This window comes from Dorea formicigenerans (assembly GCF_025150245.1).
GTDB lineage: Bacteria > Bacillota > Clostridia > Lachnospirales > Lachnospiraceae > Dorea > Dorea formicigenerans.
Genome location: NZ_CP102279.1, coordinates 2,388,158 through 2,445,828 on the forward strand (window position 1 = coordinate 2,388,158; position 57,671 = coordinate 2,445,828).

Annotated in this window: 51 protein-coding genes, 2 tRNA genes, 1 other RNA gene and 1 riboswitch (2 of these 55 running past the window's edge); of the genes, 6 read left to right on the forward strand and 48 right to left on the reverse strand. The window is 40.2% G+C overall.

Annotated elements, in window-relative coordinates; genetic code table 11:
* The 18 genes from hisH to NQ560_RS11635 form a co-directional block, all read right to left on the reverse strand.
* Window positions 1–193: the beginning of an imidazole glycerol phosphate synthase subunit HisH gene (gene hisH / locus NQ560_RS11550; RefSeq protein ID WP_040015690.1), read on the reverse strand. Its footprint begins 413 nt before the window's first position; only the first 193 of its 606 coding nucleotides appear in the window; its start codon is at window positions 191–193; its stop codon lies beyond the left edge, outside the window.
* Between the two features lie 72 nt (window positions 194–265).
* Window positions 266–1,759 carry a sensor histidine kinase gene (locus tag NQ560_RS11555; protein ID WP_005334526.1) on the reverse strand — a complete coding sequence of 498 codons (1,494 nt, stop codon included), beginning with the start codon at window positions 1,757–1,759 and terminating at the stop codon, window positions 266–268.
* A gap of 1 nt (window position 1,760) precedes the next feature.
* Window positions 1,761–2,438: a response regulator transcription factor gene (locus NQ560_RS11560; RefSeq protein ID WP_040015595.1), complete on the reverse strand. Its 678-nt coding sequence runs from the start codon at window positions 2,436–2,438 to the stop codon at window positions 1,761–1,763.
* Between the two features lie 181 nt (window positions 2,439–2,619).
* Window positions 2,620–3,507, reverse strand: coding sequence for a radical SAM protein (locus tag NQ560_RS11565; protein WP_040015596.1), 888 nt, complete (start codon window positions 3,505–3,507; stop codon window positions 2,620–2,622).
* Window positions 3,508–3,683: 176 nt separating this feature from the next.
* Window positions 3,684–4,033: a transfer-messenger RNA gene (ssrA, locus tag NQ560_RS11570) on the reverse strand.
* Window positions 4,034–4,253: 220 nt separating this feature from the next.
* Window positions 4,254–4,502, reverse strand: a complete 249-nt coding sequence (locus tag NQ560_RS11575) for a hypothetical protein (RefSeq protein WP_005334533.1) — start codon at window positions 4,500–4,502, stop codon at window positions 4,254–4,256.
* 66 nt (window positions 4,503–4,568) lie between these two features.
* Window positions 4,569–5,036, reverse strand: a complete 468-nt coding sequence (gene smpB, locus NQ560_RS11580) for an SsrA-binding protein SmpB (RefSeq protein WP_005334535.1) — start codon at window positions 5,034–5,036, stop codon at window positions 4,569–4,571.
* Entirely contained in the window at window positions 5,017–7,185 is a 2,169-nt protein-coding gene (gene rnr, locus NQ560_RS11585) for a ribonuclease R (protein WP_040015598.1), read from the reverse strand. Before rnr ends, smpB begins: the two co-directional genes overlap by 20 nt.
* Before the next feature lie 55 nt (window positions 7,186–7,240).
* Window positions 7,241–7,483, reverse strand: coding sequence for a preprotein translocase subunit SecG (gene secG / locus NQ560_RS11590; protein WP_005336987.1), 243 nt, complete (start codon window positions 7,481–7,483; stop codon window positions 7,241–7,243).
* A 65-nt stretch (window positions 7,484–7,548) separates the two neighbouring features.
* Window positions 7,549–8,847 (reverse strand): phosphopyruvate hydratase, encoded by a 1,299-nt coding sequence (gene eno, locus NQ560_RS11595; protein ID WP_005334541.1) that lies wholly within the window; start codon window positions 8,845–8,847, stop codon window positions 7,549–7,551.
* A 91-nt stretch (window positions 8,848–8,938) separates the two neighbouring features.
* Window positions 8,939–10,612 carry an AAA family ATPase gene (locus NQ560_RS11600; protein WP_005334543.1) on the reverse strand — a complete coding sequence of 558 codons (1,674 nt, stop codon included), beginning with the start codon at window positions 10,610–10,612 and terminating at the stop codon, window positions 8,939–8,941.
* Between the two features lie 144 nt (window positions 10,613–10,756).
* Window positions 10,757–12,103, reverse strand: a complete 1,347-nt coding sequence (glmM, locus tag NQ560_RS11605; protein WP_029730756.1) for a phosphoglucosamine mutase — start codon at window positions 12,101–12,103, stop codon at window positions 10,757–10,759.
* Window positions 12,104–12,289: 186 nt separating this feature from the next.
* Entirely contained in the window at window positions 12,290–13,729 is a 1,440-nt protein-coding gene (locus tag NQ560_RS11610) for an NAD(P)/FAD-dependent oxidoreductase (RefSeq protein WP_117495123.1), read from the reverse strand.
* 65 nt (window positions 13,730–13,794) lie between these two features.
* Window positions 13,795–14,379, reverse strand: coding sequence for a TetR/AcrR family transcriptional regulator C-terminal domain-containing protein (locus tag NQ560_RS11615; protein WP_005334553.1), 585 nt, complete (start codon window positions 14,377–14,379; stop codon window positions 13,795–13,797).
* 131 nt (window positions 14,380–14,510) lie between these two features.
* Complete coding sequence (locus tag NQ560_RS11620) at window positions 14,511–15,908, reverse strand: radical SAM/SPASM domain-containing protein (RefSeq protein WP_040015600.1); 1,398 nt, start codon at window positions 15,906–15,908, stop codon at window positions 14,511–14,513.
* A gap of 63 nt (window positions 15,909–15,971) precedes the next feature.
* Window positions 15,972–16,565, reverse strand: a complete 594-nt coding sequence (locus NQ560_RS11625; protein WP_005336938.1) for a manganese efflux pump MntP — start codon at window positions 16,563–16,565, stop codon at window positions 15,972–15,974.
* Between the two features lie 333 nt (window positions 16,566–16,898).
* Entirely contained in the window at window positions 16,899–18,077 is a 1,179-nt protein-coding gene (locus NQ560_RS11630; protein ID WP_005334560.1) for a phosphoribosylaminoimidazolecarboxamide formyltransferase, read from the reverse strand.
* A 10-nt stretch (window positions 18,078–18,087) separates the two neighbouring features.
* On the reverse strand, window positions 18,088–18,801 hold the full coding sequence (locus tag NQ560_RS11635; protein ID WP_005334561.1) for an IMP cyclohydrolase: 714 nt from the start codon (window positions 18,799–18,801) through the stop codon (window positions 18,088–18,090).
* Window positions 18,802–19,020: 219 nt separating this feature from the next.
* On the opposite strand from NQ560_RS11635, the gene NQ560_RS11640 reads away from it, so the two are divergent.
* Entirely contained in the window at window positions 19,021–20,109 is a 1,089-nt protein-coding gene (locus NQ560_RS11640; protein WP_005334562.1) for a hypothetical protein, read from the forward strand.
* Window positions 20,110–20,201: 92 nt separating this feature from the next.
* On the opposite strand, the gene htpG is transcribed toward NQ560_RS11640, so the two are convergent.
* From htpG to NQ560_RS11720, 16 genes are all read right to left on the reverse strand, one after another.
* Window positions 20,202–22,256 carry a molecular chaperone HtpG gene (htpG, locus tag NQ560_RS11645; protein ID WP_029730761.1) on the reverse strand — a complete coding sequence of 685 codons (2,055 nt, stop codon included), beginning with the start codon at window positions 22,254–22,256 and terminating at the stop codon, window positions 20,202–20,204.
* Between the two features lie 427 nt (window positions 22,257–22,683).
* Window positions 22,684–24,534, reverse strand: a complete 1,851-nt coding sequence (locus tag NQ560_RS11650; RefSeq protein WP_005334564.1) for a hypothetical protein — start codon at window positions 24,532–24,534, stop codon at window positions 22,684–22,686.
* Complete coding sequence (locus tag NQ560_RS11655; protein WP_040015601.1) at window positions 24,519–26,030, reverse strand: protein kinase domain-containing protein; 1,512 nt, start codon at window positions 26,028–26,030, stop codon at window positions 24,519–24,521. The genes NQ560_RS11650 and NQ560_RS11655 overlap by 16 nt, the downstream gene beginning before the upstream one ends.
* A gap of 225 nt (window positions 26,031–26,255) precedes the next feature.
* The gene (gene arsS, locus NQ560_RS11660; RefSeq protein WP_005334566.1) at window positions 26,256–27,218 is read right to left on the reverse strand and encodes an arsenosugar biosynthesis radical SAM (seleno)protein ArsS; all 963 of its coding nucleotides are present in this window, start codon (window positions 27,216–27,218) and stop codon (window positions 26,256–26,258) included.
* A 35-nt stretch (window positions 27,219–27,253) separates the two neighbouring features.
* On the reverse strand, window positions 27,254–27,682 hold the full coding sequence (locus NQ560_RS11665) for a C-GCAxxG-C-C family protein (protein WP_005334568.1): 429 nt from the start codon (window positions 27,680–27,682) through the stop codon (window positions 27,254–27,256).
* Window positions 27,683–27,716: 34 nt separating this feature from the next.
* Entirely contained in the window at window positions 27,717–28,730 is a 1,014-nt protein-coding gene (locus tag NQ560_RS11670; protein WP_005334570.1) for a phosphotransferase family protein, read from the reverse strand.
* A gap of 53 nt (window positions 28,731–28,783) precedes the next feature.
* On the reverse strand, window positions 28,784–30,115 hold the full coding sequence (locus NQ560_RS11675; RefSeq protein WP_005334572.1) for a TIGR04283 family arsenosugar biosynthesis glycosyltransferase: 1,332 nt from the start codon (window positions 30,113–30,115) through the stop codon (window positions 28,784–28,786).
* 143 nt (window positions 30,116–30,258) lie between these two features.
* Complete coding sequence (locus NQ560_RS11680; RefSeq protein WP_052302924.1) at window positions 30,259–31,242, reverse strand: (Fe-S)-binding protein; 984 nt, start codon at window positions 31,240–31,242, stop codon at window positions 30,259–30,261.
* Window positions 31,214–31,894: a TVP38/TMEM64 family protein gene (locus tag NQ560_RS11685; RefSeq protein ID WP_005334578.1), complete on the reverse strand. Its 681-nt coding sequence runs from the start codon at window positions 31,892–31,894 to the stop codon at window positions 31,214–31,216. The genes NQ560_RS11680 and NQ560_RS11685 overlap by 29 nt, the downstream gene beginning before the upstream one ends.
* 215 nt (window positions 31,895–32,109) lie before the next feature.
* A complete protein-coding gene (locus NQ560_RS11690) occupies window positions 32,110–32,976 on the reverse strand; it encodes a rhodanese-like domain-containing protein (protein WP_005334579.1) in 867 nt (288 codons plus the stop codon).
* A gap of 34 nt (window positions 32,977–33,010) precedes the next feature.
* Window positions 33,011–33,343 carry an arsenosugar biosynthesis-associated peroxidase-like protein gene (locus NQ560_RS11695; protein ID WP_005334581.1) on the reverse strand — a complete coding sequence of 111 codons (333 nt, stop codon included), beginning with the start codon at window positions 33,341–33,343 and terminating at the stop codon, window positions 33,011–33,013.
* Window position 33,344: 1 nt separating this feature from the next.
* A complete protein-coding gene (locus tag NQ560_RS11700) occupies window positions 33,345–34,055 on the reverse strand; it encodes a TVP38/TMEM64 family protein (RefSeq protein ID WP_005334597.1) in 711 nt (236 codons plus the stop codon).
* Window positions 34,056–34,394: 339 nt separating this feature from the next.
* Window positions 34,395–34,940: a hypothetical protein gene (locus NQ560_RS11705; protein WP_040015602.1), complete on the reverse strand. Its 546-nt coding sequence runs from the start codon at window positions 34,938–34,940 to the stop codon at window positions 34,395–34,397.
* A 63-nt stretch (window positions 34,941–35,003) separates the two neighbouring features.
* The gene (locus tag NQ560_RS11710) at window positions 35,004–36,209 is read right to left on the reverse strand and encodes a sirohydrochlorin cobaltochelatase (protein WP_040015603.1); all 1,206 of its coding nucleotides are present in this window, start codon (window positions 36,207–36,209) and stop codon (window positions 35,004–35,006) included.
* A 200-nt stretch (window positions 36,210–36,409) separates the two neighbouring features.
* Window positions 36,410–36,622: riboswitch (cobalamin riboswitch) on the reverse strand.
* Between the two features lie 101 nt (window positions 36,623–36,723).
* Window positions 36,724–37,422 carry a 3'-5' exonuclease gene (locus tag NQ560_RS11715; protein WP_005334602.1) on the reverse strand — a complete coding sequence of 233 codons (699 nt, stop codon included), beginning with the start codon at window positions 37,420–37,422 and terminating at the stop codon, window positions 36,724–36,726.
* 1 nt (window position 37,423) lies between these two features.
* Window positions 37,424–37,591 (reverse strand): molybdopterin-binding domain-containing protein, encoded by a 168-nt coding sequence (locus NQ560_RS11720; protein WP_005336888.1) that lies wholly within the window; start codon window positions 37,589–37,591, stop codon window positions 37,424–37,426.
* Window positions 37,592–37,864: 273 nt separating this feature from the next.
* Between NQ560_RS11720 and NQ560_RS11725 the strand changes: the two genes are divergently transcribed.
* Complete coding sequence (locus NQ560_RS11725) at window positions 37,865–38,383, forward strand: nitroreductase family protein (protein WP_005334605.1); 519 nt, start codon at window positions 37,865–37,867, stop codon at window positions 38,381–38,383.
* A 114-nt stretch (window positions 38,384–38,497) separates the two neighbouring features.
* On the opposite strand, the gene NQ560_RS11730 is transcribed toward NQ560_RS11725, so the two are convergent.
* From NQ560_RS11730 to NQ560_RS11740, 3 genes are all read right to left on the reverse strand, one after another.
* The gene (locus tag NQ560_RS11730) at window positions 38,498–39,688 is read right to left on the reverse strand and encodes a dicarboxylate/amino acid:cation symporter (RefSeq protein WP_005334607.1); all 1,191 of its coding nucleotides are present in this window, start codon (window positions 39,686–39,688) and stop codon (window positions 38,498–38,500) included.
* Window positions 39,689–39,893: 205 nt separating this feature from the next.
* Window positions 39,894–39,967: transfer RNA gene (locus NQ560_RS11735), tRNA-Arg, on the reverse strand.
* A 90-nt stretch (window positions 39,968–40,057) separates the two neighbouring features.
* Window positions 40,058–41,647, reverse strand: coding sequence for a hypothetical protein (locus tag NQ560_RS11740; RefSeq protein WP_005334610.1), 1,590 nt, complete (start codon window positions 41,645–41,647; stop codon window positions 40,058–40,060).
* A 191-nt stretch (window positions 41,648–41,838) separates the two neighbouring features.
* On the opposite strand from NQ560_RS11740, the gene NQ560_RS11745 reads away from it, so the two are divergent.
* Entirely contained in the window at window positions 41,839–42,702 is an 864-nt protein-coding gene (locus NQ560_RS11745; RefSeq protein ID WP_005334612.1) for a pyridoxamine kinase, read from the forward strand.
* A gap of 8 nt (window positions 42,703–42,710) precedes the next feature.
* Here NQ560_RS11745 and NQ560_RS11750 read toward each other — a convergent pair whose 3' ends face one another.
* The gene (locus tag NQ560_RS11750; RefSeq protein ID WP_005334613.1) at window positions 42,711–43,586 is read right to left on the reverse strand and encodes a DMT family transporter; all 876 of its coding nucleotides are present in this window, start codon (window positions 43,584–43,586) and stop codon (window positions 42,711–42,713) included.
* A gap of 70 nt (window positions 43,587–43,656) precedes the next feature.
* Here NQ560_RS11750 and NQ560_RS11755 point away from each other — a divergent pair.
* Window positions 43,657–43,742 (forward strand) — tRNA-Ser (locus NQ560_RS11755).
* Window positions 43,743–44,115: 373 nt separating this feature from the next.
* Here the strand turns inward: NQ560_RS11755 and NQ560_RS11760 are convergent.
* The 3 genes from NQ560_RS11760 to NQ560_RS11770 form a co-directional block, all read right to left on the reverse strand.
* Window positions 44,116–44,697, reverse strand: coding sequence for a xanthine phosphoribosyltransferase (locus tag NQ560_RS11760; RefSeq protein WP_005334619.1), 582 nt, complete (start codon window positions 44,695–44,697; stop codon window positions 44,116–44,118).
* Window positions 44,698–44,821: 124 nt separating this feature from the next.
* The gene (locus tag NQ560_RS11765) at window positions 44,822–44,989 is read right to left on the reverse strand and encodes a hypothetical protein (RefSeq protein ID WP_154104238.1); all 168 of its coding nucleotides are present in this window, start codon (window positions 44,987–44,989) and stop codon (window positions 44,822–44,824) included.
* A gap of 157 nt (window positions 44,990–45,146) precedes the next feature.
* Entirely contained in the window at window positions 45,147–46,259 is a 1,113-nt protein-coding gene (locus NQ560_RS11770) for a phosphotransferase enzyme family protein (RefSeq protein ID WP_005334623.1), read from the reverse strand.
* 215 nt (window positions 46,260–46,474) lie between these two features.
* Here NQ560_RS11770 and NQ560_RS11775 point away from each other — a divergent pair, with 215 nt between their 5' ends.
* The gene (locus NQ560_RS11775) at window positions 46,475–47,404 is read left to right on the forward strand and encodes a helix-turn-helix domain-containing protein (RefSeq protein WP_005334625.1); all 930 of its coding nucleotides are present in this window, start codon (window positions 46,475–46,477) and stop codon (window positions 47,402–47,404) included.
* A 121-nt stretch (window positions 47,405–47,525) separates the two neighbouring features.
* Here the strand turns inward: NQ560_RS11775 and NQ560_RS11780 are convergent, their stop codons facing one another.
* From NQ560_RS11780 to NQ560_RS11810, 7 genes are all read right to left on the reverse strand, one after another.
* A complete protein-coding gene (locus NQ560_RS11780; RefSeq protein WP_005334627.1) occupies window positions 47,526–48,410 on the reverse strand; it encodes a carbohydrate ABC transporter permease in 885 nt (294 codons plus the stop codon).
* Window positions 48,411–48,427: 17 nt separating this feature from the next.
* Window positions 48,428–49,333 (reverse strand): carbohydrate ABC transporter permease, encoded by a 906-nt coding sequence (locus tag NQ560_RS11785; protein WP_040015691.1) that lies wholly within the window; start codon window positions 49,331–49,333, stop codon window positions 48,428–48,430.
* Between the two features lie 153 nt (window positions 49,334–49,486).
* The gene (locus NQ560_RS11790; RefSeq protein WP_005334631.1) at window positions 49,487–50,779 is read right to left on the reverse strand and encodes an ABC transporter substrate-binding protein; all 1,293 of its coding nucleotides are present in this window, start codon (window positions 50,777–50,779) and stop codon (window positions 49,487–49,489) included.
* A 283-nt stretch (window positions 50,780–51,062) separates the two neighbouring features.
* Window positions 51,063–51,788 carry a glucosamine-6-phosphate deaminase gene (gene nagB / locus NQ560_RS11795; RefSeq protein ID WP_005334633.1) on the reverse strand — a complete coding sequence of 242 codons (726 nt, stop codon included), beginning with the start codon at window positions 51,786–51,788 and terminating at the stop codon, window positions 51,063–51,065.
* A gap of 31 nt (window positions 51,789–51,819) precedes the next feature.
* Window positions 51,820–53,751, reverse strand: a complete 1,932-nt coding sequence (locus NQ560_RS11800; protein WP_005334634.1) for a DUF5107 domain-containing protein — start codon at window positions 53,749–53,751, stop codon at window positions 51,820–51,822.
* 235 nt (window positions 53,752–53,986) lie between these two features.
* Window positions 53,987–55,696, reverse strand: a complete 1,710-nt coding sequence (locus tag NQ560_RS11805; protein WP_005334636.1) for an ABC transporter ATP-binding protein — start codon at window positions 55,694–55,696, stop codon at window positions 53,987–53,989.
* A gap of 3 nt (window positions 55,697–55,699) precedes the next feature.
* The gene (locus tag NQ560_RS11810) at window positions 55,700–57,472 is read right to left on the reverse strand and encodes an ABC transporter ATP-binding protein (protein ID WP_005334638.1); all 1,773 of its coding nucleotides are present in this window, start codon (window positions 57,470–57,472) and stop codon (window positions 55,700–55,702) included.
* A 182-nt stretch (window positions 57,473–57,654) separates the two neighbouring features.
* Here NQ560_RS11810 and NQ560_RS11815 point away from each other — a divergent pair, with 182 nt between their 5' ends.
* Window positions 57,655–57,671: the beginning of a LysR family transcriptional regulator gene (locus tag NQ560_RS11815; RefSeq protein WP_005334640.1), read on the forward strand. Its footprint extends 895 nt past the window's final position; only the first 17 of its 912 coding nucleotides appear in the window; its start codon is at window positions 57,655–57,657; the stop codon falls past the right edge of the window.

Consider the following 57,671-nt stretch of genomic DNA (forward strand, 5'->3'; position numbering starts at 1 on the left):
TCACTTCTTCCAGATTATATTGTCTGATCTTGCTCATAGCATCTCCAAATGCTCCGACTCCCGGAAGAATTACTTTGTCTGCCTTTAAAATCGACTCTCTGTCTCTTGTTACAACAACTTCCTGTCCTAAAAGGTGCATGGCCTTTTCCACGCTCTTTATATTCCCTGCATCGTAGTCAATAATTGCTATCATGTGCTCGTGTCCCTTTCTTCTCATTCCTTTATGCCTGTTAACGCACATCTTTCTCTTTTGTTGTGGTTTCTTCTATCGTACATCAAGTGTGAACCAGAATTCAACACCATTATCGTAATTTTTCACACCATATTGCTGATGCATGGATTCCATAATAGCTTTTACGATAGAAAGTCCGATTCCATTGCCTCCATACTCGCGTGTATGAGCCTTGTCCACTTTGAAAAATTTATCCCAGATACGCGGAACATCTTCCTCCGGTATTGGCTTTCCGGTATTAAATACAGTCACTTTTGCAAGTCCGTCTTCCCGCAAAATCTTCACTTCAATAATCTTTTCTTCATTGACATGATTATAGGCATTACTTACATAATTACGCACGACCTGTTCAATCTTAAACTCATCCCCCCAGACGTAAACTGGATTTTCTTCCCTGAAAATAAGTTTAACATCCTTTTGTTGTGACAGAATGTCCATACTCTGAAGTACTCCGCCAATCAGCTCTGTCAGATTAAAACGCTCAAATTCTACTTTATCATTCCCGAACTCCAACTGATTCAGTGTCATCAGATTCTTGACCATCCGATTCATCTTACCTGCTTCGTCCATAATAACATCACAATAGAAGTCGCGGCTCTCCGGGTCATCATTAACTCCTTCTTTCAGTCCTTCTGCATATCCCTGGATCAGAGCAATCGGAGTTTTCAACTCGTGAGATACATTTCCCATAAACTCCGTACGCATCTGCTCCATCTTCTCTTTCTGCTCAATATCCTGCTGCAGACTGTTATTTGCCTGCTTCAATTCAGAAATTGCCTTTTCCAGCTTCTGCGACATACGATTAAAGTTATCACCCAGTTCACCAATCTCATTGTTACCACCGCTTGTATACTTCGCCTCAAAATCCAGATTTGCCATACGGTCAGACAGCTCTGCCAGTTCCTGGATCGGCTTTGTAATCCTTCTGGAGAAATACCATACAAGTCCCATGCAGATGATCAGTGTTCCCATACCTACATATATTAGGAAACGATTGGATAATGCAACACTTTCACGGATACTTTCTACAGGACTTCGAATGAGGAAATTCACATTATCGTCAAGTTGTCCCCACATCTCAATATATTCGCTCTGATTCCATGGATCCTGACTTCTCATCAACTGGTAATTGTCTGTGCTATCCAGCACCTTTCCACCTTTTTGTGCCTGGTTCAGAAGATATCCCGATAACTGCTGCTTGAGCATATTCGTATCGTGCACATTTGTAATCAGTTTTTCATTATCCATATCCAATACAATATAGGAAATGTTGCTCTTCTCACAAAGGACATGTAATTCATCTTGTACTTCATCATTACTGATTGTCCCCTTTTTCACAGCATTCTGTAGTTCTTCGTATACATGAATGAACTGCATTTCCTTGTTTCTGATATAATACGGCTCTAAGAACTTTACATTAACAACAAGCAAAATAGCAATCAGACAGATGACCATGCCTGCAAAAACTGCAATCATCTGCCTCTTAATAGAATGCTTTCTTTTTTCTTTTTGTTTAAAATGCTTCATCTTAATTTACCTCGAATTTGTAGCCCATTCCCCAGATTGTCTTAATGTATTCACCCTTTTCTCCAAGCTTACTGCGAAGCTTCTTAACATGAGTGTCGATAGTTCTTGCATCTCCAAAATAATCATAATTCCATACATTATTCAATATCTTCTCCCTGGAAAGTGCAATTCCCTGATTCTCAAGGAAATAAGACAATAATTCAAATTCTTTATAACTAAGTTCCACATCTTTTCCGTCTACCTGCACCTGATGAGCTGCCTTATCTACAACGATACCACCTGCTTCCACATGCTCATCTGCATCCAACACATTCGAACGTCTCAGAAGTGCATTCACTCTCGCAACAAGAATCTTCGGACTAAATGGCTTAGAAATGTATTCGTCTACGCCAAGATCAAATCCCTGAAGTTCATCCCGCTCATCGCCGCGTGCCGTCAGCATAATAATCGGTACTTTAGAAGACTGACGGATCTCACGGCAAGTCTGCCAGCCGTCCATCTTCGGCATCATGACATCTAATATGATCAGCGCAATATCTTTCTCTGCGTAAAACGCCTCCATAGCCTCAAGACCGTCTCCTGCCTCCAGCACCTGATATCCTTCTCTTTCAAGGAAATCCTTCACAAGCTTACGCATTCTGCTCTCATCGTCTACAACTAATATCTTGATCTTCTCCATATCATAAACCTCCCTGTACGAACTGTACATTCTGATTTCTTATTTCTTACGCTTAGACGCGAATAGCACATATTTCCCGTCATATTTTATAGTATAACAGGAAAATATGTGCTATGTGTGAAAATTTTTATTACAAAAAAATGCTAGGCAGATTATTCATTTTTCTGCCCAGCATTTTTTTCTACATATCTGTTCTCTTCCAAACTGTATCCAGAAATCCCGGCTGATCTCTATCCCACGCCGCCATCTCAGAATCCAGATGCTTAATAATTTCCTCTCTGTCCTGTGGCAGGACTCCGCTGATCGTAATCAGATTATATGGGTGACTTCCGAAGAAAATGCAGTCATTTATCTTTAATGCACGAAGTAGCATTTTTTCTTCCTCTATCAGTTCACGCTCTGTAAGCTGTACATACTCTCCTTTATCACAAAGCTCTTCCAGCTCACTTCCGCGTAAAACCGCTGTTGAAAGAGGAGATACACGATATGGCGGATACTTGTTCAGAAAAGCCGCCGTGGCTTCTACACTTTCTTCGCTATGTCCTTTTCCACCAATTCCAAGCATTAAAAGCGCTGAATACTTCATTCCTGCCTCTTTCAGCTTTCCGATATTTTCATAAGCTTCTTCGACCGTAAAGCCCTTATTGATCAGTTTTACCGCCGGGGCATATGCCGTCTCAAGTCCTACATACAGCTCATCATATCCGACACTTTTCAGAAGCTTCAAATCTTCCAGTGATTTTGCTTTCAGATTCTGAATAGATGCATAGCAGGTAAGTACCTCTACTTCCGGCAGATACTGATGAACCAACTCTGCAATTTTTACAAGTCTGTCGGTCCCAAGTACAAAGGGATCTCCGTTCGTCAGATAGATTCTCGTAATCTTCTCGCCTCTGTCATAAAGTTCTTTTAAATCCATCTCCACATCTTCAAGCGGCGCAACACGAAACGGTGTCTTCCGGTACATGGTACAAAAAGAACATTTATTATGAGAACAGCCTATTGTAACCTCCAGTCTCTGTACACTGGCTTCTGATGGCGGTCTGTATATCTGTCCTGTCTGGTGCATAGTTTTCACACTCCTTATTCTCATTTATGGCACTGAGACATTTCCTACAATAACGTCCGCAAAACGTCATATACTTTTTTCCTTTAAATTCAGTTCTATTATAATTTTCTTCATTACCAAAAACAAGCCGGACTTCTTATATGATTCCTTCATACAAAAAGTTCGACTTGTTTTTTTAGTGGACCTGGCGGGAGTTGAACCCGCGTCCGAAAGCCCATCCACCAGAGCTTCTCCCATCACAGTCATTACTTTGACATTCCCTCCATCAGTCACCTAATGACGGGTTACTGATCTTAGTAGCTTCATAAAATCTTCCATTCCCTCAAAGCTTTGAGAACGAAGTGCTCCGTCTGTTTGAAGCCGGTTACTTAAGCAACGGATGACCTAAGGCCGACTGCTGCCGCAATTAGGCAGCGTACGCTAAATTTTCGTCTGCGTTTAATTTTAAAGTGGAACTTTTATCGTAGTGTCCCGCTACGGATGGCTTCTCCAACTTCCAGACCCCCGTCGAAACCAGTACAAGCCCTGAATTACTTCTAAAAATGACGATTGTCATCAATCCAGTTTGCTGGCCGGCAGACGTTTGTATACATACACTAACACTAATACTTCAAAATATCAAGTCCTATCTATTATATTTTTTCATATTTTTTATCATTTCAGTATTATCTAACAACAATTCTGTTTTTCGAATCAATATTTTCTCTTTTTCTGACAAATCGTATTTATACCTGGTCAGGACAATTTTACTCTTCATCCTCGTCTTCAAGTCCCAGAATCTCTGACAGAACCTGTATGATGATCTCATTTGTACAGGATTTTACATATCCCATCATATGAAGAGAAATCTCATCCTGCTTCTGCCCCTCTGTCAGTTCTGTATTCTTCTTCGTATCCTGAATCAGCTTCACCAGTTGAGGTGTCAGCTCCTCATAAATCTCAACCGTTGTATCTGTCACTAATTTTCTCAAGTCTTCTTTTTTTACAGGTACCATATATTATCCACCTTTTCTACATCTTTTACAATTCTTATCTACATTTATTGCACATTTTCTTTCATCTTAGCCCAAATTGCGGATTTTAAAGTCACGGCTTGCTTCTCTCTGCTGGTCTTTTTTGGCAATATCCTGTCTCTTGTCATACAGTTTCTTACCTTTTGCCAGACCAATCTCCACTTTTACAAGGCTTCCCTTAAAATATACCTTTAATGGTACGATTGCCATTCCTTTTTCTTTTGTCTTGCCGATCAGTTTATTGATCTCCGTTTTGTGCAGCATCAGTTTCTTCACACGAAGAGGATCTTTATTAAAGATATTTCCTTTTTCATATGGACTGATATGCATACCATAGATAAATACTTCCCCATTTTCAATGCGGATAAAAGACTCCTTGATGCTGCATTTTCCCATACGAAGTGACTTCACTTCGGTTCCATGAAGCACAATCCCGGCCTCGTAAGTATCCAGTATAAAATAATCATGATATGCCTTTTTGTTATTAGCAATCATCTTACCATTCGTCTTCGCCATTTTCTTCGTCCCTCTCCTTCGCAATTACAAAATCAATGGTACGCATCAACCGGTCTGTATCAGCAACTCTCACACGAACTTCCTGTCCAAGCTTGTAGACTTTTCCGGTGCGTTCGCCCACCATCTCATAACGGCTTTCATCGTAATTATAATGATCATCACGCATATTGGCAACATGAATCAGACCCTCGATCGTATTCGGAAGTTCCACATACATGCCCCATTTCGTCACACTGGAGATTACGCCTGTGTAAACATTTCCAATACGGTCTGACATATATTCTACTTTCTTAAGCTTCACAGTCTCGCGTTCCGCCTCGTCAGCGCGCCGCTCTGTCTCACTGGCATGCTTCGTCACTTCTTCCAATATCTTGCGATAATGTTCCATGCGTTCACCATTCATACGTCCCCGCAGGTTATCTTTGATGATCCGATGAATCTGAAGATCCGGGTAACGACGAATCGGTGATGTAAAATGTGTATAATAATTCGCTGCCAATCCAAAATGTCCGGAGTTCTCCGGCGTATATCTGGCTTGTTTCATAGAACACAGTGCAAGTCGGCTGATTAATGCTTCCTGCGGTGTTCCTTCTACTTTTCCAAGTAATTTCTGAATCTCTTTCGGACGCACTTCATTGGCCCCGATATGCATAGAGAATCCAAAATTATTAATAAATGTTGCCAGCGCCCGGATTTTTTCATCATCTGGAGCCTCATGTACTCTGTATACAAAAGGCATCTCCTGCCAATAATAATCTTCTGCAACAGTCTCATTTGCCAGAAGCATAAAGTCCTCGATAATCTTTGTCGCAACATTTCGGTCATAAGGTTTGATATCGATTGGATGACCATTCTCATCAAGAATCATTTTCGTTTCCGGAAAATCGAAATCAATGGAACCTCTCTGTTTTCTTCGGGCTCTCAGAATCTTTGACAGTTCCAGCATACGCTGGAACATCGGCACCAGTTCCTCGTATTCCTGCATTTCTGCCAGATCCTCGTCTTCCAGAATCTTCGCCACACTTGTATAACTCATACGGCGGTCCACATGGATAACCGTCTCTGCAATCTCATGGTCAATGACCATTCCTTTCGGGTCTACTGTCATAATACAGCTAAGCGCCAGACGGTCTTCTCCGGCATTTAACGAACAGATTCCGTTAGACAATGTATGTGGCAGCATCGGAATAACACGGTCTGCCAGATATACACTTGTTCCACGCTTCAGCGCTTCCCGATCCAGCGCACTATTCTCTTGTACATAGTTCGTAACATCCGCAATATGCACACCAAGAATATAATTTTCACCATCTTTCACAACAGACACGGCATCATCAAGATCCTTCGCATCCTCGCCATCAATGGTGACCATCTGCCAGTCACGGATGTCTTTTCTTCCCTGCATGTCTGCCTCACTGACCGGCTTTGATACACGCTCTGCCTGATTCAGCACCTTCTCTGGGAATTCTACCGGAAGATCATATCCTTTTATAATAGACATAATATCTGTTCCCGGATCATTGACATGACCGATAATCTCTACAATCCTTCCTTCCGGACTTCTGCCTTTCTCACCGTAAGAAGTCAGTTCAACTACAACTTTATGCCCGTCTACAGCCTCTTTTGACTTACCCTCTGGAATAAAAATGTCCTGAAGAATTCTCTGGTTATCCGGAATGACAAAGCCATAACTCTTGTTGCCCTTCTTCTGATAAAGACCGACAACTGTTGTAAGACCACGCTCCACAATCTTTACAATCTTACCTTCCCGGCGCTTTCCATCACGGTCAGAAGCTTTTGTAATAATCACTTCTACCGTATCACCATCCAGCGCTCCGCCGGCATCATCCTCCCCGATAAAAATATCCTGATCCTCCTCAGGAATGATAACAAAACCAAACCCTCTCTGATTCGCACGGTAAGTTCCCTGAAGACGCTTCGCCTCACCTTTACAGTACTTCCCACGCTTACTGAGACAGATCTTACCTTCCTCTTCCAATGATTCCAGCACCTGACGAAGCTCATCCCGCTGCTCCTTATTCACCTGCAGGACCATAGCCATCTCTTTGAACTTCATTGGCACATACATATCATCACAGATAAAATCATATATAATTTTCTTTCTTTTCTCAAATGTCTTATCGCTCATCGCTCCTCCACTGTCAAAAAAAGCACTCCTATACAGGAGTGCTTTTCCTCTTCTCTTAAGCAAATACTTTCAAATTCAACACTGCTGCCAGTACAACAAACAGAATCGCAAGGAACTTTGTAGACTTTACAAGTGCTCCTTCCATTGAACGACCTTTGTTCTGACCCCAATAAGTATCAGCAATTCCGCTGATAGCTCCAAGTCCTGCAGACTTACCTTCCTGCATCAGTACAATGGCTGTCAATGCGATACAATCTATTGCAAATAAAATCATAAGAACAATTTTTAAAATATCCATTACACACACCTCCTGTAGATAAACCATATTTAGTTTAGCACAGTAAGGTTGATTTCGCAAGCACTTTATTTGAATGGATTCTGATATTCTGCCACATCTCCGAGCCGTTCTTCTATCCGTAGAAGCTGGTTGTATTTCTCTACCCGTTCGCTTCTACATGGCGCTCCGGTCTTAATCTGACCTGCCCCTACTGCTACTGCAAGATCTGCTATCAAGGTATCTGCTGTTTCCCCGGAACGGTGTGATACAATCGTTCTGTAACCGGCTTTCTGCGCCATCTCTACCGTATCCAGTGCCTCTGTCAGTGTTCCAATCTGATTCACTTTTATGAGAATTGCATTGGCAACTTCTTTTTCGATTCCTTTTTTTAATCTCTTTGTGTTTGTCACAAACAGATCATCTCCAACAAGCTGTGTGTGCAATCCCAATCTTGTTGTCAGAAGCTCCCATCCATCCCAGTCTTCTTCGTCCAGTGGATCTTCAATCGATACAATTGGAAACTGTTCAATTAACCCTTCATAATAATCGATCAGTTCTTCTGATGACCGAATGACTTTGTAATCTTTTGTCTTACTTTCCCCTTCGAACACATATTTCTTAAAGCTTCTATCATAAAGTTCTGTTGCCGCCACATCAAGTGCTAATGACACTTCCGTACCTGCCTTATATCCGGCTTCTTCCGTTGCACGCACGATATAGGCAAGTGCTGCCTGGGCATCCGGAAGGTTCGGGGCAAATCCACCTTCATCCCCAACAGCGGTGGATAATTCTTCTTTTTTCAACAATTTTTTCAGAGAATGATAGATTTCTGCACACATACGAAGTCCTTCTTTAAAGTTTTTCGCTCCTACCGGCATAATCATAAATTCCTGAATATCAATGGTGTTGTCGGCATGTCTGCCACCGTTCATAATATTCATCATCGGAACCGGCATACGCTTTGCATTTGCCCCGCCAAGATAGGAATAGAGTGGAAGTCCTATCGCAGTCGCCGCCGCCCTTGCTGTTGCCATAGAAACGCCTAACATAGCATTGGCTCCCAAGTTTGATTTATCCCCTGTACCATCTAAACCTATAAGAAATGTATCTAAAGCTGCCTGGTCAAATACGTTCATTCCGATAATACCAGGTGCAATCTTTGCATTCACATGATCTACCGCCCGTTCCACACCAAGCCCGGCGTATCTTTTTTCCCCGTCACGTAATTCCAATGCTTCAAACTGACCTGTGGAAGCGCCCGACGGTACACTTGCCCGTCCGCAAAATTCATCTCCTGCCAGCACTTCCACTTCTATCGTCGGATTCCCGCGGGAATCTAATATTTCTCTTGCGTATACATCTGTAATTGGCAGATATTTATACATACTGATGCCCTCCTTTTCGTAGAGATAGTATGCGCCAAATCTGCCAAATCATACTAAAAGCCCCGGCACAACACCGGGACTTGAATTATCTTTATTTTCTTTTTACAAAGCATCTTTTCTTGAAAAATGAAATTCCATAGCACAAGATTTCATCATAATCATCTTCATATTCTGACGCATACATTTTTTTATTAATCTGCTCGATTGCCCGGTTGCAATCCCGCTCCATTTCTTCACGACTTTTTGAATACTTTGCTTCAAATATTGCAACTCTGGCATTCATTGAATCATAGACCACAACATCACTGCGTCCTTCGCCGTGCTCTTTATTCGATTCCACCATATAACCGGCTCCGGCAAATATGCCTGCGAGAAATGCATGATAAAAATCTTCTCTGTAATCATGATAACTGATTGTCTTTCGGAGAAGTTTGCTCATTTCCAGAGTGATTTCTTCACTATCTCCTTCCCACACTGCATCAAACAGATGTTTTCTATCCCAGATTTTTGCACTGTCCTCAAACCATCTTTTTATGGTCGTCTCAAATATCTCCCTGATTTCTACATTTGGAATCTTGAGTGCGTATGTTTCTTCTGGCAATGTACCGCTGTATTCATCATCTTTTGCTTTTGTCAGATATCCAGTCAGATATAAAAGACTCCAAAGATTCTCCTCTGATGAGTTCAAATAATCATATGTGATTCCTTCATCCACCTTCTGAACAATACTTCCACCGCCAAGAAGTGTTTCAAACTTTTCTGTGATATTGCTTCCTGCATGATCAATAAATGATCGGATTACTGCATTATCACTTGTATTCTTCCAGTAACTTGCCGGTTTTGCATCCGGATTATGTTGAAGCTCCTGAAAATAATTCATTACATCCCATGGACAATATACATCACATTCGCCAAAATGATAACCGTCATACCATTCTTTCACCTGTCCGGCATATTCTGTAACTCCTGCATCGCTTAAGATTTTATCAACGTCTTTCTGCGTAAATCCGAAATATTCATCCAATCTTGCATCTGTAATTGTATCCAGAACAAAGTTATTTGTTCCTGTAAAAATGCTTTCTTTGGAGATTCGAAGGCAGCCAGTCACAATTGAAAAACAAAGTGCTGCATTATCTTTTAGTGCGGTCGTCATCATCGCTTTGATAACTTCCAGCATCTGTTCATAATACCCATGACTGCTTGCTTTTGCCAAAGGAACATCATACTCATCTAATAAAAGAATTGCCTGTTTCCCATAATATTTGTTCATGAGCTGAAGGAGCAGCTGTAATGACCTTGTCACTTCCACTTCTCCTGCTGCCTGTTTTCTTATTCTCTCATATATCTGCCGCTCATTGTCGCTTATATGTTCGCCATCTAAAAGATATGCATATTCTTCATATAATCGTCCAATTTCATATTTCAATTGTCCATAAGCACTGTCAAAACTTAAACCATCTACATTTTTAAATGTGAGAAATACAGTCGGCCGCTGGTTCTGCCATGCATGACACAATTTCTCATGATTGGAAATTTCCAACCCTTGAAATATTTTTCTGCTGTCTTTTTCTATATCAAAAAATTCAGCCAGCATACTCATTCCAAGTGTCTTTCCAAAACGTCTCGGACGTGTAATCAGTGTCACTTCTGTTCCAGGGTTCTTCAATACTTCACAGATCAGTCCCGTTTTATCGATATAATAGTATTCATTTTCTCGTATCTTCGAAAAATCTGATATTCCGACCGGGAAATCTATTTTTTTCATACCGCTCCCCCTCTCTTTATGACCTGATTTATTTTTCCTCCTGAGTCTTACTGCAAATTTATTTCTTTAAATCGCTCACACTTCATTTTGTTGGCATAAATCCATTGTCCTGCAAATCATGTATGCCCTGCCGAAAAATATGTTTTACTCTACTGCCAATCCTTCTGCTTTCATAACATCGACTACCTGTGCCACATATTTTGCACACAGTTCATCTGTCGCAGCTTCTACCATGACACGGATTACAGGTTCTGTTCCACTCTCGCGGACAAGGATACGTCCCTCATCGCCAAGTTCTGCTGCTACATTGTCAACTGCCTTTATAACCTCCGGATTCTCGCGTGCTGTCTTCTTATCTGCCACACGGACATTCTGAAGAAGCTGTGGATAGATCTTTACAGGCTCTGCCAATCTGGAAAGGCTCATTTTCTTCTCCAGAATTACTTCCATGATCATAAGTGAAGTCAGGATTCCATCACCTGTTGTTGCATGTTTGCTGAAAATAATATGTCCGGACTGCTCTCCTCCAAGAGAAAAGTTATTCTTGCACATATTTTCATAGACATATTTATCTCCGACTGCTGTCTTTTCATACTTCATGCCAATCTTGTCACATGCTTTATAAAGTCCCAGGTTTGACATTACAGTTGTAACGATGGTGTCACCATTCAGGCGTCCATTCTCCATGAGATATTTTCCGCAAACATAAAGGATCAAATCTCCGTCGATCACATTTCCTTTCTCATCGACAGCAATGCATCTGTCAGCATCTCCGTCATAAGCGAATCCTACATCCAGATGATTCTCTTTTACATACTGCTGCAGGACTTCAATGTGAGTAGATCCACAATTGGTATTGATGTTCGTTCCGTCCGGCTCACAGTTGATTACATAAGTCTTTGCTCCAAGTGCATCATAGACACTCTTGGCAATCATAAACGCACTACCGTTAGAACAGTCAAGTCCGATTTTCATATCCTCAAATGATCTTGTTGCAAGTGAAATCAGATATCCGATGTAACGGTTTCTTCCTGCTGCGTAATCAACGGTACGACCAATATCTTCTTTTTTTGCCAACGGCAGTTCGTCAATCTCTCCATCGATATATGCTTCAATCTTAGCTTCTACCTCTGCCTCCAGCTTGTGTCCTTTTCCATTGATCACTTTAATTCCGTTATCATAGAATGGATTATGGCTTGCAGAAATCATAATTCCACAGTCAAAGTTTTCTGTTCTTGTCACATAAGAAACACTCGGTGTTGTTGTTACGTGAAGAAGATATGCATTCGCTCCTGATGCAGTCAGTCCGGCAACGAGCGCGTACTCAAACATATAGCTGCTACGTCTTGTATCTTTTCCGATTACAACCTTTGCTTTGTGATCCTGTCCGTAATACCAGCCAAGAAAACGTCCCACTTTAAATGCGTGCTCTACTGTTAAAACTACATTTGCCTCTCCACGAAAACCGTCTGTTCCAAAATATTTACCCATTTTTCTTATCTCCCAATTACTTTTTAATCTTATCTGTCTAAATTGGAAATTCATAATCTGTATATATTTTCTCATAAATGAACAGATTTTTTGAACTTCTTTGGTTCAGACAAATACAGTATCTTTTCTTATTATACTGTTTTATTCTTTATTCGACAACCTTTTGGTATATTTTCCTGCTTTACCTTATACGTTCATCTTTTTGCAGATTTCCCTTGCCACGCAGATACCATTTGCAGATGCCTGCTGAAGTCCTCTTGTGATAGATGCTCCGTCTCCCATGACGCGCAGATTCTTGATATTTGTCTCAAATTTATCGTTCACTACGACTTTATTCGAATAAAATTTTACTTCCACGCCGTAAAGCAAAGTCTCATCCGATGCAATTCCGGGTGTTACTTTATCGAGTGCCTTAATCATCTCATCTATCGCGACCATGATACGATGCGGGAATACCAGTGATAAATCTCCAGGCACAGCATCTTTCAATGTCGGTGTAATATTGTTTCTCTGTAATCTTTCTGCAGTTGTTCTTCGTCCTCTTCTGAAATCACCATAACGCTGAAGCAAAATTTTGCCGTCGCTTAACATATTTCCAAGCTGGGCTATATGCTTACCATATTCGATTGGTGACTTAAAAGGCTCCGTAAAATTCTTAGATACAAGGAGTGCAAAATTCGTATTCTTTGTCTTCATGTCTTTTGACTTATAAGCATGACCATTGACAACTGCAAGTCCGTTATCATAGTACTCTGTTGCCACTTCTCCGGAAGGGTTCGTGCAGAATACGCGTACCTTATCATCAAATGTTGGTGTATAGTATACAAGTTTTGCCTCGTAAAGCTTCTCATTGAGTTCCTTCATGATCTCATCGCGGACTTCTACCCGGACACCTACATCAACAGTACCATTCTGTGTTTTAATACCATGATTTTTACAGATTCCTTCAAACCAGCTTGAGCCTTCTCGTCCGATACCTGATACGATCTCATCCGCATAGTAAGTTTCCTCTTTGTCTGTGACGACCCCCTTTGCCACACCATCCTCAATTATGATATCCTGTACCATAGTCATGAACTTGATCTCTACACCTGAAGCCAGCAAATGTTCCTGCAGTCTTGTGTAAATCTTATATCCTTCCTCAGTTCCAAGATGGCGAATCGGACATTCGATCAGTTTGAGATTGGCACGAATTGCTTTCGCCCGGATCCTCTCGATAGCTTCGTAATCGTCAATTCCATAGACCTTCTCATCTGCCCCGAATTTCAGATAAATATTGTCTGCTTCTTTGATCAGTTCTTCCGCCTTCTCATAGCCAAGGATCTCCGGCAAAGTTCCCCCTACATCTGGTGACAGAGATAGCTTTCCATCGGAAAATGCGCCTGCTCCCGCAAATCCTGTTGTGATAGAGCATGGCTTACAACCTACACAGACCTTTGTCGTGCGCTTCGGGCACTGACGCTTCTCGATAGAGCGTCCCTTCTCAATCATTAATACTTTCATATCCGGTTTCTGTCTCATTAATTCATAAGCACAGAAAATACCGGAAGGCCCTGCACCTATAATAATTACGTCATATTTATTCATATATCTGATCCACCTTTCTGTGAATAAAAAGTATAACATTTCCATATAAAAAAGACAAGGTAAGTCCCGAAGCCATACAAGCCTTCCGGCTCATTTTTTCTCCGTTAATTAATTACCTTGTCTATAGTGTCCTGTCCAATAATATCGATCAGTGAATGACTGACTAAAAATTCATAAAACTTTACCGCTTCTTCTGCCGATATCTCATTCCTGTGCTTTGAGATCCAATACTTGATCCCATTGACCAGGGTCATAGCCTCATACTGCAAAAATGTCTCTTTGCTTATAATTTCTCCTTCTTTAATATGTATCGGATTACGCTCCACGACTACATGCACCAGATTACAGATGTTGTGATATAGCATATCTTCAAAGGAATTCTGCCCCTTCACTTCAAAGACCCGTGCATAATATTCTTTATCCGCAGCAATCTTTTTAAATATCATCTCCAATGCAGACCTTGCCATATTCATCTTCACAAGTTCCGTCGCACTGCTAAATACATCTTCCCACAAAAGCCATTCCATTACTTCATATTTATCCCGGAAGTAATTGTAGAATGTCGGGCGTATTACCCCTGCTTCATCCGTGATCATCTTAATCGTAATCTTATCAAAAGATTTCTTCACGACCAATTCTTTGAATTTCTGCCCTAGAAGCGCTTTTGTCATCTCGCCCTTGCGTTCCATGATTATCTCTTCCTCACAACATAATCTGTGAATTATTATAACACAGATTCCGTGTTCTAAACAAGACGGAACCTGTGCCTAAAATATCAGATTCAGTATTTCACCCCTCCATGAAATACCAAGTCCATTGTTTATTTCTGTTTATAATTCTGATAGCCTTTCGCCTCACGCGGATGCTCGCTCCAAAGTTTATCCGCACACTCTGACCAACACTTCGCGTAAGTATGACATTTGCCACACAGATGCTCCACTGTTTCCGGTGACTGAAGATCTGTGGATTTGGCACCTGTCTCATGTACCATCTGTTGCAGCAATTCCGGATTTTCCAGCATCGGACATGGTTTTAAATGATTACAGTTAAATGGCTGATGATCCCGATATGCCATAAAAAGCGGCTGTCTGAGCGCATCTAATAAAGATACTTCTTTTATATTGGCTCCAGAATAATGGATAAATACACACGGTTCCACATCTCCGTTCGGATTAATGTGGCAATAATTTCTTCCCCCTGCAATACAACCGCCTACAAATTCACCATCATTCTGGAAGTCCATAGCAAAAATAGGTTTTCCACCGTTCGTGGAACGAATCTTACGAACTCTGTGATACATATATTCTCTCTGCTCTTTTGTCGGTAAAAGTTCCACTGCCGCATCATTTCCTACCGGCATATAATGGAAATACCATGTAAATCTACATCCTTTTTCAATGATCATATCCAGGAACTCATCGGACGTAACTGTCTCAATGTTCTTACTTGTATAACAGATAGATGTTCCAAAAATCTGACCGGAATCCTTCAGCAGATCCATAGCATGCAATACTTTTTCATACACACCTGCGCCTCTTCTGAGATCATTAACTTCCTCAAATCCTTCCAGACTGATAGAAAGAGACAGATTGCCGACTTCTTTCATCTGCTCACAAAATGCTTCATCAACCAGTGTTCCATTCGTAAATGCATGGAATGCGCAATCATTATGTTTCTTACACAACTTTATAATGTCATCTTTTCTGACAAGCGGTTCTCCGCCAGTATACATGTAGAAGTAAATTCCAAGCTCTTTTCCCTGTGTAATAACACTGTCCAGGTCATTGTATGTAAGATTCAGCCGATTTCCATATTCTGCCGCCCAGCAGCCGGTACAGTGCAGATTACAGGCACTGGTCGGATCCATAAGAATCAGCCACGGGATATTACAGTCATATTTCTTACGCATTTCACGGATTGTCTTTGTTCCGTAAAATGCTGCCTCATATCCCAGATTCAATGCAGTCTGACGAATGACATATGGATCCAATTCATCAATCATGTGGTTGACATATTTTACCCATTTATTATCTGGATCTTGAATCATCTTACGTGCAGCCTCATAATTTTCTTTTTGGAAATTGTCTCCCATATATTTTTCTGTCAGATCTACCAGTTCCAAAAGACCTTTTTCACGATCTTTCTTCACATGTTTTAACACTGCATCAATCGCGGTTCCATACGCTGCTCTGGCAGCCTTATGTGTCAATGTACCCATATCACATTTCCTCCTCGTATATCTTATTTTTTCAATATTTGAGCTGATTATCAACATTGCACATCAATACATGCAATATTGAATCACTACATCTACTCCTGCAATCAGGAACAATGCGCCACCTGCAAGATATGCTTGACTATTATGCACTGTACCAAGCCTATATCCTACATATACACCACCAATTACACTCAGTACTGTAATTGGGAAAATCGTCAGTGACTGGTGGATCATTTGCGCTTCCAGAAACCCCATTCCAATTCCCGCAAGAAATGCATCTACACTTGTAATAAGTGCCAAAAATGTCGTTTTCTTCCAGTCAATTTCATCATTGCGCTGTTCAAGAATGTTTCGCTTCTTAAGTCCCTTCCAGATCATATATATGCCTAATCCTATAAATATCAGAACTGTCACTGCCTCCCAATGATCTGCAATTCGTGAACTTGAATTTGAAGAATCCCGGAATATCGGCAACAGAGTAAGCAGATTTCCTACAATCAGACACCCCCATTGAACACCTCCGAAAAGCAGGCATAAACCAAATAGATTTTTCTTATTGATCTTTGAAAATCCAGCCCCCATATAAGCCATCGCTACAAATACATCTAAAGACAATCCTGCTGAGATTATTACAATCTCAAGAACAGACATAACCATCACCTGCCTTGTACTCTTAATTATGTTGTGATGAACAAAACCTTTCACTTCTCATGCATTTGCTCACAAATAAGTAAAAAAGTTTTGTTCCGTCCCTTGACATCATTGTATTAAAACATGAAAAAGAAAGGAATGTACAAAAGGTGGGAAACGTTATCCAAATGCTACATTTATAAAAATATGTCGCATACATTCTCACTCTCTGATAGAAAATGTTTTTTCTCCGAAAGATTATTTCATCTGCCATAAGATTACAATATAGAAAAGAACACCTTCCAAAAAATCTGCATTTTTCAGAAAGTGTTCTTCTTAATTATTCTATGTTCTTTTTTCTTAGTGATGGAACAGACGAATACCTGTGAATGACATCACCATGTTATATTTGTTACATGTATCGATAACATTGTCATCTCTTACAGAACCACCAGGCTGTGCAATATATGTAACACCACTCTTGTGTGCTCTTTCAATGTTGTCTCCAAATGGGAAGAAGGCGTCAGATCCAAGAGCGACACCTGTCAGTTTGTCCAGCCATTCTCTCTTGGCCTCTCTTGTAAATACTTCCGGCTTTTCTTTGAAAATATTTGGCCATGCGTCATCTGAAAGCACATCCATATAATCCTCACCGATATAAAGATCAATTGCATTGTCTCTGTCAGCACGACGGATATGATCTACAAATGGAAGATTCATAACCTGTGGAGATTGTCTTAACCACCAGTTATCTGCTTTCTGTCCGGCAAGTCTTGTACAATGAATCCTGGACTGCTGTCCGGCACCAATTCCAATTGCCTGTCCATCTTTTACGAAGCATACAGAATTGGACTGTGTATATTTCAAAGTAATCATGGAAATTGCAAGATCAATTTTAGCCTGATCTGTCAGTTCTTTATTCTCTGTAACAATGTTGGAGAAGAAATCATTGTCAATCTTTAATTCATTTCTTCCCTGCTCAAATGTAATTCCAAATACTTCTTTATGTTCAATCGGATCTGGTACATAATCCGGATCGATCTGAATAACATTGTAATTACCTTTTTTCTTCTCCTTCAGAATCTCAAGCGCTTCCGGCTCATATCCAGGAGCGATCACGCCGTCAGATACTTCTCTCTTGATAAGTTTTGCTGTATCGACGTCACAGACATCAGAAAGTGAAATAAAATCACCAAAAGATGACATACGGTCTGCACCTCTTGCTCTTGCGTAAGCGCTTGCAAGCGGTGACAGTTCACCAAGATCATCTACCCAGTAAATCTTAGCCAATGTCTCATCAAGCGGAAGTCCCACTGCAGCTCCTGCAGGTGATACATGCTTAAATGATGTTGCAGCCGGAAGTCCTGTAGCTTTCTTAAGCTCACTGACTAACTGCCATCCGTTAAATGCATCCAGGAAATTGATATATCCTGGTCTGCCGTTCAATACCTGAATCGGAAGATCCTTTCCATTCTTCATATAAATCTTGGATGGTTTCTGATTCGGGTTACATCCATATTTTAATTCCAGTTCTTTCATGATATTCCTCCTACTGATTCTTATTTATGATCTTTGTCTCATAAGTTCCGGTTGCAATATCAATATAACGCACAAAAAGTGAAACTTTATTATCTGCATTCAGACTGTTCCATACAAGATCTGTAAATGCTTCCATATCATCCGGAATGCTGACAAGCTTTGGCTCCCCTTCAAAACTTGGAAGTGGATTACCATCACACTTGTATGTATGGATAAAATGTCCCTCTCCTGCTGCTGGATTCTCATATGCAAAGGTATAGCGGTGTGAACTCTCCGGATTACCATTGTTGCTCTTTAAAATAGACATTGCATAGTTGTATGTTCCATTCTCAATATGCATGATTCCGGAAATACGAGGAGTATAATTCGGTCCGTCCGGCTCAAATGTACGACTTCTCAGTGACTGTTCAAAAGTGAGCTGCTTGTCCATGCCTTCATAAACCGTGTCTGTCTGGTCGCCATTCGTCACAATGGTCTTATTACCAAGCACACGCACCGGTGCATAAATGATCAGACTTGGATCTGTAAGCTTTGACGGATCAAATGCCTGTGTACGGATTCCTTCTCCATCTTCTACGAACACGCGGTTTCTGCTGTTCTCACTTCTTCCCATAATAAAATATGCGGTCACAGCCTTCGTACCGTCCGCACTTCTACCAATAATAATTCCACGTCCCGGGTAGGAATTACTCTGTAATTCTTTTTCAAGATTCAACATTTCCATGAATATTCTCCTCCACAAGTATTCTAGTAACTGATCAAATCACATAATTAACAGATTATATCCTCATATGATCACCAATTACTACGCGCTATGCGCTCTTACAACTATTATATAAAAAATAATGATGTTTTTCCAGTCTTATTTGTGGTATATTATAAATAACTATTTAACCATTTTCATACATGGTTTTATATTTATCTGAATACGGAGGAAGAAACTATGAAAAAAAAGCATTTATGCCTTGTGTTAACGCTTATCTTTGCGTTGTTACTTGGCGGATGTGCCAGCGGTGAGACCGCAGACAAGTATGTAGGAGATCTGATCACTTCTATAAAAAAAGAGGATCCGTCTTCTTTATCTTCTTTTCTGGAACAGGGAATTTCAGATGAGAACGAAACGTATGTACTTCAGTTTCCGGACGAGCTAAAAGATTCTTATCTTAAGTTCCTTCAGGCATCATTTAATGCCGTAGAATTTGAGATAAATGGTGCTAAAAAAATTGACGATGAACGTTATTCTGTGCAACTTACTTTTACTCCACTGGATATTAAAGCAACTACAAAAGACACTTGCGAAAAATATAGTCCGGCCATCTCTTCTACAGATTTGAATACTGAGATGACAAAGCTTCTCGAAAAAGCAACGGAAGCTGTAAAAAGCTCTCCTTCTTACGAAGCCTCCACTCAGCTTACACTGGAGGTTAAGAAGTCAAAAGACGGTTACAGCCTTGATGACGAGCAGTTACAGAAATTATTCTCTGCTACTATGGATAACATTATGGCACCATATGACAGTGTATGCGAGATACTGGACGCTCAGGATTATCTCACATCCTGTCTGAATGCACTGTTTAAAAATGATGTAGCCGAATATGCAAAACATACTGGCGAGGACGAGTCTTCTGTCCAGTCTCAATTAGAAAGTTCTATGTACGCTCCACCGGAAGAGCTGAGTGCCTCATACACAGATCGTTATAGCGCTGCGCTGAAAGCAATCTGTAATAACTGTCAGTATTCTGTTGGAACACCAAAGAAACAGGACGGATTATTTAATTACATTATTGATGTAACTGTAACTCCAAACACAAGTTTCCAAAGTGCTATGAACGAACTCGAAACCGGAACTTACTATTCTGAGGAAGAAGTAGATCGTGCTCTTGTAGAATTGATGGAAAAATACGCTGCTGCACCAACTTATGGTGCACAGACAACGGTTACCGTTTCTCTGAACTTCAAAACACTGTCAGCGGCCGGTGCCGAAGATTCTGAGATTACTTCATTAATTGATACCATACTTCCAGTAGAATAGAGCATTCAGAATAAAACTGTATAAAAGAACCTGCCCCAAAATTGTGAGGCAGGTTCTTTTATACTTATATCACTATGGATCCAATATTGAATCTATTTTGTCAGAAGCATCATAATATCATTGCTTCTCTGAACAAATGCTGTCATCTCTTCTGGATTTAATGGCTTATGTGCCAGCATAGCCAGATCATACAACTGCTTGCAGATCAAAGATGTATTTTCTCCATCTTCATGTTTCTGTACATACTGTACCAGTGGATGATTTGCGTTCAGGATCAGGGTATTCTCTCCACCCATATCCATTCCCATGGAATCCATTCCATACATCTTCATCATCTCCTGCATACGGCGGCTCTGCTCTGATAATGTCATAATAGAAGCTACATTGCTGTCTTTCAGTTTCTCAACTTTCACATCCAGCTTGTCATTACCAAGCTCTTTGCGGAATGTTGCAGTCAGACTGTCTACAGTCTTCTGGAATGCTTCCTTTTCGTCTTCAGCAACTTCCTCTTTTGCATTATCTGTAACATCTGCATCAATTCTCTGGAACTGAACATTCTGATAGCGCTGCTCAAGCTGTGTAATGAATGGAGAATCAATGTTGTGTTTCAGCACAACTGCATCCTGTCCCTGTGCACGGAACATATTGATATACTGACTCTGCTGAATCTCATCTGTTACATAATAGATAGTTGTCTTCTTCTCTTCTGCATTTTCCTCGGCATTGTCTGGTGCTGCATTTTTATCGAGTTCTTTCAGCTCTCCACCATTTGCTTCTACGCAGTCTTTCAGTGTCAGATATTTTCCATCGATATCCTTAAAGAGAACTGCATCTTTCATCTTGTCACAGAACTTCTCATCTTTCAGACAACCAAATTTTATAAATGGACTGATGCTGTCCCAGTATTTCTCATAATCTTCACGTTTTGTCTTGCACATACCTGCAAGCTTGTCTGCAACTTTCTTGGAAATGTACTCAGCAATCTTGCCTACAAATCCATCATTCTGAAGAGCGCTACGTGATACATTCAGTGGAAGATCCGGACAATCAATAACTCCCTTTAATACCATCAGGAATTCTGGAATGACTTCCTTAATATTATCTGCAATAAATACCTGGTTATTATACAGCTTGATCGTTCCTTCAATAGAATCATATTCTGTATTAATTCTCGGGAAGTACAGGATACCTTTTAAGTTGAACGGATAATCCATGTTCAGATGGATCCAGAACAACGGCTCTTTATAATCCAGAAATACTTTGCGATAAAACTCTTTGTAGTCCTCATCACTGCACTCATTCGGATGTTTTGTCCAGAGCGGATGAATATCACTTAAGGATTCCGGACGCTTTTTAATCTTTACTTTATCTTTTGCAGGTGATACTTCTACAACTTCTTTTTCACCATTTTCATTCTCTTTTTCTTCGGTCTTGGCATCTTCATGAATGTGCTCAACAACCTCATCGTCCTCTTTCAGGTCTGCCTCGTCAATTGTCTCATACTCTGGCTCTGCATTTGCCTTTGATAAGAAAATCTCTACCGGCATAAAGGAACAATACTTCTGGATAACTTCTCTTACACGATACTCGTTCGCAAACTCCAGACAATCATCGTTCAGATACAATGTAATCTCAGATCCTACAGTCTGCTTGTCTCCCTCTGTCATCTCGTATTCCGTTCCACCATTACTTACCCAGCGTACCGGTGTTGCTCCGTCTTTGTAAGATAATGTGTCAATATGAACTTCATCTGCAACCATGAATGCAGAATAGAATCCCAGTCCGAAATGACCGATCATATCGTCTTCTGTTGTCTTGTCTTTATATTTTTCAAGGAACTCTGTAGCTCCTGAAAATGCAATCTGAGTAATATATTCTTCAACTTCCTCTGCTGTCATACCAAGACCATTATCAATGAACTTCAAAGTCTTCTCTTCCGGATTCACTTCTACATGAATTGATGCCTTATAATCATCCGGTAACTGATATTCACCCATTACATCCAGTTTTTTCAATTTTGTAATGGCATCACAGCCATTGGAAATCATCTCTCTGACAAAAATGTCATGGTCAGAATATACCCATTTTTTAATAATTGGGAAAATGTTTTCGCTGCTGATTGAAAGACTACCTTTTTTTGCTTCCATTCTAATCACTCCTGTTTCTGATATTTTAAATTTAATCATTTGTGTTTTGATGCCAGGGATAAAATCGAAATCTACATGAACTTACTCATAAGTAAGCATATACAAAATCTTGAAATGTCCCTGATTAAATCTATGATAATCCCTCGCTTTTTAAAAGTCAATAGAAAATTAGCACTCTTTTTCATCGAGTGCTAACAATTCTGTGAATTTTATTAAGAAATAATAAACTTCCTTACGTTCATAGTTTGTTCATGTTTATTTTAAAATTCTTTCATCTCTTTAACATTGTTTCTCCACAACTCTTACATATAATAAAATCATCAACAACAGAAGTTCAGTAATACATTTTGAATAAACTTTTTCATAATACGTGCCGGGTGCCGCTTAGCGGTTACCCGGCATCCTCCCTTTTATGAACCTTTATATATTATTCTTCGTCTGCCTGTTCCTCTTTCGCACTGTCTTTTTTGCGTCTACACAATACCACACCGGTCATTATTAATAGTATTGTTATTATACTTCCAATCACAATCCATTTCAACATGGCAAAATGACGGTTTTCTTTTTCTCCTTGCCGATTTTTCTGCTCCTTTTCTGTCTTTCCAGATAATATTTTTTGAATTGGCGCTGCCGCCTTTTCCAATATCGTCTTCTCTGGAACGATTTCAAATGATATATTTTCTTCTGCTTCATTCCCTGCCGGATCCGCTGCTGTCACGCTTACTGCATATTCGCCTGGATTTGTAATCTGAAATGTATACTTCCCGTCTTCTTTTTTTAATGTCTGCCTTTTTCCATTAATCAACACTTCTTCTATCCAGTCTTCTTTTTTTCTGGAATCTACTTGAAAGTTCAGGATTCCTTCATACTGTGCCCCTTCCTCTACCTGAAAAAACTGAATCTTCGGAGGTGTGTGATCTATTACGAATTCCGCTCTTGCCACCGCTTCATTTCCTGCGGCATCTATGGCATTTACCTGTAATGTATGACGCCCCTCCGTATCAATCTCTGTCCCAATCGGATATAACCTTCCGTCCATCTGGATCTGGTGGACAAATGTCGTAAAGTCCTTGATAAATACATCCACCGGATAATCCCATGAAAACTTTTTCAGATACTTCCCCTGCAGTTCGTCCACCATCTTTATCACTGGATTCTTAGTATCAATCATAAATTGCAGGAAATGTTCTGACTTCTGTTTTGCCTTATCCACAGCCTGTACACTGGTTTTATAGATTCCATCTTCCTGAAATGTCTTTACAAGACTTGCGGATCCGTTCTTTAAACTCCACTTTTCTTCCGAATCTATGACCTCCGTTTTTTTCTCTCCTTCCGGTTTTTCATAATCAATCACTGCCCGACAGCTTTCTAATTTATTTTCATCAGTTGCCTGGTATTCCAAAGTCACGGGCTGACTGGTAATCAGATAATCGGCTGCCCCTGTTAAACTTACTGTCGGTGCCAGACTGTCAATGAATAACTTCTGCGTTTTCTCCGTTTTATTACCTGCCTGATCTGTGACAGTCACTGTTACCGGCACACCTTCTCCACTTTTTGAAGTCTGTGTAATCAAAAACTCTGACTGATTCTCCTTTGATTTTCCAATAATTTTATTCCCAACATAGCATGTGACCGTATCAACCTGGCTTCCCCATGCACCATCTTCTGATACCACACGAATCCACGCTTCCTTCTGATACCAGGTAGAAAATCCTTCCGGCGCCTCCAAGGTCACTGTCGGACTTTGTGTATCTATCCGTATTTCTATTGTCTCATCATATTCCGGAATCACATTGCCTTCTTCATCTTCCATAAAGACATGTAAAATATTTTTTCCTTCCTCAAATACTTCACCCTCAAGAGAAATCTTGGTTTTCTGCTCTTCTGCTTCTTGTGATACTATGTATTTTATTCTCCCCTGTAACAAAGTATCTTCCTCATGTTTTAATTCGTACACAGTTGTTCCATAGTCGCCATTATGTGTGATCATAACGGACGGCTTTGATAGATAATATCCATTCTTTCCATCAGCCTTGGGGATTTCCAGCTCATATCTCTTAATCTCGGGCTTCTCCGGTTCCTTGTCTTTGTCTTCATCTTCCCCTCCTGGCTTCTCTGGTTCCTTGTCTTCTCCATTAGTTCCATCTGAATTTTCCGATTCTGTTGTCTTTTTCATGTTTTTTTCTGCCTCATTCTGCGCATAAATAACTGCCTGCTGTGTATAAATCATTGCCAGGACTAATATCAATAACGCTCCGGTTCTTATCTTCCTACCCATACATTTTCTCCTTCCATGACTATTCCGTATTCCTGTGCCAATTTTTGAAATTCTGTTTCTTCCTTAATTTCCGGAATCTGATTCAAATACTCTTTTACTGTCTGTGCACAGATTTCTCTGGAAATATCTGAATCTGAACACTGCATACGCATATAAAGAATTCTAAGCTGCTTTGAGTCTTTTAATTCTTCCGCTCCTTTCCTGCATATTTCAAGTGCCTGATCTTTTAAGCCTTTTTCTCCCTGTATTTTCACAAGCTTCTGATAAATATCTTCTTTCTTCGACTCCTCTTCCCACTCAAGCATATCTGTATACATTTCCAAAGCCATATCCCAGTCTCTTGCCGTTTCAGCCGCAGAAGCCATATAAGAAGTACATTCTTTTACCAGTCTCTCCTCTGGCTTCTCATCCAGAATTTTCTTACCAATTCTTAAGATTGCTTTTGCATGTTCTTCCGATTCCTCCACTGCATAGCCCCGAATCAGACAGCGCTCATAATCCAGCCTTGAATCGTCCGGCATCCACTCCTCGATTTTCCTGAATATGTTCTCTATTTTCTTTTCATTTGCATATTCCTTTTTCTCATTGCTGCTTTCTTTATCTTCTATCCCAGCCACATACCGCACTAATGTAGCCAGATTTTCCGACATCTGATCTTCCCCGGCATCTTCAAATGCCTGAATACTTTTTTCGTAATCTTCCAGCTCCAGAAAATACAACAATCCCATGGATCTCTGCGCTTCTACGAATGCTTCACGCTCTGACACTTCTGACATATTTAAACCGTCTGAACTTTCCATCTTAAGTTCTGTGTTCTTCTCATCTCCTTTTTTCTGAATGACCCGGACACTTACTGCGGCTACGAATACACAAATACTTATCATTGCCATAACTGTTCTTTTTTTCGTCCATATTCGTCTATCTTTACTTTTCTTCTCTGTTACATTTGGAATTTCTTTTTGAATTTCGGACATCTGCTTAAATGCCCGTTTTGAATGCCCATCCAGGCATCTGGATATTATTTTTTGAAACTTTACCGTCTCCCGTCTGGTTAGTTCCGGGATCGGGTCTGTTACTGACAACAGGTACTGAATTGTCCTGCCTAGTCCGTATATATCTAATTCAATGCTGGCAGCCTGATAATAATTGACTTCAGGTGGAAGAAAGTTCTCCCTCACACTTCTTCGATTCATCTGAACCAGCATTTTTTCATTGGATTCCACACTCATATCAAGAAAATGTAGTGTCATATCCTCCGTGACGATCACGCTGTACGGATTCACATACTGGTAACAAGGGTTTCCCCGGCACTTATGTATGCACTCCAGTTGATCTGCAAGATCACGGATCCATAAAAATAATTGTTTTTTTGTAAGGTTCGGGTGATATTTCAACCACTGAATAAGTGACTTTCCTTCTACATAATCAGAGCTGATATAACATTTTTGATTATGTTCGATCAGGCGAAGCACCTCGTAACCTTCCCTTTCGCCCATCCGCATTCCTCCCATCTGTATTACTTTTTTGGAATTATCGGTGTGATTTCATATTGTGACAAATTCTGATTCTCTTCGACCTGGCAGAAGTTTTCTCAGATAAATTAGAGTGATTATTATCATACGCGAAAAAAGAGAAAAATGCAAGAAACATTTTGTTGCATTTTCCTCTTTTTATTCATAATTTTTCTTTTTTAAGCAGCCTGCTTAGTCTGTTGCGCCGCCTCAGCTTGAACCGGCTCCTGCTGTACAGGCATAACAGTGTTTATCCATCCGGATTTTCCGGGCTGTGTAAGGTTTTCCTATCCAATCAGCTATGGTTTCCTTCGAAAAGATTGGAAGCCCTGCTGCCAGGTTAAAATCACAGTCATACAGCTTTCCGTCATAATCTACCGAAATCTGAAAACGACACATCAAAGCTTCCACCGTTGCCGGGTTGAAAGCATCATACAACTTCTTCATATACCCTGAAAGATTCCCTGATCTTCGGAGAAATGCTCCAAATCGTCCCATTGGATTGTTGTATAGTGTATACAGGGCATTGAACACAATTCCAAAATCTGCTTCCAAATGCTCTTTATACTCTAGTTCCATGGCGGTCTGATCTGGTGGGAAAAAGGCTCCCGCCGGATTGTACACCATGTTCAGCACTAACTCAGGATTCTTTCCATAACCAAGTGTATTTAATTTCTGTAATACCTGTATTGCCCCGTCAAATGTACCGGTTCCCCGTACTCGATCCATCTGATCTGCCCTATAATAAGGCAGGGAACATACAATTTCTACTTTCTGTCTGGCATAAAATTCAATCAAATGTTCATATTCCGGATTCAACAGAACTGTCAGATTGGTTCGCACGATCACATGACTACAGACTTTACATGCCTCTGTAACAAGCCATTCAAAATCCGGATTCATCTCCGGCGCTCCCCCTGTAATATCAATGGTCTGCACTTGTTGTTCTCTTGCAAATTGAATACAATCCGCCATCACTTCCCGGGACATCACTTCCGTCCGGTTCGGTCCTGCACACACATGACAATGCTTGCACGCCAGATTACAGACACGGCCAATATTCATCTGAAGCACATCCAACCTGTCTGCTGTATTCATCATCTCTGGATCAATCTTTGTCTGAAACACAGGAATCTGATCCAGATCATGAAAATCATTAATTATCTCATCCATAAAAACCTCTTCATATATCTGCTAGAATATATCTGCTAGAATATCTCTTTTAGTATAGTGATACTATCTTTTACGACTTCCGGACAGAAATCAAATAACAATCCTTCATCCAGAATCTTCTGCATCTCTTCCGGCTTGGAAATATCATGCTTTAACAGCCCTTTACAATTACAGACAGCATATTTTTCCTGGAATTTCTGTAAAAATTCTGCACGTTTTGCATTCATAATATCCTTCTGCCCCATATGCTCCACTTCGCAGTGTCCATATTTTAATCCAAGAACGATCATTGCTCCGACAACAGCACCACAAGTCTCACCAAGACCCATACCGCCGCCAAATGCTGCAGACATCTTGTAAGCTTCCTCTGTTGTAATTCCAAGCTCCTCTGCAAATGCTCCAACTACAACTTGTGAGCAATCAATTCCTTTCATAAATAACTCTGCAATTTCTTTTTTCTCCATAATATTTCTCCTTTCGTGTCATTTTCAAGAATATTTACGGCTCCAGATAGCCCCGTATATTTTTTAAGAAGTCCATATCCAGATATGCATTCAACTTTTTGAATGTGGATTCATTGAAAATCAACTTATCCGGCTGCTGGTATTGAACCCATGCCATAGCACACCATGTAATCCCGCGCAGACATGTGATTGGAATAAATGCATGAGTATGCTCCCGGATCATATCTGTCTTAAACCGATTTCCCACCGCTTTGATGTATGCATCAATAAACTTCTCCATCTCTTCTGAGGTAAGAATGACATCTGTCTTCCAGAATGTAGTCGTAGGTGCCAGGAAATGTCCCAGATCCTGGGCAGGATTACCAAATAGCGGCTTCTCCCAGTCAATCAGGTAATTGGACTTTCCTTCCCCGTTGATCAGGAGATTTGTAGAATTTAGTTCTGTATTAATGCAGCATTGATAACCACTTTCAAGCTGGATTTCTGCTTCCCGTTTCCAGCCAAGATCCAAAAGTTCACGGATATATGTTTTTTTCTCTCCATCTCCTAATGGTGATTCCAGATAGACCTTGAACATCTCCTCGCACTCCTCCAGAATCGCTTTCAGTGGATTCTGTGGGTGTATAAGGATTTCTTCACTCTCTGGAATCGGGACACTGTGAATGTCTGCCAGACATGGGGCTGCCAGCATCAATTCTGTATGATAATCCATTGCATGACCCGGAAGGTATTCCATGACCAGAACGCCATGCTCCAATATTTTTTTGCTGCCATCTACATAAAGCACTTTTGGCGTCCTGCCAGAGCCTTCCATTAATCTTAACGCATGTGCTTCATATTCAATCTGATGCTCCAGATGCATCTGGCTTCCACAATTCACACGAAGTAGTAATTTCTTTCCTGTCACAGGGTGTGTAAATGCATAATTAACATTATACTCTCCCTGTGCCAGCAATTCGTAATTTTCCATCTTCTCTTTTGGCAATCCCAGTGCTTCTCTGTACTCTTTATTTTTCACATATTCTTCCAGACCTCTGATCCGCTCCATAGATTTTTTCCTCTACCTTGATATTTTTATTTCTTGAAATCCACTGCTATATTTTACCTTACGTCTCGGTACATCTTTGATATTCGGTCAATTGGTACCCCGTCCCGATACATCTTGCGAAGCCGATTCATTTTCCACATAACCTTAAGTTTCGGGATCGTCTTTTGGGGAAATCTGCGATCAGATGTATAAATCCTGTGCTTTGCGATTCCAAGTTTTACGCCCATTTCCTTAAGAGTCAGTGAAAACTGATAATCCTCCATGATTGGAAGGTTCGGGAACATTCCCGCCTCAAAGAACAACTCCCTGTCTATGAAGATTCCCTGATCTCCAAACATGACCTTGCGGTCTTTGATCCGGTGATTGGAAATGACACGGCACGTCCACATAAAGAAATGCTTTGAATGAAATGCAATTCCAAAACACCCTGCCAGATGGTCTTTCATCACATAACGAATCTCCGCCAGCGGATGCTTCGGAAGCTCGCTGTCACTATGCAGGAAAAACAAAATATCCCCGGAACTTTCTTTTGCTCCCAGATTCATTTGATTTGCCCGGCCTTTTTCTGAATGAAGTACACGGAACCTGGAATCAATCATTGACAATGTCCGGTCTTTGCTTCCGCCATCTACAAAGAGAATTTCACATTTGTCCAGAAGAGGACTCAACTGTTTTTGCAGTGATTTTATCGTGGATTCTTCATTATAAATCGGAACAATAATAGAAATCTTCTGTTTTTTCAGAAGATAACGTCCAGTCTCACTTTTCTGCAATTCCAGAGTTTTACGCATCCGGTTTCGAAATTTGCTAATATCTTCTTTCTCATCTATATCATGAAGCGTTCTTGCAAAACCAACTGTATAACCAGCCTCAAAAGCTGCTTTTGCTGTATTTTCCAAAACACTTGCATGGCTGTAAGTTTGTTTTTCAAACACCTCTCTCACTGACTTCTTCATACCTACAAGATAATATCCACCGTCCTGCGTTGGTCCCAGAACAATGTCATGCACATCTAACAGACGAAATGCATAATCTAAATCTGCCTGCTTAATTTCCGGCACATCCGTTCCAATCAACACACAGGATCCATAATCTTTGGCAAGAACCCTCTGGATTGCCATGTACATTCTTTCTCCCAAAGATTCCCCCATCTGCGGAAAATAAATCTTGTCATCCCCAAATATATTCTTTAATGCAGCTCCTTTATCGTCCGGAGTGTAACAGATATAAAGATCCGCCTGTGTTTTTTGACATTGCCCGGCAATATCTTTCAAAAAGCAAGTGTGCAGCCCGGCACATTCCTGCGGCGAAAAATATGGCATCAGCCTTGTCTTTGTCTGCCCCGCCACCGGAACTCTTGTAAATACAATGATTGCTCTTCTCATCTTTTATCCCCATTCTTTTGTTGAATTGTCACCTGGTACGGAGTCATTTTTAAAACAAATGTAACTGTTCAGAGCCAACTTCCAAAATACTACGCATTTTATACCTGTTTTTGAAATTTTGCTTGGCTCTGAACAGTTACAAATTATGTAAATTTCGTCTTCGCACGGTTGATCATGGATTTCTTCACATCCGGCTTTTCATAAGTCTTTAAAATCTCTGTCAGGAGATGTCTCACGTTCTGACAGCCTCCACGAGTCAGATTGCCAGAGCAGGAAGCACAATAACTATATACTTTTTTCTCTCCTGCAAGTGCAGATGCCATGTGCTTTGCAATTTCCGGTTCTTTCACCGGTGCACAGCCTCCAAGACCACAGCACTGTACTCCTTTTACCGATTCCAGACTTCCCTTCACGAATCGCTCTGCTGATGCAAGAATCTCTCTTTTCTCACGATCCGGACAAGGCAAAAATACTTTGCCGGACTCCAGATTCTTCTCACCGATCCCTAGTTCTTCAAGTTTTGCATAAATGTCTGTCACTTTAACCTTCAAATAGGGTTTCAAAAATGTATAACAGTTCGGGCAAAGCATGATAACCTCTTCCACGCCTCTTTTTTCAAACTCATCATTAATACGCTGTATAATTCTCTTTTCATCAACTTCCAGTCCAAGCTCCGCAATCGGCTTTCCACAACAGTCATAGGCAACTCCGATTCCATGTTCTTTCAGAAGCTTCACAAGCTTCTTCATTGTCTTTGGATAAAAAGAAGGAAAATTACACCCTGGGAAAAGGATGCATTTTCCAGTTGCATTACGATAATTTTTATAGATATAATCTTTCTTTTCTTTTAAGAGCATTCCATACCCTTTTTCGCGAAATGTCCCTTCTGCCTCCCGGACATTTTCCCGGCGAAGCTTTAGAATATAATCCCTCCCGTCAATCCCAATCGGGCAGACTTCTGTACATTTTCCACACAAAAAGCAATGATAAGATAATTCCTTCAGCTTTTCAGTGTCCCCAATATCAATGCCATATTTTTTCAGAAACTCACAATGCTTCTGACAGACATGGCAGTGTATACACTCTGACACATCATTTTTACTCTTCAATTTGTTCCTCCTGCACATAATGCTTCTTCAAAAATGCACCAAGCCCCATAACAACTACCGCCAGTACAAGTGCAATCCCTATATAAAGGATCCGGTTCTCTTTGTCTGCAAGTCCGGCTGTTCCAACCGTATACATAGCCGTTCCTGGCAACATAAAAATCAGAGAACATATAGAATATGTGGAGAATTTAATATCTGTTACCCCGTAGGCAAAATTCTGAAGATTGTATGGAAACAACGGGACCAGTCTTGTAATCATAAGAATAAAAATCTCGTTACTTCCCGTCTCATCAAACAGCCATTTTTTCAGATATTTATTTTTCATTGCCATCGGTTTGATACTGTCTTGAAGGAAAAATCGTCCCACAACAAATGCGACCATTGCTCCAAGCGTTGTCGCAACTGAGCAACAGATTGTTCCAAGTACCGGTCCAAATACCAGCCCCGCAATAATTGCAAATGTCACTCCCGGAAGTGCCAGAACGACACAACTTACAATCGTAAGCACTGTGTAGATCAACACCGCCAGAAGAAGATTATCCTGTACCATATTTTCCAAAAATTTCAAATTCTCTGTATTTCCCAGGTAGGCAGACCACCCGAAAATGTGATTGAGTACCAGAATCACAACAATAATTCCGATAAATATCCACATTTTTTTATTTTTCATTCTTCGTTATCCCCACTGCAATACCATTTCTCACAATCACCGTAATATACTTTACTATACCATAAACCGCATTTTTCTGAAACTGCATATTGTGATATTTGTTTTGCAGCTTTTCCCGTAGGAAACTCTCCTACTGTTGTATGCTGACAGAACCTTGAAATTATAAGAGCCGGGAGTTTCCCCTCCCGGCTCTTATGAACTGATTTTCTACAAATTTACTCTGTCACGAATGCAGCAGATACGTCCCCGTCTTTTGCACCATTCTCAATGATGTAAAGGTTATCTAAATCAAAGCCAGCGTCTTTCAGGATAGAGATTCCTGTCTTAGCACACTTGTTTCCGCTGTAGCAAAGAAGATATACTTTCTTGGAAGAATCCATCTTCTCTGTTGCCAGTTTGTACATAGCTGTCTGAGCATCTGCACTTTCAATCTCTTTTAATCCGCACTGGAAAGATCCTTTTAAGTGTCCTGCTTTGTATGTATCATCATCACGAACATCCAGAATCTGAACATCTTTGTCATCTACTGCTGCAACTGCATCTTTTCCAGATACATACTGCCAGTCGATGTTCTCTTCTGTACGGTCTGTTGTAAGAGCTCCGCTTACGTCAGCAAGTGCTTTTGCTCCACCCTCTACTGTGTAGATAGATGTTGACTCGATTCCTGCATCTCTTAATACACCTGTTGCTTTTTCAGCTCCACGCTTACCACTGTTACAGATGATGTAGATATCTTTTCCATCGTTCAGGTTCTCTTTTGCGTAATCTGTCATAGCGTCAACTAAGGAATCATCCTCTAATGGGAAGATTGGGCACCACTCAGAATTCTTAACTCTTCCAGTCACATAGTTATCCCACTCTCTTACATCGAGTACGTGAACTCCGTCAGCTTTCGCTGTATCCTCAGCAGATACATACTGATACTCATCGTCTGCCAACTCTTTTTTCTCCTCTGTTTTTGTATCTGTAGACTCTGTCTTTGTCTCAGATTTTGTGTCAGAACTGGAGTTTGATCCGCATCCTACAACCATAGATCCTGTCATTGCTGCTACTAATAATAATGTTACGACTCTCTTTTTCATGTTTTTAATCTCCTCAAATGTTTTATTTTAATTTTTAGAACTCTAATTTCTTTACGATGTTTTTCATCTGTACACCGTGAACCAGACTTGCACCGCCACGGATTGCTGCTGCCACATGGACAGCCTCTGTCATCTGCTCTTCTGTTACTCCCTTATTCAGACAGTCATTGGTATAAGCATCAATACAGTATGGGCACTGTACCGTGTGTGCCACAGCTAGTGCAATGAGAGATTTCTCTCTTGCTGTCAGTGCACCTTCTTCAAACACTGCATTATAGTAGCTGAAGAACTTCTCTGCTAACTCCGGTGCTTTTTCCCCAATGGTTCCAAACTTCGCCAGATCTTCCGGATTGTAGTAAGTATCCATTTCATATCCTCCCTTTTTCTTTTTTGGACTGCCGGTCCATATATATTTTTCTCAGCATAAAGATCAGTGCCGAGAGGGCAAACAAAATCATAAGCGCGGTCACAAATAACTTTGCACCGCCGGTCAACATGCCGCCAACGTAAGAGTACACAATTGTTGCCGGAAGCTGTCCGATTCCTGTTGCAATAAAGAATGACATAAATGACATAGATGTCAGTCCTGCCGCATAACTTACAATATCGAACGAAATAAATGGAAGCAGACGGCAGATCAGGATTGTATTCTTTCCATATCGTTCAAAAAATGTATCAATCTGAGCCAGTCCGCTCTTGCTTGTAAGTTTCTCTGCCACATCACGTCCCAGAATTCTTGCAATGTAGAAACATACAGCCGCTCCTGCCATAGCACTTGTCCAGGAAAGGATTGCTCCCTGCCACCATCCAAACAGATTCGCATTTGAGAATGTGAGCAAAAATGCCGGAAGCGGTGCTGCAATGGACTGAAAGATCATCAGTAAAAATGAGATTACAGCCGCATATGCTCCATAAGATGCCACAAAATCACGTACAACCGTAAAGTCTCCGCTTGCAAACATGGCAAATACCTTGTTCATCATTTTATTGACACCTGGGACTAAAAAATACACAGCGACTGCTGCAATCACTGCGATTAATAATACAACTTTCCCCAGCCAGTTCTTTTTCTCTTTCATATCTTTAAAATTCCCCTCTGAAATATGTAATGTCTGTTCATTTTATCAACAACTTTCTAACACGTCAAATTTATAATCTTTAACAACTCTATGTTATAAATCAGTTACGTTAATAGTACCTTTTTGTACTATTCTCGTCCAATTGTTTTTATTAATATTTTCTATTAATCATTTGTTCTATCTATATATTCCTATAATAGAAAAAGTATGTTTTATTATTTTTTCATATAAAGTTCTGATAAAAATACAGAAACCTCTATCACGCTTTCTTTTTATTGCATGATAGAGGTTTCCAATTACATACTATTCATTTCACATTTTGTTACAAAATAAAGATTATTACTGTACCAATTCCGGATTGGACACACTGACTTTATGGTCATACCATTTACCCTTTGTTCCAACCAATGCCAGATCAAATTCATCGTCCAGTGTCGGTACCGGTACGTCAAAGGAATATACTTCCTCTGGCGCGGAACCATCAGAATAAGTAATCTCTGTTGTCTCTGACGGATCAATAAGATCTGCCCCGTCTTTCTGTGCATCTTCTGCTGAGCCTAAGAATAACTGTACGATATTTTTAGAATTCAATGTAATATGTACTGTCATCTTACCATCTTTAACAGTCAGCGTTGCTTTTCCGTCATTATAGTCCGGATTCTCGTGGAACATACCGCTGTCTGTATTAAAATCTACCTTATAAGTTCCATCTTCCAGCTCAGGCTCCTTCGCATCTTTGCTGTCAGTCTTTGCTTCTGACGCATCATCTTTGGAAGCTTCTGTTTTTGTGTCATCTTTCTTATCCGTATTACTTCCGCATCCGGCAAGCATTGTCATTGCCATACTGGCGGAAAGTAATAAAACTAATAATTTCTTTTTTAACATGTCCATTCTCTCTTTTCTAATTATTTTTCTTTATAATTGTACTCTGAAAATCTGACCTGTCAACTATTTAGCTTCAATTGCAGCTTTTGTATGTGCTACATAAATCTGCTGAATTGCATCAATCTCTCCAAGACCTGCAATCTGTGATTCTACACTGTCAAATGCTTTTGACGCTTCAAACTGGCTCTTCCATGAATCATCATCGTCTCCTGCCATATCATTGTTCGCATGATCTCCTGCAACAACCATCAGTGGACGAAGGATTACTTTCTTATATCCGGCCTCTTTGATTTTCTCAATGACTGCCTGACACTCTGTATCTTCCGGCTCACCTTCTACAGTTCCGATAAATACATTCTTATATCCAAGCTGCTCCATCTGTGTCTGCATCTGATCATAACTTACATTTGCAACGTGTGAAGTTCCATGTCCCATGAATACAAATGCGGTTCCATCTTCGGCTGCTGCATCAATGCTGTCATAGTTTGCTGTCTTAACTGCTTCGTCTGTGATTGCTTTTGCAACTGCTTCTTTGTCTGCATTGATAACTGTTGCATCTGCTCCAACTTCGCCGAGAAGCGGCTCAGCAATCTTTACAGATTCAAATTTATCTTTATATTTTCCCACTGTCTCTGATAACTCATCATACTCTGCACCATGCATCAGATGTGTCGGCTGAACAACAAGGTTTTTAACTCCATTGTCTACTGCACGCTCCAGTGCCTGCTCCATGTTGTCAATCTTCTCATCATCACGGGCCTGTACGTGATTGATGATGATCTGAGCTGTAAATGCTCTTCTTACTGACCAGTCTGGATTAGCAGCCTGAAGTGCTTTCTCAATTCCACCGATGTCTTTTGCGCGGCTGTCATTGAATGATGTACCGAAACTTACAACAAGAAGTTCATTCTCACCAATCTCGTCCTGATTTAACGGATCATCTTTCGAAGCGTCACCTGTATCTCTTCCGAAGTAATCAGGATCTGCGTTCTCACCTTCTACTAATTCTTTTTGGGCATCTGTTAATGCGTCCCAGGCTTCCTTAGCTTCTTTGCACTGTTCATCTGTCTTGTCAGTTCTCTCCTGAACATAGATATCATCAATCAGTTTTGCCACCTTGTCTGCTGCCACCTGATTGCTGTCCTCCTTCGTATCCTCTGTCTTTGCATCACTCTTTGCGTCAGAACTTCCTGAATTTCCTCCACATCCTGCAAGCAGAGACATACTCATAGCTGCAGTAAGTAATACGACTACCAATTTTTTCTTCATCTTTCCATCCTCCATTTTTTCTAAGATACAAAATAATTTTCCCGGAGGTTTCTTATTACATTCATATAATAAAAAATCCCTGCCATTAAAAAATGAACAGAGAGTACGCAAAACAAACTATTGACGAAATTATCTTCCTTCCGTCAAATAGCCTTTCTATGTATTTCGTACTGCCAGTTCCTCGTGGCCTGAACAAATATGTTCCTGTACTGTGAAAGGCAGGTATCCCGGCTTATTGCTCAGGCGCTCTAAAATCAGCCTTCCCGGTCTCCCAGTGGCATGTAGGATTCAAAGCTCACAAAATACGGTGACGAGTTCGTACAGGATTCACACCTGTTTCCCTTTTCATCAGCCAGATAAATAACTTTTTATAATATCTTTCTCTGACTGACACCTCACACATTTTTTATTCTTTTGTATCTTTAACTATTACTTTTACAATCTAACACATCTGATAATTACTGTCAATACATCAGCCTGTCAGACTGTATTCCATATTGGTTTCTCACTTCCATTACGGTCGGGATAAAATCCGGTCGATTTCTCTAGAAGCCTCACTCTTTGTCAGTGTATGTAAGTCCATTTCCATAGAAATATTCTTCTGTTGCATAAGCCTTGTGAGAAATGCGATCTGTTTTGCGGTTATCGGTTCTTTTTTCTTCACCTTATACGCCAAGGGCTGTGGTTTAAAAACCTTCGGTTCCTTTTCCTCATAAAAATGCGCCATAGACTGATACAGTTTTGCGGTTGCCAGAGCATCATGATATGCCCGGTGCGCCGCCACATTTTCGATATGATAGTATTCGCAGAGTGCGCCAAGCTTTCTGGATGGAAGGTCTGCGTGAACAACTTTGGCAATCTTAAGTGTATCAATTCCCATATGATCATAAGTGTAACCAAGTTCTTTTGCTTTTGTCTTCACAAAGCTGAAGTCGAACTGCACATTATGTCCGATCAGCGTATCCCGTTCGCAGAATTCAAGGAACTCCGGCAATACTTCGCCGCAGTTCCCTGCTCCTTCTACCATATCATTTGTAATTCCGGTCAGTTGCGTAATCATCGGAGGTATCCCGGCCTCCGGTTCAATAAAACGAATAAAACGGTCAACAACTTTTCCTTCCCGTACTTTCAATGCACCAATCTCAATAATCTCATTGTGCTCCGGGCTAAGTCCAGTCGTCTCTATGTCAAATGCAACATATGATTTTAACATCTTACTTGTCCGTCTCTTTCTCATCCATTGCTCTTACTTTGTCATTTGCATACAATACGCCGCGCATACAGCCATTGCCTTTCACATCTGGATAACCTTCCTCATTATAACAGACTGTAATCACACAGCCATTGCGACAACCAGTACAAGTAAATTTCAAATCTGACATTTTCTCTTCCTCCCCCGCGCCTTTGCGGACTGATGCATGATTCATTTTTTTCGCTACCCACGGATTTTTTTGTGCTATGCACTTCTTCAATCCTTAATATTACTAGTATAACATTTTGTTCATTTCTTAACAATGTACATATCTACCCATTTTGTCTATATTTACAAATTATTTTTCGTATTTTTATCTAAAATAGACAATGATTTTTCTTGTTTTTAATATTATACTGTACTTTAGATAAAAAGGTTAATTATTTTAAAAGGAGAGGTAATCATGAACGAAGTATTGAATAACATTTATACTCGAAGATCTATTCGTAAATTCAAAGAGCAGGACGTTCCAAAGGATCTCGTAGATGAGATTGTCAAAGCAGGAACTTACGCTCCAAGCGGCAAGAACTTACAGACATACCGATTCTATGTAATGCAGAATGCAGATTCTATCAAGAGCCTTCAGGATGTTGTAGCAAAGGGAATGGAGAACCCTGCTTACACATTATACGGAGCAAAGGCAATTGTACTTGTTGCATGTGAGAAAGAAGCTGTCAACGGAGTCAGCGACTGCTCATGCGCAATCGAGAACATGCTTCTTGCAGCACACTCACTTGGACTTGGTGCATGCTGGATCAACCAGTTAAAATACTGTGGAGACAAAGCAGAAGTTGCTGATTACCTGGAAGGTCTTGGAATTGACAAAGACATGCAGGTTGTCGGAATGGTAGGAATGGGATATCCTGATGAAGAGCGCGAGGCTGCTAAGAGACAGGACGATCTTGTTACATATTTGAATTAGTTTTAGTTTCTTTGCATATAGAAATGGAGAGTGGTTTTATTCCACTCTCCATTTTCTTATTATCATACCATTGATATGTTTTCATTTTCTAAAATTCAAGAATGCCTCAACAATCTATAATTCCACAGATATGTTCTGCTTTTCTATTCCATGTTTTTCGGCATAACCGGTCAGGAATAATGTCAACGCTCCATCTCCCGTTACATTGCAGGCTGTTCCGAAGCTATCCTGAAGTGCGAAGATTGCAAGCATCAATGCTGTACCATCATCACCAAATCCAAGAACGCCTGTAATGAGTCCCAATGATGCCATTACCGTTCCTCCCGGAACTCCAGGGGCTCCAATGGCGAAAATCGCAAGCAGGACGCAGAACAGTACCAATGTCTGAATATCTGGTAATGTACCATATAATACCTTGGACACGATCATACAGAAAAACACTTCCGTCAATACGGATCCGCACAGATGGATATTTGCAAACAACGGTACACCAAAATCCACCATATCTTCTCTTAAAACTTTAGATTTTCTCGCACACCGAAGCGCAACTGCAAGTGTTGCGGCAGAAGACATCGTTCCAACTGCTGTAATATAAGCCGGTCCATAATGCTTTACGACTTCAATTGGATTCTTTCCAGAATAGACTCCTGCTACAACATACAGCACTGTCAGCCAGATATAATGTCCAATCATAACGATTACGACCGCACTGACAAATACCGGAAGCTGCTTTGTAATAGTTCCATCATATGATAAACAAGTGAATGTAAATGCAATAAACACTGGAAGAATTGGAATAATAATCTTTGACACAATTGCAAGTACAATATTTTGGAACTCATCTAAAATAGTAATGATCGTCTTTGCTTTTGTCCAGATTGCCGCAAGTCCGATTAAAATGGAAAATGCAAGAGCACTCATGACATTCATAATCTGCGGAATAGTCAGACCAAAAACATCTTCCGGCAATTCTTTTAAGCCTTCAATCTCTGACACAACCGGAAGATTCGGAATAATTGCATATCCAGCTCCCATAGAAAGAAGTGCTGCCAGTACGGACGACGTATATGCAACCATAAGTGCAACTCCAAGCATACGTGACGCATTATTTCCAAGCTTTGTAATAGACGGTGCAATAAATCCGATGACAATTAACGGTACTACAAAGTTAATGACCTGTCCCAGAATATTCTTTAATGGAACAACAACGCTCATTACATTTTCCGGGAAAATCTGTCCAAAAATAATTCCAATAACAATACCAATCAATAATTTCACCGGAAGACTGCTAAATATTTTTTTCATACCCTACCTCACTCATTCTTCATGCTTAATAAATTTCTTCTATGTATAAATCATTCTACTTTTATCCCAATAAAGAAATTTATTAGTTGAAAATATTATGTTTATTATACAGTTGTCAAATATGTTTTGTCTACTTTTATCTTAGAAAAAGCAATTTATTATCATAGAAAAAAGGCATATCCTTTCGGATATGCCTTAAATTCAACGTGCGCGAGAAGATTCGAACTCCCGACCTTCTGGTCCGTAGCCAGACGCTCTATCCAGCTGAGCTACGCGCACATTACTGTGTTCCGTTTCTCTTGTGTCCCTCACAGCAAAATCTATTATAGCGTAGGTCCCCCTGGTTGTCAACAAGTTTTTTCAACTTTTTCAAACTTTTTTCACTGGAATTTTTCCACTCTTTTTTCTCTCCAGCACATTTGCCACCATCGTGATTGCAAATGCACATCCCATTGCAGCAATCATAGCCACTGCAAATGCCGGGCCTTTTCCTTCATTTGCCATAAACGGAGCAAGCACTGCCGGCACATAAGCGGTTCCTTTTACATTGAACAGTCCTACGATTGCTCCACCTACAGTTGCACTTGCCAGCGCTCCGGCAAAGACAATCTTGTTTGAGAACATGAATGGATAAGACGCCTCCACAAATGTTCCAAAACAGATATTGATAATGCAGCCTGGAAGTGCTACAGCCGCCTCACCTTTCTGCTTTGGCAGAATAATGTTAGCAAGTGTGATTCCTGCAGATACCATGACAAGTCCTGTCATATCAATAGCTCCAAGGAAACTAAATCCCATTTCTTCCATTTCCAATAGTACAATCGGAAGAATTGCCGCATGGTAAACACCTCCAATAATTGCCGGCCAGATCAGAAGTCCTGCTACCGCCCCTGCAAGGAGGGCATTGTAATCAATGCACATGTTGATCAGAGAACAGATACCATTTCCAATCCATAATGCTACAGGTGCAATAAGGAATTTTCCCACCAATCCAGCTGCCAGTCCACCAAGACCTCCCGAAGCAATATTAACTGTCGTACCCGGCACATTGTGACGGAAACAGAACACACTGATATAGTAAGCAAGCACACCTGCCAGGATTCCGATGATCAGTCCTCCCAGGATTCCTCCATCCACTGCCAGAATGCCGGCTACAATACCTGCAACAACTCCCACTTCATCAAGACCGGAAACCTGCTTAGCTGCAATTGCACAAATAACGATTGGAATTGAATTTACAAGTGTATCAAATACATCTGACAGACTTCCACATCCTGGAATCTTGCTGCACGCCAGACAAAGTGCCATGGCAATAAATGCCGGAAGACTTGTCATCATAATTCCGCGGAAATTAATGCGCTTCCATATATTTCCTTCTGCTTTTGATGCTGCATTTTCCCCTGTATTACCAATGACTGGCATATATTTAATTTTCCAGTATTTTGCAAGTGCTGTCGTAAATGCAACGGCTCTTGTACGATTCGTTGTTCCTGTTGTTCCAGATGCTGACAGAACATTACATCCCATGTTCTGCGTGAGCGCGACACCACTTCCGCCCGTTCCGGCCATCGGAATCTTCGTTCTTGCGCAGGCTTCCATTGCCTGTCTGTTAGCCCCGTCCGGACTGGCACTGACAAACATTACACCGTCAATTTCACCGTCATCAATCTTCTTCGCAAGTTTTGCGTCCACCTTCGCAGCTTCTACATTAACCTCTGTTAAAGTCCCCTGAAATACTGCCTGTACTTCTGTTCCATTCCATGTATATAAAGTTGCCGGACTGTCCGGTCCCACATTATCCAGACTGCCAGATGCCAGTACATACTGTACAAATGTGATCTCCATGTCTGCTGCCTTTGTCTGTCCGCAAATTTCTTTCATCATTGCTGGCAGATTGTTCCCACCTTGTTTATATAGATTTCCACCACTGCTTCCTATAAATGCAATCTTTTTTCCCATTCCTTTATGTCCTTTCAGATCAGATCAAATCATATCACCATGCTGCCTTGCTAACATGGTAGCGTGCTAAAGTAATGAAATTAGCTTACCATTTTCGAATGCATTTGTAAAGAGGAAAATATTATGCTACTATAAATATCTGGATTATTAAAACTATTATTTTAACGCAACATGAAAAAGGAAGAAACACTATGACTAAAAAAATTGCTGTAATAAATGATTTATCCGGATTTGGCCGTTGCTCACTGACAGCCGCAATTTCCGTCATCTCAGCCATGGGAATTCAAGCCTGTCCACTTCCAACCGCAATTTTAACCGCGCAGACCGGATATCCGCACTATTACCTCGATGACTATACAGATAAAATGGATATTTACCGCCAGGAATGGTTAAAAATGGGGCAACACTTCAACGGAATCTACACCGGATTTGTTGCAAGCGAAGCACAGATCGATCAGATTTTTCATTTTATAGAGACATTTCACACTCAAGACACTTTCTTACTGGTAGATCCGGTCATGGGAGATGATGGTATCAAATATGATATGTTCACTCCCAAATTACTTGAGAAAATGAAAGCACTTGCAGAAGTTGCTGACATTATCACCCCAAATCTGACTGAGCTCTGCCTTTTGACAGATGCAAGTTACGATACAATTATGGAAATTACCGACAAAGATATACTTATAGATGTCATTGGCGAACTGGCATCAACACTTCTTCCAGTCGATAACGATTATTCAAAAGAAATTATCGTTACCGGAATTCATTTCAATAATGAGCACGGGCAAAAAATGATGGGAAATCTTTATATTTCTCAAAAATCAAGAAAACTGTTCGCTTTTCCACATGTAGGCGGAAGCTATTCCGGAACTGGTGATCTATTTGCTTCCTGTATCGCAGCAGGAAAATGCCGCGGTGACAAAATTCCAGATTTAATTCATCTCGCCGGGACATTTTTAGAACAGGCTATTAAAGACTCTGCCGAAGAAAATGTACCATATCCAGACGGCACCAATTACGAGAAATATTTGCATTTGCTAATGATGAAGTAAAATCATTATTATTTTTTCTCGGATATCACCAGCCCTAATACAGTCAATGCGGTTCCTCCTAACATAAAAGGCGTCACTTTCTCGTGAAGAATGATCACTGACATGACAATTGTAATTACTGGAATCGCATAGATGTATGCACTCGTCTTTATTGCACCGAGCATCTTGACCGCATAGTTCCAAGTTACAAAGCAGACTGCACACGCTCCAATTCCCAAATATAACAGATTTGCCAGATTTAAAGGCTTAGTATACGCACTTGAATGAAACTTTGCACCGGATCCAATTAAAATAGGTATCATAAACATCAATCCATAGAAAAATACTCTTCTTGTTGTCTGGATTACATTGTAACCAAAACCACTAATTTTTTTGATTAATATAGAATATGCTCCCCATACAAAAGAGCCTGCTACACATAATAAATCCCCGATCAGATTTACAGAAACATTCTCACCGCCGCCAAAACTAAGTAAAACGATTCCGGCAATGGCACACACAAATCCGAAAAAGAAATATTTTTGTAATTTTTCTTCTTTTAAAAAGAAATGAGCCATAATCGTCACGAACAAAGGTGCCGTCGATACGATAACACTGACATTGGATGCCTGTGTGTAAATCAGTGCGATATTTTCAAATAAATAATACAAGCAGACACCACAAAGTCCTGCTCCAACAAATATAATTTCCTGTCCTTTTTCAGTTCTTAACTTCTTTGGCCGCATCAACCACAATGTAAAATATCCAAGTAAAAATCGTGAAAACAATAAATCTACCGGTCCAAAATCTTGTAGTAATACCTTTGTCGACACAAATGTTGTTCCCCATATCAGACATGTAACGATTGCTGCTATATGCCCGGTTACTTGATGCTCTCTCTTCATGTAAATATTCCTCGCTAAATTGTATAAAAAATTTTGCAAATTATTTTTCTCTATGTTATAATGGCGTCATGCAGCGATGGTCGAGTTGGCTGATGGCATCTGCCTCGAAAGCAGAAGAACCGCAAGGTTCCGGGGGTTCAAATCCCTCTCGCTGCGTTTTCTTTTTTTAGCAATGAACTTGGACACATAATCCAAATTTATTGCTTTTTTGTTCTTTATAGTTCTATATATTTTCATCAGATTTTCTTAAGAAATTTTAGAAACATTTCCATTTTCTGACACAAGGCATTCACAATTCTCCATTATAATGAACTTATCAATTGAAGAAGACGGTAGTCGTACTTGCAGAAAAGCCAGACATGGCAAATGTACACTATGCCCTCCAAAATGTCGGCTTACTGCTCACAATCAGGTATGATTACCGGACTTCGCCTAACAACAATTAAAATTTACATAGATAAAATGTTCAAACCCTTTCAAAAAAGAACCAGCACTTTCAAAAGTGTTGGTTCTTTTTTATTCCTGTTTCTTACTGCTCTCTGAATGTAATCTCTCCTGTAGAGGCATCCATGCCATCCACAATTGCCAGTGACTCCAGATGATATCCAAGATTACGAATCACTGTTCCCCCACTCTGGAAGCCTTTCTCAATCGCGATTCCGATTCCCTCTACAGTTCCTCCTGCAGCTTTCACGATCTGGATCAATCCCTGAAGTGCACAGCCATTTGCCAGAAAATCATCGATAATCAGTACATGATCGTCCTCACTTAAGAATTTCTTTGCAACGATTACCTGATTCTTGCATTTGTGGGTAAATGACTCGACTTCTGCCGTATACATCTCGCCTTCGATATTAATACTTTTTGTTTTTTTGGCAAATACAACCGGAACCCCGAAATGCTGTGCTACAACACAGGCGATTCCGATTCCAGAGGCCTCAATAGTAAGAATCTTATTGATTGGTCTGTCCGCAAATCTTTTTTTGAATTCAGCACCCATCTGATCAAATAATTCTATATCCATCTGATGATTCAGGAAACTGTCCACCTTTAAAACATTTCCCTCTTTTACGATTCCATCTTTTACAATTCTTTCCTCTAAAAAGTTCATCACAGATTACTCCTTTGTTCCATTTCAGTTCATTTGGAAATTATTATACTCCTTTTCTTCATGAAATGCATCAAAAATTTGTTTCTGTCGCTTATTTTATAAATTTCAAAAATATTTTAGAATTTTATTCTACTTTCAATGCATTCGGATATATTTTCTTAAGCCGGCCATCATCAAACTTTTGATCCATAGTTTTCTGCCAGCTATGTGTTGCTGCTGATACAGTCTCCAATAGCCAGCCCAAAAAACTGGTACAAAAAAAGAGCCAGATTAATTCATATCCTGAGTACATATACTTCTCCTTTTCTTTCGTTTTCGTATTTGTCTGAAAATCCCCACTTCTACAAGTAGTAACTTCACATACGTCAAATCTGAACTTAAAAGAAATATTAGCATATTTCACTTTGGAAATCTATGTTCTGGCTCTCTCTTATTGTATATTCAGGGGTTTACATATATTTTTTCACGATTTCATGCATTTGGCCCCACTTTTTCTCCATATCGCTGACCAGCTTGAACTGTGTTCTGCACCGATCCAGATTATGTTCCTCGCGATGGATCTTGAAGTATGTATCTCCCTGCAGATAATCTGTCAGGAAACGCATACCACATTCAAATGTCATGACCTTTGCTCCCATCGGCAAAAGTTCCATCTCCCGTTTTGTCAGCTTGCCATTGCAGCCTTCAATGAATCCTTTTGTAAACAGATCAAAAAGCTCCATACTGCATTCAACCTTAGACAGATCTTTTTCATCTTCCGCACCTGTACTTGCCCCGAAACGAATGGCGTCACCGAAATCATTCACAGCAAGTCCCGGCATAACAGTATCCAGATCTATCACGCAGATTGCCTTGCCTGTCTTATTGTCAATCATAATATTGTTAAGCTTTGTATCATTGTGTGTAACACGAAGCGGAATCTCTCCCTTTGCCTGAAGGTTTGAAAAACAGCATGCTACATCTTCATGGTCCAACACAAACTGAATTTCTTTCTTAACACCAGCCGCACGGCTCTTAATATCTGTTTCTACCGCTCTTTTAAAAACCTCAAATCTTGCCTTTGTGTCGTGAAATCCTTCAATTGTCTCAAACAATGTATCGGCCGGATAGTCTGCCAAAAGATTCTGGAAATTTCCAAATGCCATTGCTGCCTGATAGAACTGATCCGGATTCTCTACCTGATCATAACTGCTCGCATCTGTAATAAAAATATAGGATCTCCAGTAATCTCCAAACGAATCCTGATAATATGGTTTTCCATCCAGTGCCGGAATTACATTCAACGTTTCTCTGTCTGGATTCCCTCCTTTTTTTATAATTTTTTCGCGAAGATAGGAAGTCACTCCAAGAATATTCTCCATAAGCTCTACAGGGTTCTTGAATACATTTTTATTCATTTTTTGAAGAATGACCTTCAAAATCCCCATGCGTTTTACTTCAAATGTCAGCAAATATGTATCATTAATGTGTCCATTTCCAAATGGTACATCCTGGATCAGTCTTCCTTCATATTGAAAATGTGCAATTGCTTCTGCCTTCTGCGTTCTGACTACCTGTGTCATAATACTTCCTCCCGGTTTTATTCAAAAATCCTTCTACTTATTATTGACGTCTTTTATCACTTGATTATTGTAGTATAAATTTGTACAAAAATCTTTATCATATTTCACTCATAATTTATATTATCTGCTTCTATTTCTTGCAATTTTTAATATATACGTTATAATTATTTATAACATTTGTACAAAAAATACAATTGCGCAAAGGAGACTTTAACATGGCATACAATGGATTTTTACCGGAGAATGTAATCAACATCGGTAAAATATACAGTATTCATTATTTTGAATACATGAGCGATTTTTCATTCGAAGGTGAAAGCCACGATTTTTGGGAATTTATCTGTGTAGATAAAGGAGAAGTTGAAGTGACCGGCGGTGATAAGAAGTTTATTCTTCACAAAGGTGAAATTGCTTTTCATGAACCTAATGAATTTCATAATGTTACAGCTACTGGAACGATCGCACCGAATCTGATTGTTATCTCCTTTCAATGTGATGATAATGCTATATATTATTTTCGCAAAAAAATTTTGAAGATGGATGACATAGAACGCAATCTTCTGGCAAGCATTATTTTTGAAGCCAGACATACCTTCCAATGCCGGCTGGATGATCCATATCTTCAGAATATGCCGCTTAAACAGCCACCTGACATTTTCGGCTCACAGCAAATGATCCGTCTGCTAATAGAACAGTTTTTAATCCACCTTGCAAGACGTTACTCAGCCTCTTACACCAGCGTTGTCCGTCCAAAAGACACTATGCCTGCAGCCAAATCAACAAAATCAAAAAATGACATTGAAGTCTACAGTCTGGTCACCGAATACATGAAAGAACATATTCGTTCTCATGTCACTATTGAACAGATCTGCAAAGACAACCTGGTCGGCAGATCACGACTGCAGAAGATATTCAAAAATCAATGCGGACTTGGCATCATCGACTATTTTTCGAAGCTGAAGATCAACACTGCAAAAGAACTGATCCGATCCAGACATATGAACTTTACCCAGATTTCCGATTATCTTGGATATACCTCCATTCATTACTTCTCAAGACAATTCAAAAAAGAAACTGGAATGACACCGTCTGAATATGCATCTTCAATCAAGGCAATGTCAGAAGGGAAGTTTGAGGAAAATTAGTGGAAAATACAACAGAACATTACTAAAAAGCAAAGGAATCTGTGTGCGAATCATCAGTTAATTTTTGATAGCTGGATTCGAAAACAGATTCCTTGCTTTATATAATATTCTTTTTATGTCTCTAACCTTTAATTCCTCCGGTAATTCCTCCGATCAATTTCTCTGACAGGAACAGATACAGGACAAATGTCGGTGCAAATACAATAATTACTGCTGCGAACATTCCAGCCCAGTTTCCGGTGTACTGCATGGACTGCAACATTCCATAAAGTCCTACGGCTACCGGACGTAATGCATCGTTGTTTGCAAAAATCAGTGACAGGAAATACTCATTCCAGATATTAATGAAATTGAATATTGTCACTGTTACCAGTCCGGACTGAGCCATCGGGAACATAATCTTCCAGAAAGCTTTTGCCGGAGGACATCCATCAAGAGCTGCTGCCTCTTCATATGTGCTGGAAATATTTGCAAAGAAAGTAAGTAAGAAAATCGTTGTATATGGAATATTAATTCCTACATACAAGAAGATCAAAGTTACCTTACTTGCTGCAACATTATTCAGAATTCCCAGATTTGCTACAACTCCAAACAATGGAAGAACGATCATCGTGATTGGAATACCCATCGCAGACACTAAACTTGTCTGGATAATTTTATTCCCGATAAATGTATATCTCGCAAGGACATATGCTGCCGGCGCACAGATCAGGATCAACAATACACAAGATACTACTGCATAAAGGAGGGAGTTTGTAAAGAATGTTGCAACTCCGCCACTTCCCCATGCCTGCACATAATTTTCAAAGTGTAGTCCCGACGGGAATTTCAATGCTTTTCCTGCAAAGATATCTGTTGTAGTAGAAAGACTGGCTGCTATGATCCATCCAAGTAACATGAATGTAAATGCCACCCATAAAAATACTATAATATATCCAGGAGCGAGCGCCATTTCATGTTTCCAGTCAATTTTCTTTTTCACTTTTATTTTTTTCTCTTTTGCCATCTTGCGTCTCCTCCTTTCTAAAATTCTAAGTCATCCTCTTTAATCAGTTTATTACAGATTGTAAAAATAACTACAATACAGATGCACAAGATAATACCGATTGCTGCTCCATATCCTGCATTTCTTTCTGTAACTGCATTTCCGGCTCCAAATGTCTGCATGTACATGTACTGTACCGGGACAATAGTTGCCTCATCTGCTGTTACGGTTGAGAACATCTGAGACCACACAAAGAATGCCGCTGTACTTACTGACCACATCGTAATGTTCGTCTTAAATACTCCTTTTAATAAAGGAAGTGTCATATGCTGGAATTGCTGTGGCCTGTTGGCACCATCAATGGTTGCCGCTTCATATAGCTCCGGACTGATTCTCTCAATTCCACTCATCCAGATCAGCATGTGATATCCAATCATTCCAAAGCAATATGCAAATAACAATGCTCCGAATTTGTGATCTGTATCCAGCCATGCTGTCTCTGCCAGTTTATGCATACCGACCGCATCAAGAATAGATTTTAGTAATCCGAACTTAGAACTATATACATACTGTAACCACATAGTTGCAAGGGCTACTGCACTTACAAGGTTCGGAAGATAGATTACCGCACGAAAGAATTTCTTACCGCGGATTCCACTTGTCAGGATAACTCCAAACAGCAGAGAAACAGAAAGTACAATTGCTCCACCGATTGCCCAGATTTTAAACAGGTTCAGCATAGACTTTCTAAAAATTGCAGTTGCAAATAATTTCTCATAGTTCTGTATACCTACAAATGTCCACAAATCGGTTGTGTCTGTAACGGAATCAATTTTGAAGAAACTCATCATAATCGTCCGGACGATCGGGTATAAAAAAACAATGAGGAAGATGATAACTGCCGGCGCCAGGAAGCCTACGATCATTTTCTTATTATTTTTCATCTCATTTCCTCCTTCTCGCATAATCTCAGCCATCTGCCTCATTCTTTTTTCAGATGTCCTGCGACCGTTTTCTTAAAAGAAATATGGCGGCGATGCCATAACCGCCCCGCCACCATATTATAATATGCATCTTATTTGATTATCTCAAATGACTTATTTTCCTGCTGCTTTTTTCATTGCAGAAATGAATCCTGCTGCATCTAATTTACCAGCTGCGAGCTCAAGTGCGCTTGTCTTTAATGTACCAGTCAGGTCATTGTTGCTCTCTGCGCCTGCTGCCCAGTCATAGTATGTTGTTGTTGCATCAAATCCAGCTTTTACTTCTGCAAGCTCTGTTGGCCATGCATCAGAATTTGCTTTGTCAGTTGGGATACAAAAAGCTTCTGTTGTCATCTCTTTGTCATAATCACCTGTTGTGATATAAGTAATCAGCTCAAATGCTTCGTCAGCCATCTTGGAATCTTTATTGATTGCAAATACCTGATTAGCAATGTTGTTAGCTGTACTGTCATCTGTTCCGTTCGGAACTGATGGATAGTTGAAATATCCCCACTCAAGATCCTCAGCTACAGAAGCTTTTGCTTCATTTGGAAGCCATGATCCGCAGATAACGATTGCTGCATCTCCAGGAGCAAATTCCTGATTCTGTCCTGCCGGATATACATTTGTCGCAATGTTCTTTGAGAAGTAACCTTTTTTAGCAAAATCTGCAAAGCTCTGAGCTGCTGCAAGAACTCTCTCATCATCCCATGTTACGTTCTGACCATTTACTTCTTCTCCGGTTACAAGAGATTTTACTCCATCCTGTCCAATATATCTTGCAAGATGATATCCGATAAATGATGTCATATAAGCATCGTCTGCTGTGATTGGTGTAATACCAGCGTCTTTTAATTTAGCGCATGCTGCATCTAACTCATCCCATGTTGTAGGAACTTCTTTGATACCAGCTTTATCAAATAATGTCTTATTGTAAAAGAATCCGAAGATTGATGGCTGATATGGGATTGAATGGAGTGTTCCATCCTCATATGCTGCACGTGCAATTTTGAATAATGTCTCATTTCCGTGCTCTGACTCGTAATCTTTTGCCACATCCTCGAGATCTAACAGATATTTTCCCCAAGATCCGTTTACACGGTTTACATCTTCATCGAACAGGTCGATGGTCTGCTTTGCATCGAGTGCAGGCTGAAGACCTTCACGCTGTCCGGAACGTCCCTTGAACTGAACGTCTACTTCTACACCTGTATCTTCTGTATACTTTGCAATCGCATCCTGGATTACTTTCGCCTGTGGCTCATCTTTACTCCACATAGCCCAGTATACAAGTTTCTTGCCATCTCCTCCAGATGACTTGGAATCGTTGGAATTTCCGCCACATCCAACTAACATGGTCGCAACCATTGCCGCACATAAAAGTGCACTGATTACTTTCTTTTTCATTCTTTTTCCTCCTATACCATTTTGGTAAATCGTTTTTAGTAATTTTGCAATTACTCTTTTTCCGTTGGATTCATTATGTCACAATTTTGCACAATAATCTTTATCCTAAAGTTTCATTAATTTGCACAATCTGCTCTAAAATGCTATTTTCAGCAAAATAACGGGCTGTTTTTTGTACACATTGTATAAATTAATATTTTCACAATCTTGTTATTTATTCTACATTACACAAATCATTAAGACCTATTACAGTTTTTCATCTGATTATTTTATCCCTGATTCTTTATATCAGAGATAATGCTGCTTCATCTCCCACCAAAATAACATCATTATGCATCTGAAGGATTGATGCCGGCACACCTGGAATTACTGGTCCGAAAAATGCTTTCTTTACAATCTCTGCTTTGTCTTCCCCACTTACTACAACAAGAATCTTCTTTGCCTGCATAATTGTCTTTATCCCCATGGTATATGCCTGTCTTGGAACATCCGCCGCCGAAGCAAAAAATCTTTTATTTGCCTCGATAGTGCTCTCCTGAAGGTCCACACAGTGTGTCCCTGTCTCAAATGCCTGTCCTGGCTCATTAAATCCAATATGTCCATTATGTCCCATTCCAAGAAGCTGAAGATCTACGCCTCCAAGGCTTCTGATCAGTTCCTCATAACGTTCACATTCTTTTTTACTGTCTGGTTCCATTCCATTGGGCAAATGTGTGTGTCTCTCCTGAATATTTACCTGATCGAACAGATGCTGATGCATAAAGTAATAATAGCTCTGTTCATTGGTTCCCGGCAGTCCTTTATATTCGTCCAGATTGACACTTGTCACCTCTGAAAAATCCAAGTCTCCTTTTTTGTACCAGTCTACCAGCTGACTGTAAGTTCCTATTGGCGTAGAGCCAGTTGCCAGTCCAAGTACACTGTTTGGTTTCAAAATGATCTGCGCAGAAATTATATTGGCTGCTTTTCTGCTCATATCCTTGTAATCTTTTGCTCTGTACACTCTCATAACATTTCCTCCATTTTTATAGACACTTTTTTTAATTCACTTTAAAATTATAGTAGTGTGGCAAATGCCCTTTTTCCCCATATAATTTTTCATGAAGGCTCTCCCAGATCGCCTGGATATCACTGTCTCCTTCCCGGATATCTGACACATCAATTCCATCGCCGTCATTCAGCAAATGATACGCCTCTTCATTTCTTTCTAATTTTTCAAGTGCTGCCACATAATAATATTGAATTCGTCCGTTCTTCTGATTTTCTGCGGTCTGTTTTTTATATTCTTCATCAATTTCCTTGTAAGCCCCACATTTTTCCAAAATCTTAAACCCTTCCTTCTGATAAGATAGTCTCTCTCTTTGAAGCGCCATTCCTTCCATAATAAACTGTTTTGCCTTCTCAGGATCCGATTTCAGATACAGACACGCCAGTCCATGATATGCCCATGCATTGGATGTAAGATCAACAGATCTTGCAAATTCGTCTCTTGCATCTTCATTTCTTCCTGCAATCAGATAGCTGATACCAAGCTGATAATGTGCATACCAGTTCGCAGCATTGGGTGCATCTTTTCTGGCTGTTTTCTCTTCCAGATATGCCAGGAATTTCTCTCCATTCCAGAACTCGTCCGGCTCATCTTCTGGATTTGGCATATGTAGAATGCCTGTCTCAAAGAAATGTTTCCACTTCTTTAATGTTTCTGACTGATTCACAAATTCCAGATGGCCAGTTCTTTTTGTTTTTGGTGCAAATGTTCCATATCCGCTTCCTGCCTGGACTAGCTTTGCCTGCTTCTTTGCAAGTCCTTTTGTCTCTTCCAGACGTTTCTTAAGTTTCTCAATCTCCTGATTTGCCTTCAGTTCCTCTGTCACCTTCTCATAACGCCATTCATGGGACTGTTCACATGCACCTGCACCAAGATCCACTGCTCCGTAGCGTTCCATCCATTCCCATGCAGTGTGTGGTGCCATCGGAATACAGCCATACTGTGTCTTTCCAAGTCCTGCCTGGATCTCCACATAACGTCCTGCATCTTCCGTCAAAAATTCCTGCCAGCGGTCGGAAGCATCAATATTTCCCCATGAAAATAACTTTCTTCCCTGTAGTCTCGGTGTTGAAAATTGTAAAAGTCCATATCCATCTGGCGCAATATTGGCAATATATTTGGGTTCTTCTTTCGGAATATGGAAGAAATAATCTATACTGGTCGGAATCTTCTTATAATCTGTTACATCAATTCCATTAACAAACGGAATCTCTACTTTAAAACCATTCGTCCCTACCGCTGTAAATGCTTCCTTTGCCGGTACGACAAGGCGTCCCCCTTCATACTCCGGTACTGCCATGTTACTCCACCAGTACATCGGAATAACCTGATTGCTGTCATTAACAATTCTCATTCTGCAGTTCAGATACGGACAAGCCTCCTCCAGCCAGAAATCCATCTGCCAGATAACTCCCCGGATTCGCTCATATTCATACATACGAAGTACCGGATCACCTTCATCTGTCTGCGTCTTTGCTACATAAAGCGGCTCCGTCGTCAATGGATTATGGCCGATAATTCCAAGATTCCACTCGACACCTCCGGAAAACCATGCATTTCTAATAGCAAGGTTGCTAAATCTGAGCACATCATTCGTGTAAAGAAGATTCTTTCCTGTTTTCTTATCCCACAGCTCCCACAATCTTCCACCATATTCCGTAAGAAATACTGCCTTCAAATACTCGTTTTCCAGAACCGCCGTCTTTACATCTTTCTCATGCAGCTCTCTTGTATATCCATTAAGCTGACGATATGGAAACGCACTATTTACTTTGCCATATCCTTCATAAATCTCATCATCCTCGTCCAGATCAAACACAAGCGAATTCTGAGTTGTCAGTTCCCCAAAAAGATCCGGTACCGAAGACTCCTCCCCCAGTTCTGCAACTTTCATACGCTTCGTCTCAAATACTAGCCTTGTCATAATATACCTCCCGCTCTTATAATTTTATCCATCAACAGGCCTTCTAACATGCACTTTCAAGATGTCTTTAGCATCTCTTTCACTTTTTTCTATTGATATAATAAAATTTTCTCTATCATATCTTCCATCATGGCATAGAACGATTGTATAATCTTTACACAATCTACACCTTTTTTTGCCATATCTGCGTCAACATACACAAATATAATTCACTATATTATAACAACAAATGTTATTACACAGCCTGGAACTGACTGTTATACAACTTATTATAAAATCCTCCTTGTGCCAGCAGTTCTTCGTGTGTTCCCTGCTCGATGATTTTTCCGTCTTTCATAACGAGAATAAGGGATGCATTCCGGATTGTAGAAAGCCGGTGTGCTACGATAAAGCTTGTACGTCCCTTCATTAATTTGTCAAATGCTTCCTGAATCTGCTGCTCTGTTCTTGTATCAATACTTGATGTGGCCTCATCAAGTATCAGCATTGGCGGCAGACAAAGCATAACTCTTGTAATACATAAAAGTTGCTTCTGTCCCTGGCTGATACTGTCTTCATGAAGCACTGTATCCAATCCTTTTGGAAGACGCTCGATAAATTCCCAACTATGTGCTTCTTTTGCTGCACGGATAATGTCTTCATCTGTGGCATCTGGTTTTCCAAATGCGATATTTTCCCGGACTGTTCCATCTTTGATCCAAGTCTCCTGTAGCACCATTCCATAGGAACTGCGAAGTGCATGGCGGCTGAGTCCGTCAATTGACTTGCCGTCAATTTTAATATTTCCTTGATCCACATCATAAAAGCGCATCAGCAGATTGATGAATGTCGTTTTTCCACAGCCAGTCGGTCCTACAATGGCAATCCGCATGCCGGGATCTACTTCCAGATTAAAATCTTCAATCAGGCGGTGATTCTTATCATAACTGAAGTCTACATGGCTGATGGACACATTTCCTTTCACTTCGTTGATTGTTCCTTCCACGTCTGGGGATTCTTCTTCTTCCTCCAGAAGATCAAAAATACGGTTCGCACACGCCAGCGCATTTTGCATCTCTGTAATGACAGAACTAATGTCATTGAACGGTTTCATATACTGGTTCGCATAAGATAACAACACGGACAGACCTCCAACTGTCAGAGCTCCGCCTGGTATCATAAATGCTCCTACAAGAGCAACACCTGCATAGATGACATTATTTACGAAACGCGTAGACGGGTTTGTCAGACTGCTGTAGAAGACTGCTTTCTGACTGTATTTTTGTAAATCTGCATTGATCTGTGCAAATCGCTCTGACGCTTTTTCTTCATATCCGAATGCTTTGACTACTTTTTGGTTTCCAATCATTTCATCAATGAGTGCCGTCTGATTTCCTCGAGTCTCACTTTGCTTATGAAACATTTCAAATGATCTGGAAGAAATAAATCTGGCAATTAAGAAACTCATTGGTGTCAGCACAATGACCAGAAGTGTGATCCAGAAATTCTTGGAAAACATAAAAATCAAAGTTACAACAATCGTTACAATTCCGGAAAACAACTGGGTAAATCCAAGTAAGATTCCATCAGACAAAATATCTGTATCTGCGATGATCCGGCTTACAATATCTCCGGAACTGTGACGGTCCAAATAAGACAGGGGCAACCGCTGAATATGACGGATTGCCTGGGAACGGATATCCTGTACAATATGATAAGTCATATGATTATTGATCATGTTCATGATCCATGTTGCCAGCGCTGATATTGCCACTAATACAAGAATTTCTCTTAATAATATCCACATGGCATCAAATTGAACCTGATGCTCTGCAACAATCTGATCAATGGCATCTCCGAACAGGATCGGCACATATAATTGTAATATTACTGAAACGGTTGCAAGCAACACGCTCAGCACAAGAAATATTTTATATTTTCCAATGAATTTTAAAATCTTCTTCATCTTCTATGCCTCTCCTTTCTCGTCATAATTTATTTTTTCTCTTAATTTTTCTTCCGGGAATTGTGAATAATAAATTTCCTGGTAAACTTCACAATTTTTCATCAATTCTTCATGCGTTCCCTGTCCAGCCAATTCTCCATTTCCAAGAACAAGTATTTTATCTGCCTGCTTAATTCCAGCTACACGCTGAGATACAAGAAATGTTGTCATCTTGCCTTCCAGACCATGGATTGCTTTTCGAAGCGCTGCATCTGTTGCAAAATCAAGAGCACTCGCACTATCATCTAAAATTAATATCTCCGGTTTCTTAACTAAGGCTCTTGCAATGGTAAGCCTCTGTTTCTGTCCACCAGACAGATTACGTCCATTCTGCTCCAACTGGAAATCCAGCTTTCCCATCTTTCCTTCTACCACTTCTTTTGCCTGGGCAATTTCAATTGCTTTCCAGATGTCCTCATCTGTGGCGTTCTCGTCACCCCATTTCAGATTGTCACGGATACTTCCCTGGAACAGTACACTTCTCTGCTGAACAATTCCGACTTTCTCACCGATAGATTTTCTTGTGTATTCTGTAACATTTTCTCCGTCCATATAGACCTGTCCGTCCTGCGGATCGTAGAATCTTGGGATCAAAGATACCAGTGTTGATTTACCACTTCCGGTTCCTCCGATAATACCAATCGTTTCTCCCGGCATCGCCTGGAAACTGATATCCTTAAGACTCGGTGCTCCCGCGCCCGCATAAGTAAATGTGACATGATCAAATTTAACTGCAGGTGTATGATTCTGCTTTTTCTCTTTCTGACGCATCTCATCGTTTACATATGTCATACTGGACTTCACTGCCAAAATTCCTGCCACACGGTCTGCGCACGCCATTGATTTGTTCAATGTAATGATCAGTGATGCTAATTTGATCAATTCAACAATTATCTGAAGCATATAGTTGTAAAGAGCAACCACTTCACCTTGTTGCATATTTCCCATATTAACCTGAATACCAGCGCGGTCAATCAAAATGACTGTTGCAATATTAATCAGCACATAAGTCACTGGATTTAAAAGTGCTGAAATCCTTCCGACAAAAAGGTTCAATCTCGTCAGTTCCCGGCTGCTGTCTTCAAATTCTTCTACAGATTGCTCTTCCCTGCAAAATGCACGGATCACACGGACACCTGTTAAATTTTCTCTTGTCAGTCCTGTCACCTGGTCCAGTCCATTTTGCACTTTCTTAAATAATGGAATGCTGACCAGCATAATGGAAAATACAACAACGAACAATACCGGAATCGCAATCACAAATATCCATGCACATTTTACATTGATTGTAAATGCCATGACCATGGAGCCAAGTACGACAAATGGACTTCGAAGCAGAAGTCTCAGACCCAGATTCAATCCATTCTGAACCTGATTCACATCATCTGTCAAACGTGTGATCAAAGTATCAGTTCCCATGGTATCTAATTCTGTAAATGACAATGACTGAATATGATCAAACATTGCCTGTCTTAATTTTGCCGCAAATCCACAGCTTGCCTTCGCCGCAAAAAACTGAGCAGTAAAACTGCAGGCAAGTCCGACCCCTGCCATTAAGATCAATACAAAAAACATCTGAACCACATAACTTCGGTTATCCTGTGCGACACCGACATCAATAATCTGTGCCACAACTACCGGAACTAAAAGGTCAAAAACAACCTCCAGAAGCTTAAAAAGCGGTGCCAGAATACTTTCTTTTTTGTACTCTTTGAGATAAACTGCCAAACTTTTCATGTCTCTATTTTCCTCTCTCTTCCTGTTTCACGAATCTATGCCTATTATAACGCACATTCAGTAATATGCATAATATTCCTTTTATTGCTTTGTAATATATTTTTTATATTGTATTTGTAATACCTTCATTATAATATAGTGTTACATACGTTTTGGAAGCTTTCAAGAAATGGAGATGGATTATGGAACTTAGACAATT

What these genes read in the sequence shown, in the direction of transcription:
- NQ560_RS11555 (WP_005334526.1), bottom strand. Translation starts at nt 1,759, where the DNA reads ATGAAGCATTTTAAACAAAAAGAAAAAAGAAAGCATTCTATTAAGAGG.
- NQ560_RS11560 (WP_040015595.1), bottom strand. Translation starts at nt 2,438, where the DNA reads ATGGAGAAGATCAAGATATTAGTTGTAGACGATGAGAGCAGAATGCGT.
- NQ560_RS11565 (WP_040015596.1), bottom strand. Translation starts at nt 3,507, where the DNA reads ATGCACCAGACAGGACAGATATACAGACCGCCATCAGAAGCCAGTGTA.
- NQ560_RS11575 (WP_005334533.1), bottom strand. Translation starts at nt 4,502, where the DNA reads ATGGTACCTGTAAAAAAAGAAGACTTGAGAAAATTAGTGACAGATACA.
- smpB (WP_005334535.1), bottom strand. Translation starts at nt 5,036, where the DNA reads ATGGCGAAGACGAATGGTAAGATGATTGCTAATAACAAAAAGGCATAT.
- rnr (WP_040015598.1), bottom strand. Translation starts at nt 7,185, where the DNA reads ATGAGCGATAAGACATTTGAGAAAAGAAAGAAAATTATATATGATTTT.
- secG (WP_005336987.1), bottom strand. Translation starts at nt 7,483, where the DNA reads ATGGATATTTTAAAAATTGTTCTTATGATTTTATTTGCAATAGATTGT.
- eno (WP_005334541.1), bottom strand. Translation starts at nt 8,847, where the DNA reads ATGTATAAATATCTGCCAATTACAGATGTATACGCAAGAGAAATATTA.
- NQ560_RS11600 (WP_005334543.1), bottom strand. Translation starts at nt 10,612, where the DNA reads ATGAAAAAAATAGATTTCCCGGTCGGAATATCAGATTTTTCGAAGATA.
- glmM (WP_029730756.1), bottom strand. Translation starts at nt 12,103, where the DNA reads ATGGGTAAATATTTTGGAACAGACGGTTTTCGTGGAGAGGCAAATGTA.
- NQ560_RS11610 (WP_117495123.1), bottom strand. Translation starts at nt 13,729, where the DNA reads ATGTTATACTTTTTATTCACAGAAAGGTGGATCAGATATATGAATAAA.
- NQ560_RS11615 (WP_005334553.1), bottom strand. Translation starts at nt 14,379, where the DNA reads ATGGAACGCAAGGGCGAGATGACAAAAGCGCTTCTAGGGCAGAAATTC.
- NQ560_RS11620 (WP_040015600.1), bottom strand. Translation starts at nt 15,908, where the DNA reads ATGGGTACATTGACACATAAGGCTGCCAGAGCAGCGTATGGAACCGCG.
- NQ560_RS11625 (WP_005336938.1), bottom strand. Translation starts at nt 16,565, where the DNA reads ATGGTTATGTCTGTTCTTGAGATTGTAATAATCTCAGCAGGATTGTCT.
- NQ560_RS11630 (WP_005334560.1), bottom strand. Translation starts at nt 18,077, where the DNA reads ATGAAAGAACTGGAATTAAAATATGGATGTAACCCGAATCAGAAACCA.
- NQ560_RS11635 (WP_005334561.1), bottom strand. Translation starts at nt 18,801, where the DNA reads ATGGAAATGTTGAATCTTGAAAAAGAATTACAGAGTAATTCCTACCCG.
- NQ560_RS11640 (WP_005334562.1), top strand. Translation starts at nt 19,021, where the DNA reads ATGAAAAAAAAGCATTTATGCCTTGTGTTAACGCTTATCTTTGCGTTG.
- htpG (WP_029730761.1), bottom strand. Translation starts at nt 22,256, where the DNA reads ATGGAAGCAAAAAAAGGTAGTCTTTCAATCAGCAGCGAAAACATTTTC.
- NQ560_RS11650 (WP_005334564.1), bottom strand. Translation starts at nt 24,534, where the DNA reads ATGGGTAGGAAGATAAGAACCGGAGCGTTATTGATATTAGTCCTGGCA.
- NQ560_RS11655 (WP_040015601.1), bottom strand. Translation starts at nt 26,030, where the DNA reads ATGGGCGAAAGGGAAGGTTACGAGGTGCTTCGCCTGATCGAACATAAT.
- arsS (WP_005334566.1), bottom strand. Translation starts at nt 27,218, where the DNA reads ATGGATGAGATAATTAATGATTTTCATGATCTGGATCAGATTCCTGTG.
- NQ560_RS11665 (WP_005334568.1), bottom strand. Translation starts at nt 27,682, where the DNA reads ATGGAGAAAAAAGAAATTGCAGAGTTATTTATGAAAGGAATTGATTGC.
- NQ560_RS11670 (WP_005334570.1), bottom strand. Translation starts at nt 28,730, where the DNA reads ATGGAGCGGATCAGAGGTCTGGAAGAATATGTGAAAAATAAAGAGTAC.
- NQ560_RS11675 (WP_005334572.1), bottom strand. Translation starts at nt 30,115, where the DNA reads ATGAGAAGAGCAATCATTGTATTTACAAGAGTTCCGGTGGCGGGGCAG.
- NQ560_RS11680 (WP_052302924.1), bottom strand. Translation starts at nt 31,242, where the DNA reads ATGTGCAGGAGGAACAAATTGAAGAGTAAAAATGATGTGTCAGAGTGT.
- NQ560_RS11685 (WP_005334578.1), bottom strand. Translation starts at nt 31,894, where the DNA reads ATGAAAAATAAAAAAATGTGGATATTTATCGGAATTATTGTTGTGATT.
- NQ560_RS11690 (WP_005334579.1), bottom strand. Translation starts at nt 32,976, where the DNA reads ATGAAAAAGAGAGTCGTAACATTATTATTAGTAGCAGCAATGACAGGA.
- NQ560_RS11695 (WP_005334581.1), bottom strand. Translation starts at nt 33,343, where the DNA reads ATGGATACTTACTACAATCCGGAAGATCTGGCGAAGTTTGGAACCATT.
- NQ560_RS11700 (WP_005334597.1), bottom strand. Translation starts at nt 34,055, where the DNA reads ATGAAAGAGAAAAAGAACTGGCTGGGGAAAGTTGTATTATTAATCGCA.
- NQ560_RS11705 (WP_040015602.1), bottom strand. Translation starts at nt 34,940, where the DNA reads ATGTTAAAAAAGAAATTATTAGTTTTATTACTTTCCGCCAGTATGGCA.
- NQ560_RS11710 (WP_040015603.1), bottom strand. Translation starts at nt 36,209, where the DNA reads ATGAAGAAAAAATTGGTAGTCGTATTACTTACTGCAGCTATGAGTATG.
- NQ560_RS11715 (WP_005334602.1), bottom strand. Translation starts at nt 37,422, where the DNA reads ATGTTAAAATCATATGTTGCATTTGACATAGAGACGACTGGACTTAGC.
- NQ560_RS11720 (WP_005336888.1), bottom strand. Translation starts at nt 37,591, where the DNA reads ATGTCAGATTTGAAATTTACTTGTACTGGTTGTCGCAATGGCTGTGTG.
- NQ560_RS11725 (WP_005334605.1), top strand. Translation starts at nt 37,865, where the DNA reads ATGAACGAAGTATTGAATAACATTTATACTCGAAGATCTATTCGTAAA.
- NQ560_RS11730 (WP_005334607.1), bottom strand. Translation starts at nt 39,688, where the DNA reads ATGAAAAAAATATTTAGCAGTCTTCCGGTGAAATTATTGATTGGTATT.
- NQ560_RS11740 (WP_005334610.1), bottom strand. Translation starts at nt 41,647, where the DNA reads ATGGGAAAAAAGATTGCATTTATAGGAAGCAGTGGTGGAAATCTATAT.
- NQ560_RS11745 (WP_005334612.1), top strand. Translation starts at nt 41,839, where the DNA reads ATGACTAAAAAAATTGCTGTAATAAATGATTTATCCGGATTTGGCCGT.
- NQ560_RS11750 (WP_005334613.1), bottom strand. Translation starts at nt 43,586, where the DNA reads ATGAAGAGAGAGCATCAAGTAACCGGGCATATAGCAGCAATCGTTACA.
- NQ560_RS11760 (WP_005334619.1), bottom strand. Translation starts at nt 44,697, where the DNA reads ATGAACTTTTTAGAGGAAAGAATTGTAAAAGATGGAATCGTAAAAGAG.
- NQ560_RS11765 (WP_154104238.1), bottom strand. Translation starts at nt 44,989, where the DNA reads ATGTACTCAGGATATGAATTAATCTGGCTCTTTTTTTGTACCAGTTTT.
- NQ560_RS11770 (WP_005334623.1), bottom strand. Translation starts at nt 46,259, where the DNA reads ATGACACAGGTAGTCAGAACGCAGAAGGCAGAAGCAATTGCACATTTT.
- NQ560_RS11775 (WP_005334625.1), top strand. Translation starts at nt 46,475, where the DNA reads ATGGCATACAATGGATTTTTACCGGAGAATGTAATCAACATCGGTAAA.
- NQ560_RS11780 (WP_005334627.1), bottom strand. Translation starts at nt 48,410, where the DNA reads ATGGCAAAAGAGAAAAAAATAAAAGTGAAAAAGAAAATTGACTGGAAA.
- NQ560_RS11785 (WP_040015691.1), bottom strand. Translation starts at nt 49,333, where the DNA reads ATGAAAAATAATAAGAAAATGATCGTAGGCTTCCTGGCGCCGGCAGTT.
- NQ560_RS11790 (WP_005334631.1), bottom strand. Translation starts at nt 50,779, where the DNA reads ATGAAAAAGAAAGTAATCAGTGCACTTTTATGTGCGGCAATGGTTGCG.
- nagB (WP_005334633.1), bottom strand. Translation starts at nt 51,788, where the DNA reads ATGAGAGTGTACAGAGCAAAAGATTACAAGGATATGAGCAGAAAAGCA.
- NQ560_RS11800 (WP_005334634.1), bottom strand. Translation starts at nt 53,751, where the DNA reads ATGACAAGGCTAGTATTTGAGACGAAGCGTATGAAAGTTGCAGAACTG.
- NQ560_RS11805 (WP_005334636.1), bottom strand. Translation starts at nt 55,696, where the DNA reads ATGAAGAAGATTTTAAAATTCATTGGAAAATATAAAATATTTCTTGTG.
- NQ560_RS11810 (WP_005334638.1), bottom strand. Translation starts at nt 57,472, where the DNA reads ATGAAAAGTTTGGCAGTTTATCTCAAAGAGTACAAAAAAGAAAGTATT.